The following is a 57,671-nucleotide window of genomic DNA, read 5'->3' on the forward strand; positions in this document are numbered from 1 at the left end:
TCGAGTTCGTCTCGGGGCTGCCCGTACCCTGGGTGCCATGAGTGCAGCGAGTCCCGGAATCGAGCCCGCGGGTACCCCGACGATCACCGGAACCGCTTCCGGCAAGCGAGTGCTGCTCGCGAAGCCCCGTGGTTACTGCGCGGGCGTCGACCGCGCGGTGATCGCCGTCGAGAAGGCCCTCGAGGTCTACGGCGCCCCGGTGTACGTCCGCAAGGAGATCGTGCACAACCGGCACGTGGTGGAGACGCTGCGCGAGCGCGGCGCGATCTTCGTCGACGAGACGTCCGAGGTGCCCGAGGGCGCGCTGGTGGTGTTCTCCGCCCACGGCGTCTCGCCGATGGTGCACGCGGAGGCGGCCGAACGGAACCTGCGCACGATCGACGCGACCTGCCCCCTGGTGACGAAGGTGCACAAGGAGGTCAACCGCTTCGCGAAGGACGACTACGACATCCTCCTGATCGGCCACGAGGGCCACGAAGAGGTCGAGGGCACGGCCGGCGAGGCCCCGGACAAGGTCCAGCTGGTCGACACGGCCGAGGACGTCGACAAGGTCGAGGTGCGCGACCCGTCGAAGGTGATTTGGCTGTCGCAGACGACGCTGTCGGTCGACGAGACGATGGAGCGCGTCGACCAGCTCCGCGAGCGTTTCCCGGGCTTGGCGGACCCGCCGAGCGACGACATCTGCTACGCGACGACGAACCGCCAGGTGGCGGTCAAGGCGATGGCGGCGGAGTGCGACCTGGTGCTGGTGGTCGGTTCGAAGAACTCGTCGAACTCGAAGCGCCTGGTGGAGGTGGCGCTGAAGGCGGGGGCTCGCGCGTCGTACCTGGTGGACTTCGCGCGCGAGGTGGACGAGGAGTGGCTCACCGGCGTGACGACGGTGGGCGTGACGTCGGGCGCGTCGGTGCCGGACGTGCTGGTGATGGAGCTGCTGGACTGGCTGGCCGAGCGCGGCTACGCCGACGTCGACGAGGTCACCACGGCCAACGAGAAGATCTCGTTCGCCCCGCCGAAGGAACTGCGCAAGGTCTGACCCGCGTCACGGCGGTCACCTCCCATCGGAGATGACCGCCGTTTCTGCTGGTCAGCGCTCTTCTTCGTCCCAAGGACGGGGCCGGCGCGGCGGCGTACTCCGCCCACCGGACGGCCGCCGGGGCGGCGGCGTGTCACGGCCGTCTTCGGCGGGCGGCCGCGGACGTCGCCGGGGAGCGTCACCGCTGCGGCGCGGGTCGCCGTCCTGCGGACGCGGCGTGCGACGGCCGGTCGGCGGTGGCTGCTTGCGCGCTCCGCGGTCGCGTTCGGTGGGCGCGCCCGCGCGAGGTGTGCGGCGCTCGCCGTCGGCCGGGGGACGGGGTCGCCGCGGCGGTTCGCCGTCCCGCCGGCGCTGGGCGCCCTGCGGCAGCGGCGTCTGGCCGGTGCGGCTGGACCCGGGCGGCCGCGGACGACCGCCGGCCGACGTCGACGCTGCGCGCGTCGCGGGCCGTTCGTCGTCCTCGTCGGCGGTGCGGCGGTCGGCCTTGACCTTTTTCGGGGCGTTCGGGTCGCGCTCGCGGAAGATGCGGAGGAAGCCGATCAGCAGCGTGATGCCGGTGGTGATCGCCATCGTCGGGAAGCCGTTGATCAGCGGGGTGCCGATGCTGAGGGCCTTGGACAGCGTGTCGTCGCCCTGGGAGCCGGAGGTCAGCAGGATGACACCGGGCACGGTGACGGCCAGCACGAGCGGCGGCATCACCATCGGCCCGAACAACCCGCGGCGGCGCACCGCGCAGACCGCGATCACGGACCCGGCGATGTAACAGACGGTGAAGATCGCCGGCAGGCTGCCCTGGCTCGGCTTGCCGATGAGGGCGCCCACGACCGCCAGCCCAAGGCCGACGAGGACGGCGGCCCACCAAGGCAGCCCGCGCCGGGAACCGACGACAGGACGCTCATCCCACGGCACGGGGACGTCGTCGGCATCTGGATCGCTCTGGCGATCGCGAATCGCGGTCACGAGACAACACCGTATCTCGTGGTTGTGAAGATCTTGCTAGCACCGCTGCCGACGTGGGCGTACGCCGATCCGCCGACGGGACGGGAGCGGCCCTGCCGGGGGTGGGGCGGATGCGGTCCGGCGGTCTCCTTTCTGCCGCTGGAGTGGTGGGTTGCCGCAGGTCGGAGGGTCGCCGCCGGTCTCGGCTCGGCGGTCCGGTGACCGCTTGTGGGCTGGTCGGCCGCCGACGGGAAGCCGCCGGTGAAGTCGCACAGGGCCACAGGGGCGCCCGTCCGTGGCAGCCGCTTGCCAAGGCCGCCGCTCTCGCGGTCACCAACCTCCGGTACCGCCTTCAGCCGCTACCTCGGCGGCGGCCATCGAGTGGCGGGAGCCGGCGCTGCCGGACCGCGACCTCGCGGTCCGGGTGCCGAGGCCGCTGCCCCGGGCCGGCGGTCACCAACCCCGCCGCTGCCCACAACCGCGGCCCAACCTTCCCGCTGACCGCACCCCCCGCCGTCGCGGAGCGGAGTTCAGCTTGCTGCCAGCTCGTCTCCCTTCCGCACGGGCTGAACCGGGGCCGGGCTGCCGGCCGCCTCCGTCAGTGGTGCCACGGTCGCCCGGAACGTCTCCAACGCCTCCAGCTCCCGCCGGCGAGCGGACAAGAACCGCTGCAGATGGGTGCTCGACAGGTTCAACGCCTCCACCGCGCCGCCCGCTGCTCGGTGAGCCGCCGCCGCGCCCGCTCGTACCTGCTCCACGTCCGCCTCCAGCGTGCGGTCGCTCGCTGCGAACAGGGCCGCCGATGCCAGGACGCCGAAGCCCGTCGGCCCGCACAGGAACACCCGGCGGTCTATCAGCCAGCGCAGCAGCTCCGGGTCGGTGTCCAGCGCCGCCACCACCGCAGCGTCGCTGGGGACGAACATGATCGTGCCGTAGATCGCGTCCGCCCAGCGCTGGTAGTTCTTGCCCGCCAGCTCCGCCGCTCGGGAGCGGATCTGGCGGACGTGCGCGCGCAACGCGTCGATCCGCTCCTCCGGGTCGTTCGTCTCCACCGCTTCGGCCCAGATCGCCATGCTCGCCTTCGCGTCGACCGGCACCGTGCGGTCGCCGCCCACCCGCAGCACCATGTCCGGTTTCGCCGAGCCGCCGCCCGCCACGTCCGTCTGCAGCGTGAAGTGCAGGTTCTCGCGCAGCCCGAGCGCCCGCGCCGTCTCCACCAGCACCTGCTCGCCCAGCTCGCCGCGCCCGCTGATCGAGGCGAACGCGACCTCGTACCGGCGCAACGCCAGCTGCTGCTGGTCCGCCTTGGCGCGCTCGGCCGCCACCAGCCGGGCCGCCGCGTCCGCCCGGCGCATCCCGTCGTTGTACAGCCGCCACAGCACCGCGACGGCGAACAGCAGCAGGACCGCCAGCACGATCGCCGCGGTGGTCAGCACCGTCGCCACTTCCGTCTCCTCCCTCCGGGCCGCCCGGTTCGGACCGCGGGGACATCATGGCGGACACCACCGACAAAAACCGCGACCGAACCGTCGCGCTCGGTAGCTGACCTGGGAACAAATCGAATTTTCGCGGGCGTGTTGGCCACCCGCCGCCCTCTCGGGCGTCCTGAAGGAAAGGGGGTGGGCGATGCGGCGGATCGACGTGACGGACCTGCCCGGGGACGTCGTGGCGCAGATCGACGCACTCGGGCCCGGCGAGCACCTGGTGATCACCCGGGACGGCGAGCCGGTCGCGGTCATCCGCGGCGTGGCCACCGCACCCAAGCCGTCCTACGGCCACGACGTGACCGTCGTGGCCACCGCGATGAAGCTGTCCGCTTCGGCGCGGTCCTCACTGGCCGCCGAACTCGGCGGGGACTACGTCGTGCTGGACCTCCACGCCGCACCCGCGACCGCCGACGTGCTGCTCGTCCCGCCGTCGAGCCCGCAGCTGGTCGGCCACCTCCGGGCGATGTTCCCGAAGGCCCGCGTCGTCGTCACCGAGATCGAGGACGACGAACTCGGGGTCAGCTACCGCGGCCCGGTGCACCGCATGCTCGACGCGGGCGCCGAGACCTACCTGGCCTCGACGACCATCCCGCGGCTGGCGGAGCAGCTCGACGCGGTCGCCCAGCGCCGTCAGATCGGCGCCGCCCGGCTGGAGATCGAGGCCGGCCCCTCCTGACCAGGCACCTGCTCGTGCTCGCACACACGTTCGAGTGAGTTCGCGGCGAGTCTCCGCGATTTCGTCGGGGCCGGGTCGTACCTTGGCCCCCGTGAGATTCCTGCACACCTCCGACTGGCACGTCGGCCGCACGTTCCACGGCGCCGACCTGCTCGCGGAGCAAGAGACGGTGCTCGGGCACCTCGCCGACCTCGTGGCCGGCGAGGCGGTCGACGCCGTCCTGGTGGCAGGCGACATCTACGACCGCGCGGTGCCGTCGGCCGAGGCCGTCCGGGTGGCCACCGCGGCGGTCGCGCGGATCCGCGCCGCCGGCGCGCACCTCGTGGTCACCCCGGGCAACCACGACTCCGCGCCGCGGCTGGGTGCCTTCGCCGAGTTCGCCGCGGCGGGCGGGCTGCACCTGCGCACCAACGTCGGCGGGCTGGCCGAGCCGGTGCTGTTCGACGACGACCACGGGCCGGTCGCCGTCTACGGAATCCCGTACCTGGAGCCGGAACCGGCGCGGCACGCGCTGGGCGTGCCGGACGCGCGCGGCCACACCGGCGTGCTCACCGAGGCGATGCGCCGGATCCGCGCGGACCTCGAAACCCGGCCCGGCACCCGGTCGGTCGTGCTCGCGCACGCGTTCGTCACCGGCGGCGAGCCCACGGACTCCGAGCGGACGATCGCCGTCGGCGGCGTCGAGCAGGTACCCGGCTCGGTCTTCGACGGCGTCGACTACGTCGCGCTCGGCCACCTCCACGGGCCGCAGACGCTCGCCGGGCACCTGCGCTACTCCGGCAGCCCGCTGGCGTACTCGTTTTCCGAGGCCCGCCAACGCAAATCGGTCTGGCTGGTCGACCTCGACGAGACCGGGCTCGCCGAAGTCCGGCGCCACGAGCTGCCGGTCCCGAGGGCGCTCGCCACTCTCCGGGGCGACATCGAGGACCTGCTCGCGGACCCGGAACACGACAAGTACCTCGAGCACTTCCTGTCGGTCACGGTCACCGACCGGGTGCGCCCGGTCGACGCCATGCGGCGGCTGCGGGAGCGGTTCCCGTACGCGGTCCACCTGGACTGGGCGCCCGAGGGCGGATCCGCCGGTACCCCGCTGCGGTACTCGGACGCCGTGCGCGGCCGGTCGGACATCGAGATCTCGCGCAGCTTCCTCGACGACTGCCGGGGCGCCCCACCGACCGAAAGCGAAGAGCAGCTCCTCTTCAAAGCCCTCGAAGCGGCCGACCGGGGGGCGCTCGCGAAATGAGGCTGCACAGGCTGGAGGTCGAAGCCTTCGGACCGTACTGCGCGCGCGAAATGGTCGACTTCGACGTGCTCGGCGCCGACGGCCTCTTCCTCCTGCACGGCGAAACCGGGGCGGGCAAGACGACGCTGCTCGACGCGATCGCGTTCGCGTTGTTCGGCGTGGTTCCCGGGGCGCGCAACGAAGCCAAGCGGCTGCGCTGCGACCTGGCCGAGCCCGACCAGATCACCGAGGTCTCCCTCGAACTCACCGTGCAGGGCCACCGGCTGAAGATCGTGCGCAACCCGGAGTACCAGCGGCCGAAGCGGCGCGGCGAGGGCACGACCACCCAGCAGGCACGGGTGTCGCTGAGCTGGATCGGCGCCGCGCCCGCCGGGCTTCCGCCGGAAGGGCTGATCCGGATCGAGGAAGTCGCCCGTACCGTCGAGCGGCTGCTCGGCATGACAGCGGCGCAGTTCTTCCAGGTCGTGCTGCTGCCGCAGGGCGAGTTCGCCCGGTTCCTGCGCTCGGACACCGCCGAGCGCGAGAAGCTCCTCGAACGGCTCTTCGGCACCGAGCGCTTCGCCGACGTCGAACGGTGGTTCGCCGACCTGCGGGCCGAACGCGGCCGCGAACTGGAGCAGCAGCAAGGCAGGGTGCGCGAGCTGCTGGCCCGGTACGCGCAGGAGGCCCAGCAGGACCCGCCCGAGTCCGGTGTCGCCGAATGGGTCGACAACGTCCTGGCCGCGTCCGAAGCACGCGTCGAGCAGGTCACGGCCGAGGAGGAACGGGCGCGGGCGGCGGCGCAGCGGGCGGACGTCTACCTGCAGGAGGAACGGGCCGGCGCCGAGAAGATCCGGCGGGTCCGCACGGCACACCTGCGGCTCCTGGAGATCACCGAGCAGGCGCCGCAGCGCGCCGAGTGGGCGCGGGAGGTCGCGGCGGCGCGGCGGGCCGCCGGCGTCGCCGTTGAGGCCGACCTGCTGGACCGGCGGGTCGCCGAACTGGCCGAGGCCGAACAAGCGGAGAAGAACCGTGGCGCACGGCTGCGGGAGTTCGGCACCCGCGCGACCGGCGACCTCAAGGCGCGGGCGGCCGCCGCGCGCGAAGAAGCCGGTGCGGTGGCCGAGCTGGTCGCCGAGGCCGAGCAGCAGCAGCTCGACATCATGCGGCGAGACGACCGGAAGCTGGCCGCCGTCACGGCCCGGGAGCAGGCCGAAACGCTGACCGCCGAGCTGGCCGCGATCCCCGGCCAGCTGGCGAAACTGCGCGAGGACGCGGTCGCGGCGGCCGAGGCCGAGGCGAAGCTCGACGGGGCACGCGCCAGGGTCGAGGAGCTGACGGCCGTCGCGCGTGACGCGGCCGAGCTGCCCGGAGCGCAGGCGAAAGTCCAGCGCGGCGAGGCGAAGCTGCGCGAAGTGGTCGACACGCATCAGGCAGCCCGGCAGCACCGGCTCGACCTGCGGGAACGGCGGCTCGACGGGATGGCGGCGGAGCTCGCCGCCGCGTTGCCGGAGGGCGCGCCGTGCCCGGTGTGCGGGTCGGCGGAGCATCCGGCGAAGGCCGACCGGGACGCCGAACTGGTCGACCCGGCCGAGGAGCGGGCCGCCGAAGAGGCCGAGCAGGCCGCCGACGCGATGCGGCAGCGGGTCGTGGCCGCGCTGGAAGAGGCGAAGGCGCGGCTGGCGGGACTGCTCGAACGCCTGGCCGGGCGCACAGCGGAGTCCGTCGCGGCCGAGCTGGCGGAGGCCAAGGAGACCGTCGCGACGCTCACGCGGCAGGCGTCCGGGAAGGCGAAGCTCGGCCAGCAGGTCATCCTCCTGGAACGCGACCTGGAAACGCGGACCGAACGCCTGCGCCAGGTCGAGCAGGCCGCGGTCGAAGCGACGACCGACGTCCGGGCCCTGGACGAGCGGCTCGCCGAGCGCGAACGCCGTCTGGTCGCCGGACGCGGCGAGTTCGCGGACGTCTCCGCCCGGCGCGAGCACCTGATCGGCCTCGCCGAAGCCCTCGAAGCGGTCGCCGAGGCCCGGACGGCGGTCGCTGGCGCCCGGGAGCGCGTGGCCCAGCAGCGCGCGCTGGTCGACGCCGCGGTCAAGGCGAAGGGGTTCACGTCGCTGAAGAAGGCACGCGCCGCGATGCTGCCGGACGAGCAGATCGAAAAACTGGAACAGGGCATCGCGGAGGCCGAGGCCGCCGCGGCGGGGGCGCGGGCGCTGCTGTCCGAGCCCGACCTGTTCGGGATCTCACCGGACGACGTCGCGGACGTCGACCGCGCGGCCGACGCGGCCGAAGTCGCACGGGCCCGTGCCGACTCCGCGTACGCGGCGCTGCGCGTGGCGACGGCCCAGCACGAGGAATTGACGCGGCTGGCCGGGTTGCTGCGCAACGCGCTCGCCGGGCTGGCTCCCGCCGAAGCGGCGTACGCCGAACTGCGCGCGCTCGCGGACGTCGTCAACGGGCGCGGGCAGAACAGCCGGAAGATGTCGCTGCGCTCGTACGTGCTGGCCGCGCGGCTGGAGGAGGTGGCGGTCGCCGCCACGCACCGGCTGCGGACGATGAGCCAGGGGCGCTATTCGTTCGTGCACTCGGACGCCGCGGGGGCGCGCGGTACCCGCGGCGGCCTGGGCATCGACGTGCTCGACGACTACTCGGGCACGATCCGCCCGGCGAAGACGCTCTCCGGCGGTGAGTCGTTCCTCGCGTCGCTGGCCCTGGCGCTCGGGCTGGCCGACGTCGTCGCCGGCGAGACCGGCGGCGCGCTGCTGGACACGCTGTTCGTCGACGAGGGATTCGGCACGCTGGACGCCGAAACCCTCGACGTCGTGATGAACATCCTCGACGAGCTCCGCGCGGGCGGCCGGGTGGTCGGCCTGGTCTCGCACGTCGAGGAGCTGCGGCAGCGCATCCCGACGCGGCTGCGGGTCCGCAAGTCCCGCACGGGCTCGACCTTGGAGGTGCGCGCCGGCTGACGGCTCGGACAAGATGAAGGCATGACGGACCAGCCGCCGAACGGCCTGCCCCGCTACCGCCTGCTCACCGGCCCGGACGACGCGAAGTTCTGCCACCGGGTCAGCGAGGCGCTCGAACTCGGTTACCGCCTGCACGGCTCGCCGGCCGCGACGTTCGACGGCGGCCAGGTGATCGTCGCGCAGGCGCTGCTGTGGCGGGGCGAGCAGGGCTGACGGCGCGTCAGGCCGCCGCGTGCCGGAGGTACATCGCGGCGTAGGAACACCAGGGCGTCCAGCTCCGCGCGCGCTCCGGCAGTGAGTCCGGCGCGATGCCCAGGGCCGTGGCGCCCCGCCGGACCGTGGCGTCCTCGGCCAGCAGGACGTCCGGGGCGCCGAGGACGCGCATGAGCACGTAGTCCGCCGTCGACGCGTCGAGGCCCGGGCACGCCAGCAGCTCGGCCCGGAGTTCGGCCGCCTCCCGGCCGACGTGCACGTCCAGGCGGCCTTCGGCCAGTGCGGACGCGACGCTGGTCACCGTCTCCGAGACCTGCGCGGCCGCGATCCGGGCCGCGTCCGGGAAGAGCCGCGTGACGCCCCACTCGGCCGGGACCTCGTCGCCGAGCGACGCCACCTCGGCGCTTCGCGGGCCGAGCAGGGCGCGCAGCAGCAGCTCCTCGCCGTCGACGGCGCCCGGCACCCGGATGCCGGGCACGGCCGTGACGACCGGGGCCAGCGCCGGGTCCGCGCCGAGGACCCGCGTGACCGCGGACGGGTCGGCGTCGAGGTCGAGCAGCCGGCGCACCCGGCTGACCGCGCTGCCGAGGTCACGCAGGTCGGCCAGCGACAGCTCGCAGCGCACGTGGTCGGGCTGCGGCGTCAGCCGTACGACGCCGGTGCCGTGGGGCAGCCGCAACGTCCGGGCGTAGGACTCCGAAGTGAGGTCTTCGACGCCCGCAACCGCGTGAGCTGCGAAGTAGCGAAGCAACCCAGCCGCGTCGAACGGCGGCCTGAACGGCAACCGCAGGCTGAGCCGCGTCCCGCTGACGTCGCCCTCGCGTCTGCGACGCGACGCAGCGAAGGCGCGAAGCTGCGAAGGAGTCGTCGCGAAGACTTCGCGGATGGTCTCGTTGAACTGCCGGACGCTGGAGAAGCCCGCCGCGAACGCGACGTCCGTCAGCGGCAGCTCGGACATTTCGATGAGCAGGCGGGCCGAGTGCGCCCGGTGGGCGCGGGCCAGCGCGAGCGGCCCCGCGCCCAGCTCGGCGGTGAGCACCCGGCCGAGCTGGCGTTCCGAGTAGCCGAGCCGGCGCGCGAGGCCGGGGACGCCTTCGCGTTCGACGGTCCCGTCGGAGATCAGGCGCATCGCCCGCGCCGCGAGGTCGGCGCGCACGTTCCAGTCCGGCGACCCGGGCACGGCGTCGGGCAGGCAGCGGCGGCAGGCGCGGAAGCCGTTGGCCTGGGCGGCCGCCGACGTCGGGAAGAAGCGGACGTTCTGCGCCTTCGGCGTCGACGCCGGGCAGGACGGGCGGCAGTAGATGCCGGTCGTGCGGACCGCCATGATGAACTGGCCGTCGAAGCGCGAGTCGCGGGCGGTGACCACGCGGTAGCAGCGTTCGGTGTCCCGCCAGAGCGCGGGCGGCTCGGTTGTCGTGACCATGCCTTCGAGCATGCCAGCAGGTCAGCGCGGTCGCTGGCGGAAATCCGACGCGGCGTTGGGTGCGTGGGGCCCGGGCGGGGCGGGCACGTAGACTGCGAGGTCGTGAGCCTCACCCTCGGTATCGTCGGCCTGCCCAACGTCGGCAAGTCCACTCTGTTCAACGCGCTGACCCGCAACGACGTGCTCGCCGCGAACTACCCGTTCGCGACGATCGAGCCGAACGTCGGCGTGGTGCCGCTGCCGGACCCCCGGCTGGACAAGCTGGCCGAGCTGTTCCACTCGGAGAAGACCGTCCCGGCGGTGGTGTCCTTTGTGGACATCGCGGGCATCGTCAAGGGCGCGTCCGAGGGTGCCGGGCTGGGCAACAAGTTCCTCGCGAACATCCGTGAGGCCAATGCCATCTGCCAGGTCATCCGCGTGTTCGACGACCCGGACGTGGTGCACGTCGACGGCCGGATCGACCCGTCGAGCGACATCGAGACGATCAACACCGAGCTGATCCTCGCCGACCTGCAGACCCTCGACAAGGCGCTGCCGCGGCTGGAGAAGGAAGCGCGGACGAAGAAGGAGAACAAGCCCGCGCTGGACAACGCGCAGAAGGCGAAGGAGATCCTCGACGCCGGCCGCACGCTCTTCCAGGCACAGAAGGAGGTCGACTTCGCGGCGCTGCGCGAGCTGAGCCTGCTGACCACGAAGCCGTTCCTGTACGTGTTCAACGCCGACGAGTCGGTGCTCACCGACGAGGCCCGCCGCGAAGAGCTGACCAAGCTGGTCGCCCCGGCGGACGCGGTGTTCCTCGACGCGAAGGTCGAGGCGGAGCTGCTGGAGCTGGACGACGAGGAGTCGGTCCGCGAGCTGCTGGAGTCGGTCGGCCAGCCGGAGCCGGGCCTGTACTCGCTGGCCCGCGCGGGCTTCCACACGCTCGGCCTGCAGACGTACCTGACGGCGGGCCCGAAGGAATCCCGCGCGTGGACGATCCCGCAGGGCGCGACGGCCCCCCAGGCGGCGGGGGTGATCCACACGGACTTCGAGCGCGGCTTCATCAAGGCGGAGATCGTGTCGTTCGACGACCTGATGGAGGCCGGCTCGATGGCGGCGGCGCGGGCGGCGGGCAAGGTCCGCATGGAGGGCAAGGACTACGTCATGGCCGACGGCGACGTGGTCGAGTTCCGTTTCAACGTGTGAGCCGTTGCGGCTCCGGATGCCCGACGATCGACCTGGACGACGGCGGAGGCCAGCCGGGTAGCGACGGCACCACGCTCCGGCCGTCCGGCTCTGCCACGCTCGGCGGCGTGACCGCTTACGTGATCTCCGAAGTCGAAGTCCTCGACGAAGCCCAAGCCCGGCGTTACCGCGAGCTGGCCCAGGCCTCGATCGAGGCGCACGGTGGGCGTTACCTCGCTAGAGGGGCGGTCCCGGCCGCGCTCGAAGGACCGGCCGGCGACGGCCGTCTCGTCATCGTCGAGTTTCCCGATCGGGGGACCGCAGAACGCTGGTACGGCTCCGATGAGTACGCCGCCGCCCTCGGGATCAGGGCGACGGCGCTTCGGCGACGGCTGCTGCTCGTCGACGGGGTCGGCTAGCCGAGGAGGCCCAGCAGCGCGATCGCGATCAGGACCACCGCCGGGGCGAGGGCGTTGATCCAGGCGCGCTGGGCGGGGGTGGGGGCGGCGGGGCTGTTCATGGCGTTCCCAAGGTCGGACCGATGCTTCCGCAGGAACAGCGCGCCGATCACGTCCCGCGTTAGCAGGTGTGATCGAACTCTCAGCCGTCCAGGTGATGGCGGTTGCGGGCGGTGAACCAGAGCACGCCGCCGGCCGCCGCCACCATCGACGCGAACGCCGCTGCTCCCACCACGATTGCCTGGGTCATGCTCGTCTCCCTCCTGGAATGGTCCGGTAACCGAGAGACGTCGAAACCCGCGAAAAGTGCACTCAGAGTTACCGGGATCACAGTCCCGAGATGACCGAGTCGATCTGCGCGGCCAGGTCGAAGTCCTTCGCCGTGAGGCCGCCCGCCGAATGCGTGCTGAGCCGGAACGTCAGCGTGCGCCAGCGGATGTCGATGTCGGGGTGGTGGTCGGCCGCTTCGGCCAGCTCCGCGACGCGGTCCACCACCTCGATCGCCTGCGGGAAGCTCGCCAGTTCCACCTCGCGGGAGATCACCGATCCGGATCGGGTCCAGTGCTCACCCAGCCGGGCGTCGGCCTCGGAGTCGCTCAACAGTTCCGTCATGTCTCCATGGTCGTCCGTCCTGGACTACGCTGCACGGTTGCCACGGGAGTCCGGTGAGCCGGGCTGAGAGGCGGGTCACCCCGCGACCGTTCGCACCTGACCGGATCATGCCGGCGAAGGGAGGGCTTTCCCCTCCTCGTCCGGCGAAGTGCAGGAGGGGTAGATGAAACGCAGGGCTGTTCGCGCCGCGACGGCCATCGCCGCCGTCAGCGCCGTCGCCGCGGGGTGCTCGCTGTCGGACGGTGACGGTGGCACGCAGCAGACGCCCACCGTCACCCTCGTGACGCACGATTCGTTCCTGGCGCCGCAGGAGGTGCTCGACGCCTTCCAGCGGCAGTCCGGCATCAAGATCTCCGTGCTCAAGCAGGGTGACGCCGGTTCGCTGACCAACAAGCTCGTGCTCACCAAGGCCAACCCGGTCGGCGACGTCGCGTACGGCGTCGACTCGACCTTCGCCTCGCGCGCCCTGCAGGAAGGCGTCTTCGAGCCCTACACGAGCCCGGAGGCCGACCGCGGCCCGCAGCGCTACGCCGTCGACCCCGAGCACCGCCTGTCCGCGGTCGACGTCGGCGACGTCTGCGTCAACGTCGACACGAACTACTTCGCCGCCAAGGGCATCCCGGCGCCGGCCGGCTACGACGACCTCGCCGACCCCAAGTACAAGGACCTGCTGGTCGCCGAGGACCCGGCCACGGCGTCGCCCGGGCTGGCGTTCCTCCTCGGCACCATCGCGAAATACGGCGATGGTGGCTGGAAGGACTACTGGACCAGGCTGAAGGCCAACGGCGTCAAGGTCGTCAGCGGCTGGGAAGAGGCCTACACGAAGGACTTCTCCGGCTCGTCCGGCAAGGGGCCGCGGCCGATCGTCGTCTCCTACGCGTCGTCGCCCGCCGCCGAAATCGGTGATGACGGCAAGCCGCGCACCAAGGCGCTGCTCGACACCTGCTACCGGCAGGTCGAGTACGCCGGCGTGCTGGCGAACGGCAAGCAGGTCGAGAACGCGCGCAAGGTCGTCGACTTCCTGCTCTCGCAGCAGTTCCAGGCGACCGTCGCGGCCAACATGTACGTCTACCCGGCGCGCCAGGGCGTCGACCTGCCCGCCGGCTGGGCGCAGGTCGCGCCGCTGCCGCAGAAGCCGCAGACGCTGCCCGCCGACCAGGTGCAGGCCGGCCGCGAGAAGTGGATCGGCGAATGGCGCACGCTCATGCAGTGACACCCGTGGCTCCGCCCCCGGCCGGGGGCTCCGCCACCCGGAAACCAACGGCCCCGCCGCGAACCGCCCGCGGCCTCGGCCTGGCGTTGCTCGGGCTGGCGCCGATCGGGTTCCTGGTCGTCTTCTTCGCCTGGCCGGTGCTGGCGATCGTCGGCCGCGGGTTCGCCGCCGGCGGCCTCGGCGTCGTCCTCGGCGACCCGCGGACGTGGCAGCTGGCCGGGTTCACCGTGGCGACGGCGGCCGCGTCGACGCTGGTCGCCGTGGTCGCCGGCCTGCCCGTGGCGTTCCTGCTCGCGCGGGTGCGGCTGCCCGGCGTCGGCTTGGCGCGGACGCTCGTGCTGGTGCCGTTCGTGCTGCCGACGGTCGTCGTCGGGCTCGCCTTCCGCGCGCTCTGGCCGGACGGTGGCGTGCTGCCGATCGTGCTGGCCAACGCCTTCTTCAACGTCGCGGTCGTCGCACGGACCGTCGCCGGGCTGTGGGCGCGGCTGGACGGACGGACGACCGACGCCGCCCGCGCGCTCGGTGCGTCCCCGTGGCGGGCCTTCCGCTCGGTGACGCTGCCCGCGCTCGCGCCGGCGATCGCGTCCGCCGCGGCCGTCGTCTTCCTGTTCTGCGCCACCAGTTTCGGCGTCGTGCTCATCCTCGGCGGCGCCCGGTACCGGACCCTGGAAACCGAGATCTACCTCCGGACGGTCGACCTCCTGGACCTCTCCGGCGCCGCCGCGCTGTCGCTGATCCAGTTCACCGCCGTGGTCGCGGCGCTGGTCGTCGGCGGGCTGGCGCGGCGGCGCAAGGACGGCGCCCGGATCGGATCCGGCCGCGCGGGGTGGCCGAGCGGCGGCGAATGGTGGGTCGTCGGCGCGGCGGGCGTCGTGCTCGCGCTGCTGCTGACGCCGATCGTCGCGCTCCTCGTCGAGTCGGTGTCCACAGCGGACGGCTGGAGCCTCGCCGGCTTCCGGGCCCTCACGAGTACCGGCGAGAAGGGCGCGCTGCAGGTGTCCGGCTGGGACGCCGCGCTCAACTCGCTGAAGGTCGCGATCGACGCGACACTGCTCGCGATGGTCGTCGGCGTGCTGGCGTCCGTCGTCCTCGTGGCACTGCGGCGATCGCCCGCGAAAGCCGCGCGCGGGCTGGGCGAGACGATGGACGCCGTCCTGATGCTGCCGCTCGGGGTGTCCGCGGTGACGGTCGGGTTCGGCTACCTCGTGACGCTCGACGCGCTGCCCGGCGACCTCCGCACGTCGCCCTACCTCGTCCCGCTGGCCCAGGCGCTGGTGATCATCCCGCTGATCGTGCGGATGGTGCTGCCGGTGCTGCGCTCGGTCGACGTCCGGCTGCGGCAGGCCGCCTCGACGCTCGGCGCGAGCCCGCTGCGGGTGTGGCGGGAGATCGACCTGCCGCTGACGCTGCGGCCGCTGGTCGCCGCGGCGGGGTTCGGGTTCGTCGTCGCGCTCGGCGAGTTCGGCGCGACCAGCTTCCTGGCCCGGCCGACGGCGCCGACGCTGCCGGTCGCGGTCGCGACGCTGATGGCGCGCCCGGGCGAGCTGAACAACCAGATGGCCTACGCGGCGTGCGCGCTGCTGATGCTCGTGACGGTGCTGGCGGTCGCGCTGATCGACCGGCTCGGGGCCGCGCGCGGCCGGGTGGGAGAGTTCTGATGGCGCTGTCGGTGCGGGACCTGACCGTCCACTACGGACAGTTCGCGGCGGTCCGCGACGTCCGGCTGGACATCGCCGACGGCGAGGTGCTGGCCCTGCTCGGCCCCTCCGGCTCCGGGAAGTCGACGCTGCTGCGCGCCATCACCGGCCTGGAGCCGTCGGCGCGCGGCACGGTCAGCTGGGACGGCGAGGACCTCGGCGCGGTGCCGGTGCACCGGCGCGGGTTCGGTCTGGTGTTCCAGGACGGCCAGCTGTTCGGCCACCGCGACGTCGCCGCGAACATCGCGTTCGGCCTGCGCATGCACGGCGTGCCGCGGGCGCGGTGGGCGCCGCGCGTCGCGGAGCTGCTGGCGCTCGTCGGCCTCTCCGGCTTCGAAAAGCGGCGGGTGACCGAGCTGTCCGGTGGTCAGGCGCAGCGGGTCGCGCTGGCCAGGGCGCTGGCGCCGAAACCGCGGCTGCTGCTGCTCGACGAACCGCTGTCCGGTTTGGACGCCGGACTGCGCGAGCAGCTGGCCATCGATCTGGCGGACCTGCTGCGCCGCAGCAAGATCACCGCCCTGCTGGTGACGCACGACCAGGAGGAAGCCTTCACGCTGGCCGACCGGGTCGCCGTGCTCGACGCCGGCGAGATCCGGCAGGAAGGCGCGGTCCGGCGGGTCTGGCGCAATCCGGCCGGCGACGACGTGGCTCGGTTCCTCGGCGTGACGACGTTCGCCGACGGTGTCGCGGCGGGCGGGGTGGTGCGCACGCCGTTCGGTGAGATCGCGCTGCCGGACGCCGGCGACGGCACGGTCCGGCTCGGTTTGCGGCCGCACGCGCTGCGGGTGGCACAGTCCGGAGTGGACGGTGAAGTCACGGCGGCGGTGCACCGGCGTGAGCACGTGCGGCTGGTCGTCCGGATCGGTGAGTCCACTGTGGACGCGGTAGCTCCGGCCGCGGCCGACCTGCGGGCCGGCGACCCGGTGCGGCTGGAACTCGACCCGGACGGCGTCGCACTCGTCGGCTGACTCAGGCGGCCCAGTGGGCCAGCAGGTCCAGCGCCGGTTCCGACGGGCTGCCGGGCTCGGCGGTGAACATGATCAGCCGCTGTCCCGAGAGGTCGGGCAGCTCGAAGTTCTCGAACCGCAGCGTCAGCTCGCCCGCGACGGGGTGGCGGAACCGCTTGCGGCCGTGCGTGCGCTGCTGCACGACCTGGCCCGACCACAGCGTCCGGAACGTCTCGCTGCGCAGCGTCAGTTCGCCGATGAGCGTCGCGAGGGCCTGGTCCGTCGCGTACCGCGCCGCGATGAGCCGCAGCTGGCCGACGGTGGCGCGGGCGACGTCGTGCCAGTCCGGGAACAGCTCGCGGCTCGCCGGGTCCAGCAGGCAGAAGCGGGCGAGATTGCGGTCCGGCGCGGTCTCGAAGTCGAAGAACAGCTGGGCCGAGAGCGCGTTCCAGGCGACGACGTCGAGCCGGTGGTCGACGACCAGCGCGGGGACGCGGTCCATCTTCGCCAGCAACTGCCGCAGCTCGGGGCGCACCCGGCGGGCCGACGGCGGCCGCGCCGGCCGGGCAGCCGCGAGATCGTGCAGGTGACCGCGTTCGACGTCGTCCAGCCGCAGCGTCCGGGCCAGCGCGTCGAGCACCTCGGGCGACGGGCCGCGCGCCCGCCCCTGTTCCAGCCGGATGTAGTACTCGACGCTGATCCCGGCCAGCTGCGCGACCTCTTCGCGGCGCAGGCCGCGCACCCGCCGCCGCGGGCCGGTGAGGACGCCGCACTCCGCCGGCGTCGCCGCTTCGCGGCGGGATTTCAAGAAGCGGCCCGGTTCCCGGTCCATGCCGTCGAGTCTGCCGGTTCCCCGGCCACCGGACCTGGCCCTGCCAGTACCAGGAACCGCGGACCGTCCCCCCGACAGGGATCTGGGCCGGCGGCGCGGGGCGCGGCAGGCTCGGCTCGCCGAAAGGAGAAAACCATGTGCCACAGCACCGAAAGCCGCCCGCCCGCGCCGCCCGTCGTCGGGGAGGTGGCCGCGCACGGGCCGCTCACGCTCACCGGGGCCGACGGGACGGAGTTCCTCGCCCACCACGCGGTGCCCGCCGAGCCGAACGGCCGCAAGATCGTCCTGCTGCCGGACGTGCGCGGCGTGCACCCGTACTACCGCGACCTGACCCGCCGGTTCGCCGAGGCCGGCTTCGAGACGGTCGTGATCGACTACTACGGCCGGAGCGCCGGTCTCGGCGACCGCGGCGACGACTTCGACTGGGAGAGCCGCCTGCCGCACGTTTCGCCCGCGGACGTCGCGGCCGACGTCGCCGCGGCACGGGACTTCCTCGGCGAAGGACCGGTGTACACGGTCGGCTTCTGCTTCGGCGCGGGCCAGTCGTGGCGGCTCTCGGCGGCGGGGCTCGGGCTGGCCGGCGTGATCGGCTTCTACGGCCTGCCGAAGCTGGTCGAGGACGTCGTCGGCGACCTCGAAGCGCCGATGCTGCTGCTGTTGGCCGGCGCGGACGTCGCGACGAGCCAGGCCGAGTTCGACGCCTTCACCGGCAAGCTGGACGCCGCCGGCGTCCGGTACGAGCGGCACGTGTACGAGGGCGCACCGCACTCGTTCTTCGACCGCTCGTACGCGGAGTGGGGCGAGGCCTGCGACGACGCCTGGCGCCGCATCCTCGCCTTCACTCAGCCGTCGCGCGTGGACAACCTCGCGTAGGCCAGCGACAGCCCGATCACGATGTAGCACGCCGCCCGCAGGGCGCCCTCACCCAGTGTCTGGGCGCCCATCGGGTCCTGCAGCACCTCCGCCGGCGCGATCGACCAGTTCTGCGTCAGCAGGAACGGGTGCAGCCACTTCAGCGAGCTGAGGAACCCGAGGATCGTGAACACGATGTCCCCGGCCAGCACCGAGGCGACCACCAGCATCGGGTGCTCGGTCCAGCTGGAGATCGCCAGCGCCACCGCGCCGACCGCCCACAGCTGCAGCACCACCCAGCCGGCCACCAGCAGGATCCGGGCCAGCGCCCCGCCCAGCGACAACGTCGTGCCCGAGAGCGTGAACAGCGAGTCCGTGCCGTTGATGACCAGCCCGGTCACCACGCCGGTGAAGCACATCGCCAGCACCGCGACCACCGACACCGTCGCGACGCCGAACGCCTTCACCGCCAGCAGCCTGCCCCGGCCGACCGGCGCGATCAGCCAGCCGCGCAGGGTGCCGTGCGCGGTCTCGCCCGCGATGGCGTCCGCGCCCGCCATGGCCGCGGCGAGCGGCAGGAGCAGCGCGAGCGCCATCACGATCGCCGCGATCGGCAGGACGAACGCGTTGTTGACCGCGGACGCCAGCAGCGCGCCATCGGGGTTCGGTCCGCCGGCGTCGGGCGTCCCGTTGCCGCTCACCAGCGTCAGGCCGATGCCGATCACGATCGGGATCAGCGCCAGCAGGGCCAGCACCGCGAGGGTGCGCGGCCGGCGGAAGATCCAGCGCAGCTCGGCGGCCAGCAGCCGGGTCAGCGGCACCGTGTCGTGACCCGTGCGGGTCACCGGTGCGTCCAGGACGGCCGTCATTCCGCTCCCTCCCCAGTGGACTCGGTCAGCCGGGCGAAGAGGTCCTCCAGCCCGGTGCGGGCCCGCGTCGCCTCGTGGACCGCGACCCCCGCGCCCACCAGGACCTGCAGCACCCGCGGCGCCGGCGTCGCCGTGAGGTCGGCGCGGACGCCGTCCGGCGTGAGCCGGGCGCCGATCCGGTTCTCCCGCAGCACCTCCACCGCGTGTTCCGCGTCCGGCGTGCGGACCAGCAGGGCCGCGTTCCCGGACTCCAGCAGCTCGGCCAGCTCGCCCTGCGCGACGACGTTGCCCGCCTGCAGCACGGCCACGTGCGTGCACGTCGCCTCCACCTCGGCCAGCAGGTGCGACGACACCAGCACGGTGACGCCCTCGGCGTGCAGATCGGCGATGATCCTGCGGATCTCCCTGGTACCCGCGGGATCGAGGCCGTTGGTCGGCTCGTCGAGCACGACCATCTTCCGCGGCACGAGCAACGCCGAAGCGAGCCCGAGCCGTTGCTTCATGCCGAGCGAATAGCCCTTGTAGCGCCGGCGCGCCGCCCCGGTCAGCCCGACGCGCTCAAGTGCGGCGTCCACTGCCGCCGGGATCCCCGCCGACGACATCCGCGGTTCCGCCGCGGCGAAGCGCAGCAGGTTGTCGCGCCCGGACAGGAACGGGTGGAAGCCCGGCCCCTCGACCAGCGCGCCGACGTCCGGCAGCGCATGCGCGGCGGCGTCCGGCATCGGACGGCCGAGCAGCTCGACCTCGCCCTCGGTCGGGCGGACCAGCCCGAGCAGCATCCGGATGGTGGTCGTCTTGCCCGAGCCGTTGGGCCCGAGCATCCCCACGACCGCGCCTTCCGGGATGTCGAGGTCGACGTGGTCCACCGCGACCGTGCCGCGGTAGACCTTGCGCAGGCCCCGGGTGCGCGCGGCCAGCGGGACCGCCGGGGCGGACGCCTCCGAAGAGACGTCCGCCCCGGACTCGACAGCCGTGCTGGTCACTTCTGACCCAGCGCTTCGTACAGGACCTGCTCCGGCACCGCGCCGGCGGCGAACCGGCCGTCGTCGGTCAGGACGGCGCTGCCGACCTTCGTGGTGACGAGGTAGCCGCTGCCCCAGGCACCGCTGACCTTCTTGGCGAACCGATCGAGCAGCGCCTTCGGGTCGGCGTTGCGGCCCTCGCGGCCGGACTGCTGCTTCGGCGCCGCGTTCAGCGCGTCCGCCGGCACCTTGCCCGTGACGACGGTGTCCCAGCCGTCCCCGACGACCTTGGTGTCCTGCTTCGCCTGCTCGGCCAGGTCCTTGTCCTTCTGGTCGATCGCCGGCGTCTTCTCCTCCACCTTCGCGCCCTTCGGCGGGGTGAAGGTGAACAGGTCGGCGGGCTGCTGGGTGAACTCGATGTCGGTGAAGGCGACCTCGAGCGCCGGCGTGGACGTGCCGTTGCTCAGCACCGACACCCGCAGCGGCAGCCGCGTCTGCGAGTCGACCGCGACGCGGATCTCGCGCAGCAGCGTCCGCTCGGTCGGCTTCGGCGTCAGCACCAGCTCGTAGGCCGGGCGGTCGGCGACGGTCGCGGTGCCGTCGACCGACACCGTGCTGCTCTCGCGGACCTTCGCGAGCAGTTCGGTGGACGCCGCGACCGGGTCGGCCAGCTTCTCGCTGCCCGCGCCCTTCTGCTTGGCCACGTCGGCGGGGATGGTCACCTTCGTCGCGGTGTTCGTCTTGGAGCTGTAGTCCCAGACGGTCGTGCCGTCGTGGACCACGGTCTCCTGGGTGGCCCCCTGCGTGACGGCCAGGCGGCTCTTGCCCGCGCCGTCGCTGAAGATGTGTGCCGAGTCGATGTTCAGCGCCGACGCCCCCGGCAGCGCGTTCCCCACCGACGGCAGTCCCAGGTCGTTGCTGACCTTGACCGTGCCGTCGAACGCGCCCGGCTTGGCCTTCAGCACCGACTGGACCAGGTCCTCGGCGCTCACCTGCGGCAGCGCCGGCTTGTCGTCGGCGCTGGCCGGCATCGCGACGAACGCGAGCCCGCCCGCACCGAGCGCGGTGCCGACGACCGCGGCGGTGATGCCCTTCGTCTTCGGTTTCATGCGTCTCTCCCTGTGGTGTTCCCGGGCTCGAGTGTGCCCGGCTTCCCGCCACCGACGCTTCCCTCTCGAGACTGAGATACCACTGAAGGTTCTCGCTCTCCGGCTGAGATCGTGCTGAGAGCTGACGCGGGACCTGCACGAACCGGCCATGATGAACGGCGTGAAACCTCGGGTGCTGGTGGTCGACGACGAACCGGGCGTGCGGAAGGCGCTGCAGCGCGGGCTGCGCGCGGAGGACATGGACGTGGTCACCGCCGCCGACGGCCCCACCGGGCTGCAGCTGGCGAGCACCGGCTCGTTCGACGTGATCCTGCTCGACATCATGCTGCCCGGCCTGTCCGGCTACCGCGTGCTGGAGCGGCTGCGCAAGGACGGCGTGACGACGCCGGTGCTGCTCGTCTCGGCCAAGGACGGCGAGATCGACCAGGCCGACGGGCTCGACCTCGGCGCCGACGGCTACCTCGTCAAGCCGTTCTCCTTCGTGGTGCTGGTCGCACAGGTCCGCGCGGTGCTGCGCCGCGCCGGGCCGGAAGCGGGCCGCGGCACGCTGCGGCTCGGGGCGCTGGAAGTCGACCGCGGGCTGCGCCAGGTGCACTGGAACGGCCAGGAGGTCGGGCTGAGCCCGCGCGAGTTCGCGCTCCTGGAAGTCCTCGTCGGCCGGGCGGGCACGGTCGTCACGAAGGACGAGCTGCTGCGCGCGGTCTGGGGCGAGGAGCAGGCCGTGACGCGCAACCTCGTCGAGGTGTACGTCGGGTACGTGCGGCGCAAGCTCGACGCGGTCGGCGCCGGCGCGCTGCTGCGGACCGTGCGCGGCCACGGCTACCTGGCCTCCGACGCGCAGCTCGACGAGGTCATCACCCCGTGATCTCCTGGTGGCGCGGCCGGACGCTGCAGGCCCGGATCACCGTGCTGGCCGCGACGATCACCCTGGCCTGCCTGCTCGGCCTGGCCGCGCTCGCGGCGGCCAAGCTTTCGCCGCTGCTCATCGGCTCGGTCGACCGCGAGCTGTCCGGCGCGCTCGGCCCGGCGGGCGCCGAGGTGAGCGCCGGGCGGCCGCTGTCCGGTGCGGCCCCGGTGACGCTGCGGGTGCTGGACATCGCGGGCACGCCGGTGGACGGCGGCACCCCGGTCGGCCTCGGCCCGGCGGACGTCTCGGCGCTGAAGGCGGGACAGCCGGTGCAGCGCGACGGCGCGCGGTACCTCGGCACGGTCGTCAGCGCGCCCGACGGGTCGCAACGGCTGGTCGTCGCGGGGGCCGGTCTGGTCGGCTTCTCCGCCGCGGTGCACTACGGCGGCGTGTGGCTCGTGGTCGTGGCGTCTGCGGGCGCGCTGGTCGCGGGGTTCGCGACGTGGCTGGTGGTGCGGTTGGCGCTGCGGCCGGTGGCGCGGATGCGCGGCTCGGTGCGTTCGCTGCCACGGGGGGCGCGGCTGGCGCTGCCGGACTCGCACGACGAGCTGCGCGCGCTGGCGGAGGAGTTCAACGCGCTGCTGGAACGGCAGGAGCAGGCCAGCGAACGGCTGCGGCGCTTCACCGGCGACTCCGCGCACGAGCTGCGTTCGCCGGTCGCGTCGATCCGGGTGCAGGCGGAGGTGGCTGTGGCCAACCCGGATCCGGAGCTGGCGCAGGAGACGCTGTCGGACATCCTCACCGAGGCCGAGCGGCTGTCGTCGTTGCTGGACGGGCTGTTGTCGCTGGCCCGCTCGGACGCGGGCGAGGTGCCGCCCGCTTCGCCGGTCGAGCTGGTCAGCGAGGTCCGCTCGGCCGTGGCCCGGCTGCCGGCGGGGGCGCCGGAGACGCGGGTGAGCACGGCGGTCCCGCAGGCGTGGGCGTCGGCTACGCACGCGGAGGTGGAGCTGGTGCTGGACAACCTGCTGCGCAACGCGTGCCGCTACGCGCGCGGCGAGATCGTGGTGTCGGTGCTGGCGTCGCGGTCGTCGGTGCGGCTGGTGGTCGACGACGACGGCCCGGGCATCGCGCCGGAGCACCGCGAGAAGGTGTTCGACCGGTTCTACCGCATCGCGGACGACCGCGCCCGATCCTCGGGCGGCACAGGCCTGGGGCTGGCGATGGTGGCGGAGGCGGTCCGCAGGCGCGGCGGCCGGGTCCAGGTGGGCGAGTCCCCGGACGGCGGCGCCCGGTTCGTGGTCGTCTGGCGCGCGGCACCGGGGAAGTCGCCAGCCTGACCGCACCCAGCCCCCAAGCGCCCCAAGGCGGCCTTGGGTGCACAAGACGCACCGAGGGCCGCCTTGGGTGCGCAAGACGCACCGAAGGCCACATTGGGGCGCTTGACCTGGTCACTGCCGGACCGGCCGGGGAGGAGGCTGCCGCGGGCGAGGGATCCGGGCTTCCGGGTAGATTCCGGGGCTGTGAACGGTGTGATCGTGGGTGCCGCCCTGGTGCGTGACGGCAAGCTGCTCGCCCAGCAGCGTGCTTGGCCGCCCGGGCACGCGGGGCAGTGGGAGCTGCCCGGCGGGCGGGTCGAGGACGGCGAGTCCGAGGCCTTCGCCCTGGCCCGCGAGTGCAGCGAGGAACTCGACGTCGTCATCGAGGTCGGCGCGCGGGTCGGGGAAGACGTCCCGCTGCCCGGCGGCAAGGTCCTGCGGATCTACGCCGCGAAGCTCGTTTCCCCCGGCGAGGAGCCGCGGGCCGTCGAGCACCGAGCCGTGCGCTGGCTCGGGCCCGACGACCTCGACGACGTCGACTGGCTGCCCGCCGACCGTCTCCTGCTGCCCGCCTTCCGCGAACTGCTCAATTAGCCCCGATCATCCGCAACGCCGCGTCGACCCGGTGCGAGCCGCGCTCCCGGGCCCGCTCCGCGCCCGCCTTGCGCACCCGGTCCAGCTCCGCGACGTCGTCCAGCAGGGACAACGCCCGTTCCCGCAACGGCCGCAGCTCCTCGATCACGGCATCGGCGACGGCGTCTTTCACCGCACCGTAGGAAGAGAACTCCGAAGCCAGCTCCGCCGGCGAGCCGCCCCGGCAGGCGGCCAGGATCTCCAGGAGGTTCGCCATCCCGGGCCGGGTGTCCGGGGCGTGCACCGGCACCGAGCCGCCGTCGGTGACCGCGCGGCGGATCTTGCGCCGGATCTGGTCGGGCTCGTCGAGCGCGTACACCACGCCCGCGCCGTCGCGCGACGACTTCGACATCTTGCGCGTCGGGTCGGCGAGGTCCTTGACGCGGGCGCCCGCGGGCGGCAGCACCGCGCGCGGGATCGTGAAGACCTCGCCGTAGGTGCCGTTGAACCGCTTGGCCAGCGTCCGCGTCAGCTCGACGTGCTGGCGCTGGTCCTCACCGACGGGTACCTCGTCCGCGCCCTGCAGCAGGATGTCCGCGGCCATCAGCGCCGGGTAGGTCAGCAGCGACAGCCGCACCCCGGCCTGGCCTTTCGATTTCTCCTTGAACTGGATCATCCTGGCCGCTTCGCCGTAGTTGCAGGTGCACTCCAGGACCCAGGTCAGCGCGCCGAGCTCGCGGGCCAGGTCGGACTGGACGAACACCCGCTCGGGATCGATGCCGGCGGCGATCAGCACCGCCAGCTGCTCGTGCGCCAGCGACCGGAGTTTCGCCGGGTTGTGCGGGGTCGTCATGCCGTGCAGGTCGGCGACGAAGTACAGGTCGTCGGCGCCGCCCTCGAGCGCCCAGCGCCGCACGGCCCCGAGGTAGTTGCCGAGGTGGACGTGACCCGACGGCGTGATGCCGGACAGCTTGCTCATGTGTCTTCCCTTCCGAGGAGGGCCCACCCCGGAGAAGGCACGAAAAAGGCCGCCCGTCCGGGGCGGCCGCTGGTGATCAGCGCAGGACTAAACGGCCGCCGAGGGCGGCCACCAGTTGGCGGTCTGCGCGTGCATGGCCCGACTATAGCCGGGTCCGTCAACAGTTGGCATCGTCCGGACGCGCGAGCGCGCGAACGGAGTTACCGTCAAGACATGTATGTCGTCCTGCTGAACTACACGGCCCCCACCGAGGAAATCGACTACGCGCTCCCGGACCACGTCGAATGGCTGAACAAGCAGTACGAGCACGGCCATTTTCTGGCGTCCGGGCGGCGCAACCCGCGCACCGGCGGCGTGATCATCACGCGCCCGATGCCCCGCGGGAAGCTCGACGCCATCCTGGCGACCGACCCGTTTTCCGTGAAGCACCTGGCGCAGTACGAGGTGATCGAGTTCTCGCCGACGAAGACGGCGCCGGAGCTGCGGCAGATCAACGAGGCCGTCCCGCACTAGGCGGCGAGTTCGAGCTTCGCCTTCTTCAGCGCCAGCACCGGGCACTTCTTGCAGCGCGGCTTGGACCGGCAGCACTTCTTCTTGACCTTGCCGGCCTTCATCAGCTTGCGCACGACCTTCCGCGGGTCCTTCGGCTTCTTGCCCACGCGCACGCTCCTGTCGGATCGGCAACCGTCACCGGTTTCCCACGTTAGGCCAGCCTAACCGCAGAGGGGGCGTGGGGCCGCTCACAAGAGGGCGGCAGGTAGACTAGGTGAGGTCCGCGTGTGACCAGAGCCGGTCACGGGATGCCTGACGGGCTTACGCGGCCACCCACCCCTTGAAGTTCAGGAGTTCCCGCGTGCCCGCAGCCAGCGCTACCGTCGAAACCGGCCGGCCGACCGGTAAGACCCGGCCCGACCTGCGCAATGTCGCGATCGTAGCCCACGTCGACCACGGCAAGACCACGCTGGTGGACGCGATGCTCCGCCAGTCCGGCGCCTTCGCCGAGCGCGCCGAGCTCGTCGACCGCGTGATGGACTCCGGTGAGCTGGAGCGGGAAAAGGGCATCACGATCCTGGCGAAGAACACCTCGATCCGCCGCCAGACCGAAGACGGCCCGATCACCATCAACGTCATCGACACCCCCGGCCACGCCGACTTCGGCGGCGAGGTCGAGCGCGGCCTGTCGATGGTCGACGGCGTCGTCCTGCTGGTCGACGCGTCCGAGGGCCCGCTCCCGCAGACCCGGTTCGTGCTGCGCAAGACCCTGGAGGCCGGCCTGCCGGTGATCCTGGTGGTCAACAAGGTCGACCGGCCGGACGCGCGCATCGCCGAGGTCGTCGAGGAGACCCACGACCTGCTGCTGGACCTGGCCGGCGACATCGAGGACGCCGATCTCGACGCGATCCTCGACCTCCCGGTCGTCTACGCCTCGGCGCGCGCCGGCAAGGCGAGCCTGGAGCAGCCCGCGGACGGCGGCCTGCCCGACAGCGAGAACCTCGACCCGCTGTTCGAGACGCTGCTGCGGCACGTCCCGCCGCCCGTCGCCGACCTCGACGCCCCGCTGCAGGCCCTGGTCACGAACCTCGACGCGTCGAACTTCCTCGGCCGCATCGCGCTGATCCGCATCCACGCCGGCAAGCTCCGCAAGGGCCAGACCGTGGCCTGGATGCGCGAAGACGGCTCGGTGCAGAACGTCCGCATCTCGGAGCTGCTGGTCACCGAGGCGCTGACCCGCGTCCCGGCCACCGAGGCCACCGCGGGCGAGCTGGTCGCGATCGCGGGCATCCCGGAGATCACCATCGGCGACACGCTGGCCGACGCGGAGAACCCGGTGGCGCTGCCCCGGATCACCGTCGACGAGCCCGCCATCTCGATGACCATCGGCGTCAACACCTCGCCGCTGGCCGGGCGCAACGGCGGCGACAAGGTCACCGCGCGGCTGGTCAAGGCCCGGCTCGACCAGGAGCTGGTCGGCAACGTCTCGATCCGCGTCCTGCCGACCGAGCGCCCGGACACCTGGGAGGTCCAGGGCCGCGGCGAGCTCGCGCTGGCCATCCTCGTCGAGCAGATGCGCCGCGAAGGCTTCGAGCTGACCGTCGGCAAGCCGCAGGTGGTGCTCCGCACGATCGACGGCAAGCTGCACGAGCCGTTCGAGCGCCTCTACATCGACTCGCCGGAGGAGCACCTCGGCGCGATCACGCAGCTGCTCGCGTCCCGCAAGGGCCGCATGGAGGACATGAGCGGCAACGGCACCGGCCGGATCAAGCTGATCTACGTGCTGCCCTCCCGCGGCCTGATCGGCTTCCGCACCGACTTCCTGACCGAGACCCGCGGCACCGGCATCGCGAACCACGTGTTCGAGGGCTACTTCCCGTGGGCGGGCGAGATCCGCACCCGGCACAGCGGCTCGCTGGTCGCCGACCGGTCCGGCCCGATCACCGCGTACGCGATGATCCAGCTGGCCGACCGCGGCACGTTCTTCGTCGAGCCGGGTGCCGAGGTGTACGAGGGCATGGTCGTGGGCGAGAACCCGCGCATGGAGGACCTCGACATCAACATCACCAAGGAGAAGAAGCTCACCAACATGCGCTCGTCCACCGGTGACGAGCTCGAGCGCCTCGCCCGGCCCCGCAAGCTGGGCCTGGAGGAGGCGCTGGAGTTCTGCGCCGCCGACGAGTGCGTCGAGGTGGCCCCGGACGTCGTGCGCGTCCGGAAGGTGACGCTGGACATCGCGACCCGCGCCAAGGAGCGTTCGCGGGCCAAGAGCCGCGAAAACAACTGAGCCCGCGCAGCGCGTGAAAACCTCCCGGCGGCCTCCGCCGGGAGGTTTTTTCGTGGCCCGGCGGTCACCGTCGGTGGACGATCGGCCGACGCGAAGTCACGAATTCCGCCGTTCTTCTCCTTATATCTTTATAGGGGTTCCGCGGGACTCGGCGCCTGGTGTTCACCACCCGGTGAATCCCGTCCCGTGTCCGGCGCGTGTTCGTTCCGCCGTTCCGGAACGGTCCGGGAACCCGGACGGCCGTCCCCGCGTCCTTCTCGATACCGGCCACCTTGGGGCGCCGGGCCCGGCCGATCCGGGTGTGGGAATCTCGGTTCCGGCCGCGGACGCGGCCGTGGGAGCATGGCTGACCCGATCGGCGGAACCTGGGAGGAACGGGCGTGCGGGTGAATCGCAAGGCGGTGCCGGTACTGGCACTCGCGGCCGTGCTGGTCACCGCCTGCTCGAACACCCCGCCGCCCCCGGTCGTCTCCTCGTCGGTGCCGCCCGCGTCGACCACCGGCAAGACGCCGTCGCAGATCGTCGTCGGAGTCGACGACGTGCTGGGCGGGTACAACCCGCACAACCTCGCCGACTCCTCGCAGGCCACCTCCGCGTTGTCGCAGCTGCTGCTGCCCTCGGTGTTCCGCCAGAAGGACGACGGCAGCACCCAGCTGGACAAGAACCTCATGAAGTCCGCCGAGGTGGTCTCGCAGCAGCCGTTCGTGGTCGCCTACGACATCCGGCCGGACGCGTCCTGGTCCGACGGCGCGCCGATCGCCGCCGAGGACTTCGACTACCTGCGCACCCAGATGCGCGACCAGCCCGGCGTGATCGGGCCCGCCGGCTACCGGCAGATCACCGACCTGCAGTCCCGCGAAGGCGGCAAGCGCGTCGAGGTCACCTTCGCCAAGCCGTACCCCGGCTGGCAGACGCTGTTCTCCGACCTGCTGCCCGCCCACCTGCTCAAGGACGCGCCCGACGGCTGGCGGGGCGCGCTCGCGTCGAACTTCCCGGCCGTCGCCGGGCCGTTCTCGATCAAGAGCCTCGACACCGCCCGCGGCGAGGTCATCCTCGAGCGCAACGAGCGCTACTGGGAGAAGCCGGCCGCGATCGACCGGATCGTGCTGCGCCGCTCCGACCAGAACACGCTGCTCGCCGCGCTGCGCAGCGGCAACGACCAGTTCGCGCTGGCCAGGACCACCGGCGACGAGCTCAAGCTGCTCGGCGAGCTCGGCCCCGCCGTGCAGCTGCACACCGTGGCCCGGCCGCTGGTCGCCGACATCCTGCTGCGCCCGGTCAGCGCCACGCTGCACGATCCCCAGGTGCGTGCCGGCGTCGCGGCGCTGATCGACCGGGCCAAGCTGATCACCGAAGGCGTCAACGGCGGCCCGTCGTCGCAGCTGCACGCCGACGCGCAGGTGAAGGCGCCGTCGGTGCCGGGCTACGCGGCGACCATCCCGCCCGGCCCGCCGACCGCACCCGACGTCGCGAAGGCCGAGGAGTCGCTGAAGGCGGCGGGCTACACCAAGACCGCGGGCACCTGGCGCAAGAACGGCAAGGCCCTCTCGCTGGTGATCGCCTCGCCGGGCACGCAGGAGCCGTACGCGACGATCGCCAAGGAGCTCAGCGGCCAGCTCGCCGCGCAGGGCATCGAGGTCAACGCGATCACGCCGCAGCCGCGTGACCTGTTCGGCGGCCTGCTCGCGATGCCGGTCGTCTCGGGGGTCCAGCAGCCGGCCGGCGACTCGGCGGGCAACGTCGGCGTCGACATCGCCGTGGTGCCGCAGGCGGTGGGCGGCGACACGGCGTCGGTGCTCGCGTCGACCTTCGGCTGCCGCCTGGAGCAGACCGCCACCGGAGCCGATCCGGCGAAACCCGTCGTACCGGGCAATTCGGCGGGGTTCTGCGATCCGGCGCTGCAGCCGTCGATCGACGCCGCGCTGTCCGGTTCGACGCCGATCACCGAGGCGCTCACCACCCTGGAGCCTGAACTTTGGCGTCAGAACGTGGTGGTCCCGCTGTTCCAGCTGGCTGACACCCTGGCGATCGGATCGGGCATCTCGGGCGTCACGCCGGGTCCCCCCATGGTGGGCCCGTTCGGGTCGGCCGTGAACTGGACTCGCGGCCCGAAGTAATCGCTCGGCTACGCATTCAGTACTACCGGGTGATCTTGACGCACGCCTTCGGGTGGGACGCCATGAATCCGTGAGGTAACCGTCGTATTTCTGGATGTCGGCTGGAAGTCACCCTTTGGTCACGATCGACCCTGAACTGGTGACTGTCGGTGCTTTTCCTTTCTAGCGTGCTCCCGCAGTGCGCCAGTTGAGTGTCGCTTGGCGTGTCGTAGGCTCCGGCACCAAACCGGAGCGGTGTGGGTCCTTGTCACAATTCAGGGACTCAGTGCTAGGAGGGCACACTTCATGAGGAGAACCAAAGCAGTCTCCGCCTTGTCGCTCGTCGCAGGCGCTTCGCTGCTGCTGAGCGCCTGCAGCGGGGGCGACTCGGGCTCGGGGAGCACCGACCAGAACGGCTCGTCGACCGACGTCAAGGCGATGGCGGTCGGCAAGGCCGAGCAGGGTGACTCGTTCAAGCTCGCGGACGTCAAGGGCTGGGACGGCACGGTCACGGTCGGGATCGACGACGGGTACTCCGGGTACAACAACAACACCCCGGACACCAACAGCTCGTACAACACCTACATCTTGACCACCGTCCTCGAAGACGCGTTCGTCCTCGACGGCAACAACAAGGTGCTGCTCAACAAGGACATCCTCGACTCGGTCGACGTGACGTCCAAGGACCCGCAGGTCGTCACGTACAAGATCAAGCCGAACCTCAAGTGGTCCGACGACGCGCCGTTCGACTGCAAGGACTTCTACCTGGCGTGGCTGTCGGGAAGCGGCCAGGCGAAGGGCTCGGACGGCAAGAACCCGTTCAACGCGGCCTCGACCACCGGCTACGACAAGATCAAGACCGCCACCTGCAAGGACAACCTGACCTTCGAGACGGACTACAGCGAGCCGTACCTCGACTACAAGGGCCTGTTCAGCGGCGTCCAGATCCTGCCGGCGCACATCCTCGAGAAGCAGACCGGCATCGCGGACATCACCAAGCTCGCGCCGAACGGTGACCCGGCCCAGCTGTCCAAGGCCGGCGACTTCTGGACGAACAAGTGGAAGGGCTTCGACAAGTCGATCATGCCGGCCTCCGGCCCGTACATGATCGACGCGTTCGACGCCAACCAGAAGGCCGTCACGCTGGTCAAGAACCCGAAGTGGGCGGGCGGCAAGGGCGGCCCGGCGAAGATCGTCGTGAAGGCCATGGAAGACACCAAGGCCATGGCGACCGCGCTGCAGAACGGCGAGATCGACGTCGCGGCGTCGACCCAGCCGGACGCCACCGCGGCCCAGACGATGAAGAGCCTCGCGCCGCAGGGTGTGGTCTACGGTTCCGCGCCGCAGCTCACCTACGAGCACCTTGACCTGCAGTTCAACCGCATGTTCAAGGACGACGCGCTGCGCAAGGCGTTCTTCGAGGCGGTCGACCGCAAGCCGATCGTCGACAAGCTGCTCAAGGAAGTCCAGGCCGACGCGGCTCCGCTGAACTCGATCGTGTTCTTCCAGGGTGAGCCGGGTTACACCGACCTGTACAGCAGCAAGGCGGGCCTGGGTGCCGAGGCGGCGGCGAAGACGCTGACCGACGCGGGCTGGACGAAGGGTGCCGACGGCATCTTCGCCAAGAACGGCCAGCGCGCCTCGTTCAAGATCACGCACAACCAGAACTCGCGCCGCAGCCAGACCGTCGAGATCATCATCTCGCAGGCCAAGGCGGCCGGCATCGAGGTCAAGGACGAGACCGACGCCAACTTCCTCAAGGGTGGCCGCGTCTCGACCGGTGACTACGACGTCGCGCTGTTCGGCTGGTCCTCCGCGCCGTTCAAGTCGCAGTCGCGCTCGATCTACGTCTGCCCGAACAACGGCGGTGACCAGAACTACCAGAACCTCTGCGACCCGAAGATCGACGACGCGTTCAACGCGGCCGTGAAGGCGACCGACGAGACCGTCAAGACGCAGAGCTACCAGGCCGCGGACAAGGCGATCGCGGACAAGTACGCGACCATCCCGCTGTGGCAGACCCCGTCCATGTGGGCGTTCAAGGGCATCGACCGCGTGTACATGCAGTCGTACAACGGTGCGCTCTGGAACGCCGGCGAGTGGGAGCAGAAGAAGTAGGGCTCGTCCCGCCTCTTCTTTCCCCTCGCTCCAGATGACCTGGGAGGTACCGGGGTCCGGCCACAAGCCGGGCCCCGGTACCCACCGGAAGTAGCTGTTGACCGTAGGGTTACCGCCACTACGGTAGACAACCGGGTAGCGGTCCAGCGCACTTCTGACGACCAGGCCCGGATGAGGAGCAGTTCGTTGAACCTGGTGATCTACATCCTTCGCCGTCTGGCGATATCGATTCCCGTCCTGCTGGTCGGGACCTTTTTGTCGTTCGTGATGGTCGCCGCCACCGGTGACCCGCTGGGCGAGCTCCGCCACAACCCGCAGATGAGCAAGGACGCCATCGAGGCCCTCTCCCACAAGATGGGGCTGGACCAGGGCATCGTGCCGCGCTACTTCTCGTGGCTCGGGCACTTCCTCACGGGTGACTGGGGCACGTCCATCGCACAGGGCAACGCACTCGCGCCGGTCGCCCCCAAGGTGATGGCCGCCTTCGCGGTCACCTTCAAGCTGGTCGTCGGTGCCGAGATCCTCGCGTTGATCATCGGCATCATCGTCGGCGTGCTCGCCGCGGTGAAGCAGTACTCGATCATCGACTACATCGCCACCACGCTGGCCTTCCTGCTGTTCTCCATGCCGATCTTCTGCGTGGCGATCGTGCTCAAGAACTACGCGATCGAAATCAACGGCTGGGTCCGCGACCTCGGCCTCTCCGACGTCCTCGGCAACCCGTGGCTGCGCACGACCAGCCCGGAGCAGCTGAAGACCGACGGTGTCGGCGACTTCATAGCCAGCACGATCGGCGCGTACCTGCTGCCGGTGCTCTCGATCATGGCGATCAGCTTCGCCGCGTACAGCCGGTTCCAGCGTGCCTCGATGCTCGAGGTCATGGGCTCGGACTACGTGCGCACCGCGCGCGCCAAGGGCCTGGCGAGCGGCCGGGTCATCTTCCGGCACGCGTTCCGCAACGCCCTGATCCCGGTGACCACGTTGTTCTCGGTGAACTTCGGCTCGGTGCTCGCCGGCGCGATCATCACCGAAACCGTGTTCAACTGGCACGGTATGGGCACATTGCTGGTGGAAGCGGTCTCGAAGAACGACACTCAGGTGATGATGGGCTGGCTCGTGGTGATCGCCACCAGCGTGATCGTCGCCAACCTGATCGCCGACATGATGTACGGCATCCTGGACCCGAGGATTCGCGTTGGCTGACTTGAACTCTCTTCTCGCGAGCGAGACCGCGGCCGCGGACGGCACCCTGCCCGCGGAGAGCCTGCCCGAACCCCGGAGTCAGGGCAAGCTGGTCCTCCGGAAGTTCCTGCACCACAAGCTGGCCATGGTGTCGACCGCCGTGCTGGTGCTGATCGTGCTGCTCAGCATCATCATGCCGATCTTCTGGAAGCACAGCTACGAGGACAGCTCGTTCCCGTCGTTCGCCAAGCCGAGCGGCGAGTTCCCGCTGGGCACCACCCAGGTCGGCAAGGACATGGTGTCGCAGATCCTGCGCGGCACCCAGTTCTCGCTGCTGATCGCCCTCACGGTGTCGATCCTGTCGACGGTCGTCGGTGTCGTTCTCGGCGCCATGGCGGGCTACCTGCGCCGGTTCACCGACTCGGCGGTCTCGCGGGTGACGGACCTGTTCCTGATCATCCCGCAGATCGCCGCGGCGGCCATCCTGGCGAAGGTGTTCGGGAGCGGCTCCTGGTACATCGTCGCGCTGGTGCTGGCGGCGTTCGGCTGGATGCAGATCGCCCGCATCACCCGCGCCGAAGCGATGTCGCTGTCCCAGCGCGAGTTCGTCGACGCGGCTCGCGCTTCGGGTGCCGGCACGTTCCGGATCATCTTCAAGCACCTGGTGCCGAACATGGTCGGCAGCATCACGGTCAACGCGACCCTCGCGGTCGCGCAGGCCGTGCTGGCGGAAGCCGCGCTGTCGTTCATCGGCCTCGGTGTCCAGCTGCCGGACACCTCGCTCGGCCGCGTCATCCTGGAGAACTACGCCCAGCTGCAGACGCGGCCGGCGCTGTTCTTCGGCCCGTTCGTCGTGCTCGTGCTGATTTCACTGACGATCAACTTCATCGGTGACGGTCTTCGCGACGCCTTCGACCCGCGTCAGCGGAGAATGAAGGCCTGAACGCGTGACGCGGGGGTGACCGGGATCCGGTCGCCCCCGCGTTCGTTTCAGGCGCGGAGATTGCCGGAACTGGGGGTTTCGGATGAATCTCGTGCTCTACGTGCTCCGCCGGCTGGCCATTTCGGTGCCGGTCCTGCTGGTCGGCACGTTCCTCTGCTTCGTCATGGTGGCCAACACGGGCGACCCGCTCGGGGAGCTGCGGAGCAAACCCGGCATCAGCGCGGCGGCGATCGCCGACACCGAGCACCGGCTCGGCCTCGACCAGAGCGTCATCGCGCGGTACTTCACCTGGCTCGGCCACTTCCTGACCGGCGACTGGGGGATCTCCATCGCGCAGGGCAACGCGCTGCAGCCGGTGGCGCCGAAGGTGATGGCGGCGTTCCGGGTCACGCTCGAACTGGTGCTGGCGGCGTCCGTGCTGGCGCTGTTCTTCGGGGTGCTGGTCGGGGTCCTCGCCGCGGTCAAGCAGTACTCGATCTGGGACTACATCGCGACGACGCTGGCGTTCCTGATGTTCTCGATGCCGATCTTCTGCATCGCGATCGTCCTCAAGGGCTACGCGATCCGCGCGAACATCTGGGTGCGCGAACTGGGCCTGGCCGACGTCCTCGGCGACCCGTGGCTGCGCACGACGAGCCCGGAGAGCCTCTCGGCGACCGGCGTCGGCGACGCGCTGGCGAAGTACGTCGGCGCGTTCCTGCTGCCGACGCTGTCGATCATGGCGATCACGTTCGCGGCGTACAGCCGCTTCCAGCGGGCGTCGATGCTGGAGGTCCTGGGCGCCGACTACGTACGCACCGCGCGCGCGAAGGGCGTCTCGAACAGCCGCGTGATCTGGCGCCACGCGTTCCGCAACGCCCTGATCCCGGTGATGACGTTGTTTTCGGTGAACTTCGGCGCCACGGTGACGGGCGCGATCATCACCGAGACGGTGTTCAACTGGCACGGCATGGGCACGCTGCTGGTGGAGGCGGTCAACAAGAACGACCCGCAGGTCCTGATGGGCTGGCTGGTGGTGATCGCGACGAGCGTGGTGCTGGCGAACCTGCTCGCGGACCTGCTGTACGGCATCCTGGACCCGAGAATCCGCGTGGGCTAGAAGCGCCCCAATGTGGCCTTCGGTGCGTCTCACGCACCCAAGGGGCCCTTCGGTGCGCCACACGCAACCAAGGGGCCCTTCGGTGCTCCTCCCGTGCCCCCGCGGGTGACGCTGGGCGGCGCGGCTGTGGCTACCTCCGCGATCTCACCGAGGGCGAGGATCCGCCGTGGGGCGGGTGGAAGTTCCCGGAGTGCTCGGTGTTCGCCGGCGCGCTCAACCACGCTGATCTGGGCGCGGTCCGCGCGTGGGTGGCGAAGGCGCCGTGGCGCTGCCCCAACGCCGTCCAGTTGCTCCTGCAGGACCAGCACGAGGTGTTCTTCCGGCTGTGGATGCTCCGCGACGGTCAGTTGCGGCAGTACGCCCCGGAGAAGCCCCACGAGGACGACCCGGACTTCGAAGACGGCTGAAGGCCGCCACCCGAGCCGGGTGGCGGCCTTCAGCCGTCTTCAGAGCCTCAGTCGGCCACCGGGGCCAGCCGGCCGGCCTCCCAGGCCGCGCGGCGCTCCGCCTGCAGCACCGGGTCCGCCACCGGGGCCGCCGACAACAGGCGCTTCGTGTACTCCTGCTGCGGCGAGTGCAGCACCTGGTCGCGGGTGCCGACCTCCACCAGCTTGCCGTGCTGCATCACCGCCACGCGGTCGGCCAGCAGGTCGACCACCGCGAGGTCGTGGCTGATGAACAGGCACGCGAACTGCAGCGACTGCTGCAGGTCCAGGAACAGGTCCAGCACGCGGGCCTGCACCGACACGTCCAGCGCCGACGTCGGCTCGTCCGCGATCAGCAGCGCCGGGTCGAGCGACAGGGCCCGCGCGATCGCCACGCGCTGGCGCTGGCCGCCCGAGAGCTCGTGCGGGTAGCGATTCATGTAGTGCCCGCCCAGCTCGACCTTGTCGAGCAGCGACCGGACGCGCGCCGACAGCGCCTTGCCGGAGAGCACCTTGTGCAGCACCATCGGCTCGGCGATCGACTCGCCGATCGTCATCTTCGGGTCCAGAGTGGACGCCGGGTCCTGGAACACGATCGAGAAGTACCGGCGAAGCGGGCGAAGCTCCTTCGCCGACATCTTCGTGATGTCCTTGCCCGCGATCGCCACCGTGCCCGACGTCGGGTCGAGCAGGCGGATGGCGCAACGGCCGACCGTCGTCTTGCCCGAGCCGGACTCGCCGACCAGGCCGACGATCTCGCCCTTGGCGATGGTCAGCGAGACGTCGTCCACCGCGCGGTTCTTGCTCTGGCCGCGGCGGCCGGGGTACTCGAGCACCAGGTTCTTGATCTCCAGGGCCGGCGCGGCCTCCTCGATCACGGCCTCGAGCTCTTCGTCGGCCAGCCGGATCTCCTCGGCGATCTTGGCCGCCTCGGTGCTGTCGGTGGCGATGCCGGCGTCGTCGAGCAGGCGACGCCCCTCGGGACGCTGGCCGAGCACCGGCACCGCGGCGAGCAGCCGCCGGGTGTAGTCCTCCTTCGGCGACGCGAACAGCTCGCGCACCGGCGCCTCTTCGACGATCTCGCCCTGGTACATCACGATGACGCGGTCGGCCATGTCGGCGACGACGCCCATGTCGTGGGTGATCAGCACGATCGCCGTGTCGAGGGTGTCCCGCAGCTTGCGCAGCAGGCCCAGGATCTCGGCCTGGACCGTGACGTCGAGCGCGGTGGTCGGCTCGTCGGCGATGATGACCTTCGGGTCGCACGCGATCGCCATGGCGATGACGACGCGCTGGCGCAGGCCGCCCGAGAGCTGGTGCGGGTACTGCTTGAACCGCAGCGGCGGGTTCGGGATGCCGACCATGTCGAGCAGCTCGATCGCGCGCTTGTCCGCGGCGGCCTTCGAGATGTCCAGGTGCGCGCGCAGCGCCTCGCGCAGCTGCCAGCCGACCGTGTAGACCGGGTTCAGCGCGGTCATCGGCTCCTGGAAGATCATCGCGACCTCGTTGCCGCGGATCTTCCGCTTCTCCTTCTCGGAGAGGCTGGCCAGGTTGCGTTCGCCGAGACGCAGTTCGCCGGCGATCTTGCTGGTCTTGGGCAGCAGGCCCAGCACCGACATCGACGTCACGGACTTGCCGGACCCGGACTCCCCGACCACCGCGACGATCTCGCCGGGCTGCACGTCGAACCCGATGCCCTTGACCGCGTCGACGACGCCGTCTTCGGTCCGGAACGACACGCTGAGGTCGGAAATGGACAGGACCGATCCTGACACGCCGGCGACGTCCGCCGAAGTTGCTTCAGTGCTCACCAGATGCCCTTCGTGGGGGTACAACGAGGCGCGACGCGGCGGTCGCGACTCGCGCGAGGATAACCGAGGGTGTCCCCGACTAAGGTCGGAGCACGGGAATTACGCTCAAGCCGTGATCTCCCCGGTACCGCGCAGGCTGCTGCTCGTCCACGCCCATCCCGACGACGAGAGCATCACCACCGGCGCCACGATCGCACGATACGCCGCCGAAGGCGCCGAGGTGACCGTGGTGACCTGCACGCTGGGCGAAGAGGGCGAGATCATGCCGGACCTGGCGGAGCTGGCCGGGCTGGGTGCCTGGGCCGCCGACCAGCTGGGCGGCTACCGCGTCGCCGAGCTGAAGGCCGCCTGTGCCGCGCTGGGGGTGTCACGGCATCGCTACCTGGGCGGGATCGGCCGGTGGCGGGACTCGGGCATGGCGGGCACGCCGGCGGCGGCGCACCCGCGGGCGTTCACCGGCGGCTCCGCCGGCGAGCAGGCCGCGCAGCTGGCGGAGATCCTCGACGAGGTGCGGCCCCAGGTCGTCGTCACCTACGACGCCTTCGGCGGCTACGGCCACCCGGACCACATCCGCGCGCACGAGATCACCATGGCGGCCGCGCCGCGGGCGGCGTCGGTGGCGCGCGTGTTCCACACCGTGACGTCGAGGGACGCGGTGCGTGCCGGGCTGGCCGCGCTGCGTGCCCGCGACGGCGTGACGTTCACCGTGCCGGACGACGACGAGCTGCCCGCGACACCGGACGAGGAGATCACGACGGTGCTCGACGTCACCGCGTACCTCCCGGCGAAGCTGGCGGCACTGCGCGCGCACGCGACGCAGCTGGCCGTGGTCGACGGGGACGTGCCGTACTTCGCGCTGACGAACCGGCTCGCCCAGCCCATCCCGGCGCGCGACACCTTCGTCCTGGCCCACGGGCCGGCCGAGGGTGCCGCGGACGACCTGTTCGGCGGGCTGTGACCGTGCCCGGGCCGCTGACGTGGGAGCAGAGGCTGTTCCTGCTGCTGCTCGTCGCCGACACCGTGCTGCTGGCCGTGCTGGAGCTGTTCTTCCTGCCGCTGCGGATCGGGGTCGTGCCGGTGCCGGTGACGGTGCTCGTCGGCGCGCTCACCACGCCGTGGCTCGTGTCGACGACGGCCAAGCTGGTGCGGCCGGGCCTTTCCTGGGTACCCCTGGCGGTGTGGGTGGTCGTCGTGTTCGGGGTCGGGATGCTGGGCCCGGGCGGCGACCTGGTGCTGATCCAGGACTGGCGCGCGCTGGTGCTGCTCGGCGCGAGCGCGCTGCCGGGCGCGATGGTGCTCGGCGGCGGGCTCGGCCGCGCGGCGGGAAGGAAACCGGGACGTGGCTGAGGCGATTTCCGACAAGCAGGTCGTGGCCGTGCTGCGGCCGTTCGTGCGGGCGTGCGGGCCGGTGCTCGACGCGCTGCGCGAGTCCGACCCGTTCGGCCTGCAGGCGCGGGCCCGCGACGACCTCGCCGGGGTCGAGTCCGGGCTGAAGGCCAAGCTGATCCACGGGCTGACGTCGGTGAAGGTGCCCGGCACGGCCGCGTGGGCGCGGATGACGGGCTACGACCGGTCGAGCTGGTGGATGAACCGCGTCGGCCGCTTCACGGCGCTGCTGACGGCGATCCCGGGCCTGGGCGGCGCGCTGGCCGACCGGCTGCCGGTGCAGGACGCGCTGGGCGCGGCGTCACAGGGACTGCTGTTGTGCGCGATCGCCGGCGAGTACGGCGTGACGGACGTCGGCACGCGGGTGCGGCTCATCGCGTGGGCGCTCTTCGACCGCGAGATCGACGCGGACCTCGCGGCCGGCAAGCACGCGGACCATGACGAAGCCGCGGAGGCGGACGAAGCGGCGAAGCTGACCGAAGAGCTGACGGCGTCGGAGAAGAAGCACGGCAAGGCGACGATCAAGGCGGCGGCCGGCACACTGTGGCGCCTCGGGCGCGCGTTGTACGGCATCACCGAGGAGCTGGAGAAGCGCCCGCACGGCAACTTCCTCCACCGCGCGGTCGGCATGCTGCCGATCGTCGGCGCGGCGGGCGACTACTTCGGCGAGCGGTCGGGCTTGAAGAAGGTCTGGAAACGCGCACACGTCTGGCTGACCGAGCGCCGCACCTGACTTCCCGCGCGGCGCCCGGCCCCAACCTCAGTTCCAGAACCGGAAGACGCTGAACCCGATCTGGGCACCGTCCACATAGCCCCCGAAGGCGCCGAAGAGCGCGTACGCGCCGTCCCAGAGCGCATTGTTCGCCGGGCGGAACAGCCACAGGACCGCGAACAGGATGATCGGTGCCCACGGGCGCACCTGCGCGCCGAACGCCCGCGCCTGCGGCGGCAGGTACGGCTCGATCGCGCCCCAGCCGTCGAGGCCCGGGATCGGCAGGATGTTGAGGATGAACGTCACGATCTGCAGCAGTGCCAGGTAGGACATCGCGATCACCAGGCCGCCGGACATCGGGACCAGCGACACGACCAGCGCCAGCGCCGCGCCGACGGCGAGGTTGCTCAGCGGCCCGGCCAGCGACACCCACGACGACGTCCCGCGGCTGCGCAGCGCGCCCCGGTTGATCCAGACCGCGCCGCCCGGCAGCGGGATGCCGCCGATGACGAGGAAGATCAGCGGAAGCACGATCGACAGAACGGGATCGGTGTACTTCCGGACGTCGAGACTGAGGTAACCCTTGTGGGCGACGCTGTAGTCGCCGCCGCGGTAGGCGACCATCGCGTGCCCGAACTCGTGCAGCGACAGCGACGCCACCCAGCCGGCGGCGACGAAGATCACGACGCCTGCCACGAGCAGCGGATCGCGGTCGCGGACGAAAACGGTGTTGATGTCGCCGAAGGCGGCCATCACGCCGCCGACGGTGGTGAGCGCGAGGATGCCGAGGAAGACCGGGCTGGGGCGCACTGCTGACTTCTGCACGGGTCCCAGTCTTCCGTATGCCCGGTGTGAAGTTACCGGCGTGTCCCCTTGCGCGATCGGGCCGGAACGTCCCCCGAACTCGCTACTCCGCTTGACCTGACCGCACTACACGGGTGTAATCACAGTGATGTCATTCGCCGCCGAGAGGGGACGGCGAGTGTCGTTTCACCACCGCCAGCCTGGGGAGTGCTAGGGAGCGAGGAGGCGGACGTGCGGTTGGAAGCCGATGGGAAGGAATGGGGGCACGTCATGAGTTGGGGCGAGATCCCGGAGCAGGCTCTGGGAGATCTCACCGAGCTCATCGATGCCACCGAAGAAGAGCAGGATTGGCAGGAACGCGCCCTGTGCGCGCAGACGGACCCGGAAGCGTTCTTCCCCGAGAAGGGCGGCTCCACCCGCGAAGCCAAGCGCATCTGCCTGGGCTGCGAGGTCAAGGACGAGTGCCTTGAATACGCGCTGGCCCACGACGAGCGCTTCGGCATCTGGGGCGGTCTGTCCGAGCGGGAGCGCCGGAAGCTGAAGAAACGAGCCGTCTGAAGGCGGAATCACCGGTGGTGCCTGCCGTCACCGGTGATTCCGCGTGGTGGACACGGCGTGGGTTCACCATCGGGTGACGGACCGAAGCCGTAGGGTGGCCGCACCGACCGCCGCCTGATCCGGAGTCCTCGTTGCCCCGCACCGCCGCGCCGCCCGCACCGCGCACCGCGCCCGTTCTGGCCATTGTGGTCTGTCACAACGGCGAAAACTGGCTACCGCTGGCGCTTTCTTCGTTGCGCCGCAGCACCGTCCGGCCCCGGCACGTCCTCGCGGTGGACACCGGCTCCACCGACGCGACCCCGCGGCTGCTCGCCGAAGCCGTCGCCGATCCCGGGCCCGACACGGCCCCCGTGCTTTCCGGCATCGTCACACTGCCGGGTGACACCGGCTTCGCCGCCGCGGTCGCCGCCGCCGTCGAGCACGCCACCGAACGCTGGGGCGACCCCGGCTCGTGGCTGTGGCTGCTGCACGACGACTGCGCCCCCGAACCCGACTGCCTGGACGAGCTCCTGCGCGTCGCCACCGCCACCCCGTCGGCGACCGTCCTCGGCCCGCTCGGGCTCGACTGGACCGACCCGCGGCTGATCGTCGAAGCCGGCCTCTCCACCGACGCGTCCGGCCACCGCCAGCAGATCGCCGCGCTCGGCGAAGAGCCCGCCGAGGTGCTCGCCGTGCCGAGCGCCGGCTCGCTCGTCCGCCGCGACGCCTGGGACGACCTCGGCGGCTTCGACCCGGATTTCCCGTTGCTGCGCGAGGATCTCGACTTCGGCTGGCGCGCCAACGCCGCCGGCGGGATCGTCCTGTCCGTGCCGACCGCGCGGGTGCGGCACGCCCGCGCCGTCACCACCGGGCAGCGCACGGCCGACGCGCTCGCCGGGCCGCTCGCCGCCGCGAACCGCGCACACGGGCTGCGCGTGTTCCTCGTGAACTGCTCGCCGTTTTCCTTCTGGCTGGGCATGATCCGGCTCCCGCTGCTGTCGGTGCTGCGCGCGCTCGCGTTCTTCCTGCTGCGCCGCACCGGCGAGGCGCGGGCGGAGTTCGCCGCCGCGACGTACCTCCTCGGCGGACGCGGCGGATTGCGCGCCGCACGGGCCCGGCGGCGGCGGAATCCGCGGCCGGGAACGGTTCGCGGGCTCTTCACCGGACGGTGGACGCGGCTGCGCAACGCCGCCCGCGCCGGCGTCGTCGGGCTGGTCCGGCGGGGTGTCGAGAACGACGTCGCGCTCGGCCGAGTGCCCGAAACCGTCGAAACCGAGTCCGCGTGGGTGACCCCGGAAGCGCTCGACGCGCGCGAGACCCGTCCGGTCGGGCCGGACGCGCTGCCCGCGGGCGCGCTGCGCGGGCTCAGCTCGCGCGGCTCCGGGCTACGCCGCCCGGGCACGCTCGTCGCCGTCGCACTGCCGGAGACACCCGCGCCGGAGCCGGCCGCCGAGACCGAGGAACCCGCCGAAGAGCCGGAACTCGTCTTCGTCGAAGTGAACCGGCGCCGGGTGCTCGCCGCGACGATCTTCGCGCCGCCGGTCGTGCTGCTCGTCGTGATGACCGCGCTGGGCCTGGTCGTCAACCGCGCCCGGCTCGGCCTCGACCTCTTCGGCGGCAAGCTGCTGCCCGTCGGCGGGCTGGGGGAGCTGTGGTCGTCGTACCTGGCGCCGTGGCACGCGGTCGCGGGCGGCACCGGCGCGCCCGCGTCGGCGACGCTGCCGGTGCTCGGCACGCTCGGCGCGGTGTTCGCGCCGCTCGGCGGCCCGGCCGCGCTGGTCGCGATCCTGCTCCTCGGCGACATCCCGCTGGCCGCGCTGAGCGCGTACGCGGCGACACGGCGGCTTCGCGTGCGCCGGTGGGTCCGCGCGGTCGTCGCCGCGGCGTACGCGCTGCTGCCGGCCGCGACCGCCGGGGTGGCGCAGGGCCGGCTCGACGTCGTCGTCGTGCACCTCGTGCTGCCGCCCGTCGCCGCGGGCATCGCCGGGCTGCTGACGCGCGCGGACACGCGGTGGCTGCACGTGTCGGCGCTGTCGGCGATCGGGGTGGCGCTGCTGGGCGCGTTCTCGCCACTGGCGCACGGGCTCGCGCTCGCCGGTCTGCTCGTCGGGTTCGTCGTGCTGCCCGCGCCGACCGGGCTGGCGCGGCGGATCGCGTCGGTCGGGATCGTGGTGCTGCTGCCGCTGGCGCTGCTGCTGCCGTGGCCGACCGTGCTGCTGCGGCATCCGGAACTGCTGGTGCAGGGCCTCGGCGGGGCGGCACCCGGCGTCTCCGGCACCGACCTGGCCGGGCTGGATCCCGGCGGGCCGGGCGCGTGGCCGATCGGGGTCGCGGTGATCGCGGCGGCGCTGATCGCGATCGTCGTCCGGCCGACGAAGCTCGCCGCCGGCGGGCTGGCGCTCGCCGCGCTGGGCGCGGGCGGATTGGTCCTGGTCCGGCTGGTCACCGCCACGCCGATGCAGGGCGGCCCGGCGGCCCACGGCTACGCGGGCGTGCCGTTGCTGCTCGTCGGCGCGGGACTGCTGTGGGTGGTGCTCGGCTCGTGGCAGCGCGGCGGGGCGGACGGTGTCCCGGCGGCCTGGCTGCCGAAGGTGTTCGCCGTCGCCGGGGTCGCGGTGTTCCTCGCGTTGGCGGCCGGCGCGGTGGTGGTCGGCGCCGACGGGCCGCTTCGCGCCGGTGCCCGGCCCGCGCTCGCGCCGGAGGTTTCCGCCGAGCTCGCGGCTTCCGGCCGTTCGGTGCTGGACCTGGCCCCGGACGCGACCCGCCAGATCGGCGGCCGCCTGCCCCACTACGGCGACGACGAACTGGCCCCGGCCCCTGGCACGCCCACGCGACTGGCCGCCTGGCGCCGGGACCTCGGCCAGGGCGACGCGGCGGCGGTCCAGCGTTCGATCGCCGCCGCGGCCGCCGCGGGGGTGCAGTTCGTGGTGCTGCCCCCGGGCGTCGACCCGCAGGCGTACGTGCCGCCGGCCAAGGACCTGGTGTCGGTGGCGGCGCCGACGTCGGACGGCCGCGGGGTGCTCCGCCTGCTGCCCCCGGCGGGCCAGGTGATCTTGATCTCGCCGGAACAGGCGAAGGCGGCGGTGACGGGCGGCGGCGCACCGGGCAACGCGCCGGGGGTCGCGCCGGTGCAGGCGGGGCTGCCGGACGTGCGGGTGCGCGTCTCGGACGGCCCGACCGGGCGGCTCCTGGTGCTGGCGGCCGAGCAGGAGGCGGGCTGGAGGGCGACGGTGGCCGGCAAGGCGGTGCCGATCGTGCCGGCGTGGGGTCACCAGGTGGCGGTGTCGGTGCCCCCGGCGTCGTCGGAGGTGACGGTCTCGTTCCCGGGCACCGAGCGCAACCTGTTGCTGCTGCTCCAGCTGGCGGCGGTGCTGTTCACGCTCCTGACGGCGGTCCCGGCCCGCCGCCGCTGACCCGGACCTTCAAGCGCCCCAAGGCGGCCTTCGGTGCGTGTGACGCACCCAAGGTGGCCTTCGGTGCGTGTGACGCACCCAAGGTGGCCTTCGGTGCGTGTGACGCACCCAAGGCGGCCTTCGGTGCGTGCTCCCATGCCCCCACCGCCACCCTCAGCGGAGGCGCGGCGCGCCGCTGCGTCGGTTCAACGCAACCAAGGCCGCCTTGGGCGCTCGGTCACTCGCCTTCGATGACGTCCGGTTCCACGCCGAGGTAGCCCGCCACCTGCTCCACCAGCACGTCGTGCACCAGGTCGGCCAGCTCCGACGGGTCCTTCGCCCGCGCCTCCAGCGGCCGCCGGTACAGCACGATCCGGGCGCGCGTCGGCATTCCCGTGCGGTCGACCCCGGCCGGGACCAGCCGCGACAACGGCACCTGGCCGTCGTGCAGCACGCCGTCCGACGGCGCCCGGCCGTTCTCGCGGACCTCCGGCACGTCGTCGACCGCCACGTCGAGCTTCGTCAGCTCCTGACGCCAGCGCGCCTCGATCGGCTCCAGCGCGTCGAGCACCAGCGCGTCGAACCGTTCCGCGCGGCTCGCGGCGGCGGGCAGGGTCGCCGGGTACAGCGTCCCGCGCAGGCCCCGGCCGTGCCGGTCCCGTCGCAGGCGCCGCCGCTGTCGGTAGTCACGAGCCGTCGCCACGTCCGGAAGTCTATGCGGTCGGCGGGTCGCAGCGCGTGTCGCCGGTACGAGCTTGCGGCGACGCGCTATCGTTTCGTTTCGTGCGGAGCGTACGGAAGTGTTCGCGTACTGGCTGTCTCGAGCCAGCTGTGGCCACGCTGACGTATGCCTACAGCGACTCCACCGCCGTCGTCGGCCCGCTGGCCACCGCCTCCGAGCCGCATTCGTACGACCTCTGCGAAGCCCACGCGCTGCGGCTGACCGTGCCCAAGGGCTGGGAAGTCGTCCGGCACGAAGGCGCCTTCGCCGCGCCGGACCCGTCGGCCGACGAGCTGACCGCGCTGGCCGAGGCCGTGCGCGAGGCCGGCCGCTCCGACAAACCCGCTCCCGCGCCCGAGCCGGACGGCCCTTCCGGGCGCCGCGGCCACCTGCGGGTCCTGCCGGGCCGCGCCTGAACGCGTAACCCACTCACCTCGCCGGTAGGCTTTCCGCGCGGCGCAGCGGGCGCCAGGACGACTATTCGCGGGGAGACGGCGTGCCAGACCTTTCGGGCATCGTGAAGGCCTACGACATTCGCGGCGTGGTCGGCGAGCAGCTCGACGCGGCGCTCGTCCGTGACTTCGGCGCCGCGTTCGCCCTGCTCATCAAGCCGGAGGCGCCTTCGGTGGTGATCGGCCACGACATGCGCGACTCGTCGCCGGGGCTCGCGGCCGCGTTCGCCGAGGGCGTGACCTCGCAGGGCCTCGACGTGGTGAGCATCGGGCTGGCCAGCACCGACCAGCTGTACTTCGCCTCGGGGTCGCTGAACCTGCCGGGCGCGATGTTCACCGCCAGCCACAACCCGGCCAAGTACAACGGCATCAAGATGTGCCGCGCGGGCGCGTCGCCGGTCGGCCAGGACACCGGGCTCGCCGAGATCCGCGACACCGTCGAGCAGGGCGTGCCCGAGTTCGAGGGCCAGCGCGGCACCATCACCGAGCGGGACGTCCTCGCCGACTACGCCGCCTACCTGCGCAACCTGGTCGACCTGTCCGGCAGCCGGCCGCTGAAGATCGTCGTCGACGCCGGCAACGGCATGGGCGGCCACACCGTCCCGACGGTCTTCGAGGGCCTGCCCATCGAGGTCGTGCCGATGTACTTCGAGCTCGACGGCAGCTTCCCGAACCACGAGGCCAACCCGCTCGACCCGAAGAACATCGTCGACCTGCAGGCGAAGGTGCGCGAGGTCGGCGCGGACGCCGGCATCGCCTTCGACGGCGACGCCGACCGCTGCTTCATCGTCGACGAGCGCGGCGAGCCGGTTTCGCCGAGCGCGATCACCGCGCTGGTCGCCGTCCGCGAGCTGGCGAAGGACCCGGGCGGCACGATCATCCACAACCTGATCACGTCGAAGGGTGTGCCGGAGATCGTCGCCGAGCACGGCGGCAAGCCGGTCCGCACCCGCGTCGGGCACTCGTTCATCAAGGCCGAGATGGCCCGCACCGGCGCCATTTTCGGCGGCGAGCACTCGGCGCACTACTACTTCCGCGACTTCTGGCGCGCCGACACCGGCATGCTGGCGGCGCTGCACGTGCTCGCCGCGCTCGGCGAGCAGAACGGCCCGCTGTCCGAGCTGACGAGCGCGTACTCGCGCTACGCGGCTTCGGGCGAGATCAACTCGACCGTGGACGACCAGGTCGCGAAGATGATGGCCGTCAAGGACGCCTTCGGCACCCGCTCGGGCGTCGAGATCGACGAGCTGGACGGCCTGACCGTGCAGCTGCCGGGCGGCGCGTGGTTCAACCTGCGCCCGTCGAACACTGAACCGCTGCTGCGGCTGAACGTCGAAGCCGCGAACGCCGAGGCGGTTCAGGGGCTGGTGGACGAAGTACTCGCGATCATCCGCAGCTGACCCGTCCACCGGTGGAGGGCGGGCTCCCGGGCCGAACTGTGTCCGGAAGGTGCCCTTCACCACACCTCACCGCGTGGTATGGAGGAACCATGGCCATCACGCTCGACGCCCAGCTCCTCGAGATCCTGGCGTGCCCGTCGCCCGATCACGCCCCGTTGCGGCCCGGGGCGCCGGACGACCCCGAGGCCGACGCACTGACGTGCACGGAGTGCGGCCGGGTGTACCCGGTCCGTGACGGGATCCCGGTGCTGCTCCTCGACGAGGCCACCTTGCCGGGGGACCACGGAAACTCCGATGCCGACAGTGCTTGACGACACGCTGCTCGACGACCCCGCGCGGCTGGCCGAGGCCGACAGCGCGGGGCTGCTGCGGGCCGCCGCGATGGCGGGCGCCCAGGTGCGGGCGACCGCCGAGATCGCCGCGGAGCTGGAGCTGTCCGAGCGGCTCGACATGGGCCGTCCGCGTGCGCTGGTGCTGATCGACCGGCCGGGCGTGAGCCGGACGGTCACGCGGCTGCTGGCCGCCCTGCTGACGCCGTCGTGCCCGGTGCCGGTGGTCGTCGCCGAGGTGGTGCCGAGCTGGATCGGCGCGCTCGACGTCGTGTTCGCCCACACCGACGACCCGGGCGACCGCGAGCTCGCCGCGTCGCTGGAGCGCGCCGCACGCTACGGCGCTTCGGTGGTGCTCTCGGCGCCGTCGGAAGGCCCGGTGGCGGCCGCCGTGGCGGGCAAGGGCCTGCTGCTGGCGCCGCGCGTCCCGGTGCCGCCGGAGCTGGCGTTCCCGCGCGGACTGGCCGCCGGGCTGCTCACCGCGAACGCGCTGGGCCTGCTGATCTCCGACGTCCAGGTGCTGGCCGACCAGCTCGACCTGGAAGCCGAGAAGGACTACCTGGCCCGCGAGTCGTTCGCGAACCCGGCCAAGGCGCTCGCGCTGCGGGTCGCCGACCGCGTGCCGCTGCTGTGGGGGCTCGACCCGGTCGCGGTGGCCGTCGGCGAGCACGCGGCGCACGCGTTCGCCGCCCACGCGGCCACGGTGTGCGACGTCGAGGACTATCGTCAGGCGCTCGCGCGCCCCGCCCTGCGGCGGGCGGCGCAGGCGAGTGGCGGAGAGCGTGACATCTTCGCCGATCCGGACGATCCATCAGGTGACATCCCCACCCGGGTGCTGCTCCTCTCGGTGCGGACCGGTCCGGCCACGGACGCGGCGCGCTACCAGGCGGAGGACCTGCTGCCCGGTGCGGACGTCATCGCCCCGGCCGAGGAGATCGAGGCCGACGAAATCGTGCGGGCCGCGGTGCTGGCGCTGCGGTTCGAACTGGCGGCGGTCTATCTCGGGCTGGCGGCGGGCAGCATCGGCGGCGCGGGCCGCTTCGCGCCCGCGACGGCGTGAGACCCGCCGAGCACCGGCCCCGGCCGGCGCCGAAGGAGTGGAGTTGAGGTGACAGTGGAGCTGCTGCGCAACGCGGTGCGGCCCTACGCCTGGGGATCGCGGACGGCGATCCCCGAGCTGCTGGGCCGTCCGGTACCCGCGCCGCACCCCGAGGCCGAGCTGTGGATGGGCGCCCACCCGGGCGACCCGTCGCACGTCATCGGCCCCGACGGGACCGAGCGGAGCCTGCTCGAGCTGGTCGACGCCGACCCGGTGACGCAGCTCGGCGAGCGGTGCGCGAAGCGGTGGGGTGGGCGGTTGCCGTTCCTGCTGAAGATCCTCGCGGCGGAGGAGCCGCTGTCGATGCAGGCGCACCCGTCGGCGGCGCAGGCCGCGGAGGGGCACGCCCGCGAGGAGCGGCTGGGCATCCCGCGGGACGCGCCGAACCGCAACTACCCGGACCCGACGGCGAAGCCGGAGCTGGTCTGCGCGCTGACGGAGTTCCACGCGCTGGCCGGGTTCCGCGCGCCGGACCGCACGGTGAAGCTGCTGAAGGCGATCGAGACGCCGGGGCTGGCGAAGTACACCGGGCTGCTGGAGGCGCAACCGGACCCGTCCGGGCTGCGAGCGCTGTTCACGACGTGGATCACGCTGCCGCAGTCGTCGCTGGACGCACTCCTGCCGGAGGTGCTGGACGCGTGTGTCCGGCACGTCCAGGAGCACGGCGAGTTCGCGGTCGAGTGCCGCACGATCCTGGAGCTCGGCGAGGCGCACCCGCGCGACGCGGGCGTGCTGGCGGCGTTGCTGCTGAACCGCCTGACGCTGCGTGCCGGCGAGGCGATCTACCTGCCGGCTGGCAACCTGCACCTGTATCTCCACGGCACGGCGGTGGAGATCCTGGCGAACTCGGACAACATCCTGCGGTGCGGCCTGACGCCGAAGCACGTGGACGTCCCGGAGCTGCTGCGCGTGGTGGACTTCGCGTGCGGTGAGATGCCGGTCCAGTGCGGCGACACCGGCGGCCGGATGGCGGTGTACCACACGGACGCGCCGGAGTTCGAGCTGTCGCGCGTGGAGTGGGCGTCCGGCCAGGACGACGAGATCGCGGTCGACAGCACGGGCCCCCAGATCCTGCTGTGCACGGCGGGCGACCTGCTGGTGACGGCCGACGACGGCGAGAAGGTGGAGCTGAGGCGCGGCCAGTCGGTCTGGCTGCCGGCGGCGGACCCACCGGTCCGAGTGCGCCCGTTGGCGGGCGCGCGAGCCCAGTTGTTCCGCGCGACGGCGGGAACCTGCGAGGACTGAAGCCGCGGCTTCTGTGTGCGTTCCGTGTGGCGGCATCCGAGACGATAAGGCTCATCGGGGGGACCCTGGTGCGCTGGTGCGCGCAGCCGGCCCGCTGGGGGTGGCGCCGGTCGGCACCCGCCCGGCGCCCGTGGGCTGAGGGTGGTGCCGTGAGGGGGCGGCACCACCCTGCTTCGCTCCCGGCTGTGCACCTGGTCGGGGAGGCCGGGCGTCGCCGGGGGCGGGGTTCGGTGAGGGGGAGTAGCCCCCGCTGCGGGCGCGGGTCGGGGGACGTGCAGGGCGGGAAGTGCCCGCTGGGCCGCTCGCTCCGACGCCTGGATCGGGTGGTCAGGACGGCGAGCAGCCGCCGCAGCGGTTAGAACGGTTCGGTCAGCGGCGACAGGGCTGGTCGGGGCGGCGGGCCGGTCGCGGGGATCGGCGAGGTTGCCCGTCCCGCACGGGCGGCGAGCATCGGCGCGGGGCTCAGACCGGTTCGGTCAGCGCCAGTAACGCCCGCCGCACCGCGGCCGCGCTCGCGTCGCGTGCATCGGCCAGGTTCGCCGCCTCCGCAGCCGCTTCCGAAGCCAATCCCTCCTCACCCACCCCTTCATACGCCCGCCGCAGCACCAGCCACGTCAAGCCCGTCGCCGATCTGCTGCCCATCTCGCGGAACTCGTCCAGGCACGCGCGCAACACCGGGATCGCCCGCGCCGCTTGGCCCTCGCCGATCCAGCTCGCCGCTATCGCTCGGGTGCACGACAGCTCCCGTGGGCGCTCGTCCAACTCCCGGGCCAGGTCACGGGCCTCCTCGAACGCCGCCGTCGCGTCGCCGCGGGCGCCCCTTGCCGCCGAGATCGCGCCCAATGTGCGCAGTGACTTCGCCAGTTCCGAACGCGCCATCGTGCCACGCAGCAACGCCACCGATTCCGCGATCGCCGTCGCCGCCTGTTCTTCCTCGCCCGTCAGCAGCGCTGACCACGCGTACCCGTGCAACGCCGTGCCGATCTGCCGCGCGTCGCCGGTCTCGCGGGCCGCCGCCAGGGCAAGCCGGTCGACTGTCCTGGCCTCGGTCACGCGGCCGAGTCGCAGCAGCGCCGCCGACTCCGCCGCCCGGACCAGCAGCGCCTCCCGTTCACCGTCCACAGTGAACAGCTCGCGAGCGCCGGCGGCCGTGTGCAGTGCCTCTTCCGCGCGGCCGAGCCCGATCAGGCAGTGCGCCAGGTTCGCCGAAACCCACGCGTGCGTGCGCCGATCTCCCTGGACTTCCAGCTCCTTCGCGCACTCCCGGTACGCGGCGGCCGCCTCCTCGTACTGCCCGCGCGCGTGCCGCAGCAGCGCCAGGTTGGCCTCCGCCACGACGGCCACCCGGCGATCCTCCGCCCGCGCCAGCACCGTCTCGTACGCCGCCCGCAGGTCCGCGTACTGCCCGTGCAAGTACAGGTACACGCTCAGCTTGTCCAGCAGCAGCAACGCTTCCCGCGCGTCCAGCGACCCGATCAGCGACATCAGGTTCGCGCGCTCGGCCGCGAACCAGTCGTCCGGACGCTCGAGCAGCCGAGCCACCAGCGCCTCCGGCAGCGGCTGCGCGAACGGCTCGTGGGCCACGGCCGGCATCGGCACCGTCCGGGGCAGGCGCGCCGCCGCCGCGTCCGCGAGCGCCAGCGTCGCCGCCAGCACCGTCGGCGCGCCGCCCTCCTCCGCCGCGCCTTCCGCCGCGTACAGCCGGACGAGGTTGTGCATCCGGTAGCGGCCTTCGCCGGTCGCGTCCGGGCCGTGCGCCTCCAGCAGGCTCGCTTCGACGAGCTCTTCGACCGCCTCGTCCGCGTCCGCGCCGATCAGCGTCGTGACCGCCCAGGCGGGCAGATCGGCGACGCGGCACCGGCCGACCAGCCGGAACGCCCGCCGCGCCGCCGGCCGCAGGCCGTCGTAGCTCAGCGCGATGCTGCCGCGGACGGCCAAGTCGCTGACGGTCAGCTCGTCGAGACGGCGGACCTCGTCTTCGAGACGGCCGGCCAGTTCCGCGACCCGCAGGTGCGGCCGGATGGCCAGGCGGCTGCCCGCGATCCGCAGGGCGAGCGGCAGGCCCGCGCACGCGTCGATGATGCGCTGCGCGTCGGCGCGCTCCCGGGCCACCCGCGGCCCGGCGAGCCGGTCCAGCAGTTCGGCGGCCTCCGCGCCGGACAACGGCCCGACGGGCAGCCGGTGCGCGCCCGCGAGCCCGCTGAGCCGCTGCCGGCTCGTCACGAGCACCGCGCAGCCCGGCGTGCCCGGCAGCAGCGTGCGGACGTGCTCGGGGTCGGCGGCGTCGTCGAGCACCACCAGCACCCGCCGGTCGGCCAGCCGGCCGCGGAACACCGCCGCGCGGGCGCGGACGTCGTCCGGTACCGCGGGGCCGGGGACGCCGAGCGCGCGCAGCAGGTCGGCCAGCACCGCGCCGATCTCGCGCCCGCCGAGCGGGACGTACAGCTGCCCGTCCGGGTACTGCGCGCGCAGCCGGTGCGCGGCGCGCACGGCGAGGGTGCTCTTGCCCGCGCCCGGCTCGCCGCTGAGCACGGCGACCGGGACGCCGTCACCGCCGCTCAGCACCGCGGCCAGCTCGGCCAGTTCGGCGGCGCGGCCGGTGAAGTCGCCGATGTCGGGCGGCAGCTGGCACACCGGCCACGACGGCGGCGGCAGCCGCGGCACGGGATCCTCCCCGCGCAACACGGCGGCGTGCACCCGGCGGACCTCGGCGCCCGGTTCGACGCCGAGCTCCTCGACGAGCGTGGCCCGCAGCCGCCGGTAGACCTCCAGTGAGTCGCCCTGCCGCCCGGCCCGGTGCAGCGCGGTCATCAGCTGCGCGGCCGGCCGCTCCCGCAGCGGGTGCTCGGTGAGCACGGCCTGCAGCTCGCCGGTCAGCTCCCCGTGCCGCCCGGCGGTGAGCTCGGCGTCGACGCAGTCCTCGAACACGGCGAGCCGCTCGGACTCCAGCCGCGCGATGTCGGCGTCGAGCCGCGGCACGTGCAGCCCGGCCAGCACGGGCCCCCGCCACTGCGCGAGCGCCCGCCGGTAGTGCCGCGACGCGGTGCCGGGATCCCCGGCCCGCTGCCCTTCGGCGACGGCGGACCGGAAGACGAGCAGGTCGAGCTCGTCCGGCTCGACGTGCAGCCGGTAGCCGAGCGGCCCGTGCCCGACGCGCAGGCCGTCGATCCGGTCACGCAGCCGCGAGAGGTAGGTGTGCAGGTTGGAGGCGTACGACTTCGGTGGCCGTTCCGGCCACAGCGCCTCGACCAGCACGTCGGCATGGACGTACTGGCCGGCGTTGAGCAGCAGCACGGCCAGCAGGGTGCGCTGCCGCTCACCGCGCAGGGTGAGCCAGCGCCCGGGCGCGCTCTCGACGGCGAGCGGCCCGAGCACGCCGAAGCGAGCCATGTCCACCTCCCCCGGGTCCCGGAACGGCCACCGTAGCGAAGGCCACCGACAAAACCCGGCGGTGCGGCGCGAGGCCCCGCGTCAGGTCCTCTAGGCTCCAAACCGGCAATTCGGGAACTTCGGCAGGGGAGCGATCGTGTCAGCTGGAGGCGGAACCAAGGCGATCATCGCCGCGCTCGGGGCCAACGCCGGGATCGCGGCGGCGAAGTTCGCCGGCTTCCTCGTCACCGGGTCGTCGTCGATGCTGGCCGAGTCCGTGCACTCGCTCGCCGACACCTCCAACCAGGGCCTGCTGCTGCTCGGGCAGAAGACGTCGAAGCGCGCCGCCGACCGCGAACACCCCTTCGGCTACGGCCGGGACCGGTACTTCTACTCCTTCATCGTCGCCCTGATGCTCTTCACCCTGGGCTCCGCCTTCGCGATCTACGAAGGCATCCACAAGGTCGGGCACCCGGAACCGCTCGAATCGCCGATCGTCGCCGTCGTCATCCTGCTCGTCGCCGTCTGCCTGGAGGGCTACAGCTTCTACACCGCCATCGGCGAGTCGCGGAAGATCAAGGGCGACGCGAGCTGGTGGGGCTTCATCCGCCAAGCCAAGGAGCCCGAGCTCCCGGTCGTGCTCCTCGAGGACGCCGGCGCGCTGCTCGGCCTCGTCTTCGCGCTGCTCGGCGTCGGGCTGTCGGTCATCACCGGCGACCCGGTCTGGGACGGCATCGGCACCCTCGCGATCGGCGTGCTGCTCGGCGTCATCGCCGTCATCCTGATCGTCGAGATGAAGAGCCTGCTCATCGGCGAAGGCGTCACCGAGCCGGTGCTGGCCACGATCGTCGACGAGCTGGCCGCGGGCAAGGTCGAGCGCGTCATCCACATCCGCACCCAGTACCTGGGGCCGGACGAACTGCTCGTCGCGGCGAAACTCGCGCTGGTGCCGGGCCTCGACACGGCCGAGGTGGCCGCCGCCATCGACGACGCCGAAGCCCGCGTCCGCGCCAAGGTGCCGGTCGCGAAGCTGATCTACCTGGAGCCGGACCTCGACCGCAGCCTTGCCGGGTAGCCCTTCGGCAAGCCGTCACGGTCCTGACCCGTTAGGGTGACTTACTGCGATACATGCAGGCAGGCCGCGGGAGGTCAACGGTGCCCGGAACGGGATTGTGGCGCACTAAATCGATCGAACAGTCCATTGCGGACACCGACGAGCCGGAGACCAGGCTCCGGCGCAACCTGAGCGCCTGGGACCTCACGGTCTTCGGCGTCGCGGTCGTGATCGGTGCCGGCATCTTCACGCTGACCGCGCGCACCGCCGGTGACTACGCCGGCCCGTCGGTCTCGCTGGCCTTCGTCTTCGCCGCGATCGCGTGCGCGCTGGCCGCGTTGTGCTACGCCGAGTTCGCCTCCACCGTGCCGGTCGCCGGCAGCGCCTACACGTTCTCCTACGCCACGTTCGGCGAGTTCATGGCGTGGATCATCGGCTGGGACCTGATCCTCGAGCTCGCGGTCGGCGCGGCCGCGGTGTCGAAGGGCTGGTCGGTCTACCTCGAGACGGTGCTCGGCTACCTCTTCGGGAAGGGCACCAAGACGACGTTCGACATCGGCGGGCTCACCGTCGACTGGGGCGCGCTCGTCGTCGTGGCGGTCCTGACGACGCTGCTGGCCCTCGGCACGAAGCTGTCTTCGCGGGTCTCGATGGTGATCACCGGCATCAAGGTCGCCGTCGTGCTGTTCGTGATCATCCTCGGCATCTTCTACATCAAGGGCGCCAACTACTCGCCCTACATCCCGCCCGCCGTCACCGGCTCCGCGGCCGAGACGGGGGTCGACCAGTCGCTGTTCTCGCTCATCGCGGGCGGCGCGAGCAGCTCGTTCGGCGTCTTCGGCCTGCTGGCGGGCGCGTCGCTGGTGTTCTTCGCCTTTATCGGCTTTGACATCGTCGCGACCACCGCGGAGGAGACGCGCAACCCGCAGAAGGCCGTGCCGCGCGGCATCATGGGCTCGCTCGCCATCGTCACGGTGCTGTACGTCGCGGTGTCGCTGGTGGTCGTCGGCATGACGTCCTACAAGGACCTGGCCACGTCGGCGGGCGACGGCAGCCACAAGACCCTGGCCACGGCGTTCGCCGCGAACGGCGTCGACTGGGCGGCCAACATCATCTCCTTCGGCGCGCTGGCCGGCCTGACGACCGTCGTGATGGTCCTGATGCTCGGCCAGGTCCGGATCATCTTCGCGATGTCGCGCGACGGCCTGATGCCGCGCGGGCTCGCGAAGACGGGCGAGCACGGCACGCCGAAGCGCGCGACGCTGATCGTCGGTGGCCTGGTCGCCGTCGCGGCGACGTTCTTCCCGGCGGACAAGCTCGAGGAAATGGTCAACGTGGGGACGCTGTTCGCGTTCGTGCTCGTGTCGGCGGGCGTGCTGATCCTGCGCCGGACGCGGCCCGAGCTGCCACGCGCGTTCAAGGTGCCGCTGGTGCCGCTCATCCCGATCCTGGCGATCCTCGCCTGCCTGTGGCTGATGCTGAACCTGACGGTGCTGACCTGGCTCCGGTTCGTGGCCTGGATGGTGCTGGGCGTGCTGATCTACTTCGGCTACAGCCGGCGCCACTCGCTGCTGGGCAAGCGGCAGGCCGAGGGCGTCGGGGAGCCCGTGAGGGACTAGCCCGCCACTCGTTCGTGGAGCCCCGCCGACCTGCATCCCGCAGGTCGGCGGGGCTTTTTGCGGCGGGTTCACCTCGGCCGATCTTGCTGTTCGCGCGGATAAGGGGACCCCATGTAGCAGGCAGAGTGACGTGCGATACCTTTCGATCCTTCGCGTCGCACTGACGGGCTAATTACAGCAGCGTGATTTGCACGCTCAGTGGTGCCGCGATCACAACTTTCGCAAGTGCTCTCCCCGCCGGTACAGGAGTTCCGAATGCGCAGACGTACCTTCCGCGGCGCCGTCGCGATCATGGCGCTGACCACCGCCGCCCTCATCGGCACCGCCGGCTCCGCGCTGGCGTGCGTCCCCGGTGACGACCGTGCCGAAGGCACCGTCGGCAACGCCACCACGTGCGAGGACATCGGCCTCGGCCAGGCCCTCGACGTGACCGACCAGCTCCAGGTCACCGGCGGCACCACGAAGGACCAGTACCTGACGGTCACCGGGGTCGCCAAGGGCGTCACGGTCGCCGCGATCGTGGTCAAGGGCGGCGACGAGTACAACACCTACGTGCCGGGCAAGAAGGGCCTGCCGGGCACCCCGCCGTGGGAGAAGCTGCACGCTCCGATGGTCGGCAAGGACTCCAAGAACGTCCCGACGATCAGCCACTGGTTCGCGTGCGGCGCGAAGAAGGGCACCCCGCCGACCAAGACCTCCACGCCGCCGACCAAGACGTCCGCGCCGGCCACCAGCACCAAGCCGAGCGCTCCGGCGACGTCGGACACCTCGGTCGCGCCGACCAGCACCACCGCTCCGGCCGCCGTCCCGGCGGGCAACGAGTCCGGTACCGGTGGCGGCCTGGCCAACACCGGGTTCGACAACAGCTGGCTGATCTGGGTCGCGGGCCTGCTGCTGGTCGCCGGTGGCGGTCTGCTCGCGCTGCTGAAGTTCCGCCGCAAGGCTTCCGAGTGACGTTCTGACTCGGTCGAAGGCCCCTCGCCCCGGCGAGGGGCCTTCACTTTTTCGGGGGAAAGTCCCCGAACAGTGAGCCCTGCTCGCCCCAGGACGGCTTGCCGAGGCCGGCGGCCATCGCGACGGCGTGGTCCCATTCCGCGTCGACGACGTAGTCCTGGTGCTTGAGCACCCCCGGCGCCCAGCGGTGCCGCCCGGTCGGGCCGCGCAGCGGGTCCGGCAGCCAGTGGTCGCCGCCGAGGATGAGGACGCCGTTCTCGTCGGCCTTCGCCGACACCGGCCCGCAGCCGCCTTCGGGCAGGTAGCCGACGCCGTGCAGGCGCTGCTCGGCGACCGAGTGCCGCCACGTCGTCACGCCGCCGCCGAAGATGTCGGTGCCGCGGCAGAGGGCGCGCCACCGGCCGTCGAGGTCGGCGAAGAGCTTCTCGAGCGCTTCCTGCGGCAGCAACGCCGGGAACGCGCGCTGGTAGCCCCACTGCAGGGGTGAGCCCGCGGTCAGCACGCCGACGCGTTCGTGGTCCGCTTTCGGCAGCTCGGCCGTCAGGCGGGCGGCGGCCATGATCGTGAGCAGGCTGCCGAGGTTGTAGCCGGAGAGCACCACCCGCGTCCCGGGTTCGGCGAGGTGCTCGCGCGCCCGCGCGGCGAGCTCCGGGACGACCTTCAGCGCGTAGCACGGCGGCACGGTCGGGTGCGCGGCCCGCGGCCAGAAGCAGACCAGGTCGGCCAGCGCGCCGAGGTGGCGGCTGCGCTGCGGGGTGCGCGCGGCGGTGTAGACGACGCGCAGCAGGCCCGCGGCGAGCGCGCCGAGGGCGAACACGCCGATCGCCGACAGCGGCCCGAACCAGCCGGGCACCAGCCCCAACCCGAACCGCAGGACCAGCAGCGCCGCGCCGCCCGCCGACATCGCCGACGCCACGGTGAGCGCCAGGTGGTGCAGGTGCCGCCGTTCCCATGCCGACCGCGCCCACGCGGCGGCGGCCTGGGCCTCCTGCCGCTCGTCGTGTTCCATCAGCTCGACGATCGCCGGGATGCCGCGGCGCAGCCGGCGCAGCGGCACGGCGACCGCGAAGCCCAGCACGCCCAGCACCGCGGCCAGCGCCAGCCCGGCGCCCCACAGCACCGTGACCAGCTGGTACGTGTCGGGCACCCGCAGCAGCCCGGCACCGGACAGCCGCCGGACGGCTTCGGCGAGGCCGGCGCCGAACCCGCCGCCGAGCAGGCCGGCGAGCGCGAGCACCGGCGCGGCCGCCCAGCCGCCCGCCCACGGCCGCAGCCGGCGCGGCTTGTGCTTCCAGCCGGGCCGGGCCAGCAGCGCGGCCGGGGCGAGGAACAGCGCGAACAGCACCGTGACGGCGACCAGTCCCGCGCCGAGCCCTTCGACGACGCCGTCGGTGCCCGGCAGCGGACCCGGGCCCGGCCGCAGCCGGGCCGCGGCCACGACGACCAGCAGCGCGGCGAACGCGATGACCGCGGGCCGGGCGAACCGGCCGGTGTCGACGCCGATCGCGGCGGCGGCGACGGTCGCGAGGACCAGCGCGAGCGTCACGATCCAGACGACGAGGTCGAAGACGTTGCCTGGCACCCGGAAGGGGCCGCCCAGCAGCAGCAAGGCCACCGAGACCAGCGCCGCGACGGTGTGCAGGCAGCGCAACGCCGGCGTCTCCGGGTCGGCGCGCATCCGCAGCGGGCCGTCGGTGAGGTCGCCGTCGGCGTGCACCGCCCACGTCGCCGACGAGATCCGGTGCAGCACGAA

Annotated in this window: 50 protein-coding genes and 1 riboswitch (1 of these 51 cut by a window edge); of the genes, 35 read left to right on the top strand and 15 right to left on the bottom strand. The window is 72.2% G+C overall.

The window, feature by feature from the left end:
• The first annotated feature begins 37 nt into the window (after positions 1-37).
• Positions 38-1,033 (top strand): 4-hydroxy-3-methylbut-2-enyl diphosphate reductase, encoded by a 996-nt coding sequence (locus tag BT341_RS12365; protein WP_072476428.1) that lies wholly within the window; start codon positions 38-40, stop codon positions 1,031-1,033.
• A gap of 51 nt (positions 1,034-1,084) precedes the next feature.
• On the opposite strand, the gene BT341_RS12370 is transcribed toward BT341_RS12365, so the two are convergent.
• The gene (locus tag BT341_RS12370) at positions 1,085-1,855 is read right to left on the bottom strand and encodes a DUF6542 domain-containing protein (RefSeq protein ID WP_342750206.1); all 771 of its coding nucleotides are present in this window, start codon (positions 1,853-1,855) and stop codon (positions 1,085-1,087) included.
• A 647-nt stretch (positions 1,856-2,502) separates the two neighbouring features.
• On the bottom strand, positions 2,503-3,417 hold the full coding sequence (locus BT341_RS12375; RefSeq protein ID WP_072476430.1) for a DNA recombination protein RmuC: 915 nt from the start codon (positions 3,415-3,417) through the stop codon (positions 2,503-2,505).
• Between the two features lie 181 nt (positions 3,418-3,598).
• Here BT341_RS12375 and BT341_RS12380 point away from each other — a divergent pair, with 181 nt between their 5' ends.
• From BT341_RS12380 to BT341_RS12395, 4 genes are all read left to right on the top strand, one after another.
• Positions 3,599-4,135, top strand: coding sequence for a hypothetical protein (locus BT341_RS12380; protein ID WP_072476431.1), 537 nt, complete (start codon positions 3,599-3,601; stop codon positions 4,133-4,135).
• A gap of 91 nt (positions 4,136-4,226) precedes the next feature.
• Entirely contained in the window at positions 4,227-5,378 is a 1,152-nt protein-coding gene (locus BT341_RS12385) for an exonuclease SbcCD subunit D (RefSeq protein ID WP_072476432.1), read from the top strand.
• A complete protein-coding gene (locus BT341_RS12390) occupies positions 5,375-8,326 on the top strand; it encodes an AAA family ATPase (RefSeq protein ID WP_072476433.1) in 2,952 nt (983 codons plus the stop codon). Before BT341_RS12385 ends, BT341_RS12390 begins: the two co-directional genes overlap by 4 nt.
• 21 nt (positions 8,327-8,347) lie before the next feature.
• Entirely contained in the window at positions 8,348-8,539 is a 192-nt protein-coding gene (locus tag BT341_RS12395) for a DUF1737 domain-containing protein (RefSeq protein WP_072476434.1), read from the top strand.
• A 7-nt stretch (positions 8,540-8,546) separates the two neighbouring features.
• Here BT341_RS12395 and BT341_RS12400 read toward each other — a convergent pair whose 3' ends face one another.
• The gene (locus tag BT341_RS12400; protein WP_143168537.1) at positions 8,547-9,962 is read right to left on the bottom strand and encodes an AlkA N-terminal domain-containing protein; all 1,416 of its coding nucleotides are present in this window, start codon (positions 9,960-9,962) and stop codon (positions 8,547-8,549) included.
• A gap of 102 nt (positions 9,963-10,064) precedes the next feature.
• On the opposite strand from BT341_RS12400, the gene ychF reads away from it, so the two are divergent.
• Positions 10,065-11,147, top strand: a complete 1,083-nt coding sequence (gene ychF / locus BT341_RS12405) for a redox-regulated ATPase YchF (RefSeq protein ID WP_072476436.1) — start codon at positions 10,065-10,067, stop codon at positions 11,145-11,147.
• Between the two features lie 107 nt (positions 11,148-11,254).
• Positions 11,255-11,545 carry a DUF1330 domain-containing protein gene (locus tag BT341_RS12410; RefSeq protein ID WP_072481916.1) on the top strand — a complete coding sequence of 97 codons (291 nt, stop codon included), beginning with the start codon at positions 11,255-11,257 and terminating at the stop codon, positions 11,543-11,545.
• Positions 11,546-11,911: 366 nt separating this feature from the next.
• On the opposite strand, the gene BT341_RS12415 is transcribed toward BT341_RS12410, so the two are convergent.
• Complete coding sequence (locus BT341_RS12415; protein WP_072476437.1) at positions 11,912-12,196, bottom strand: 4a-hydroxytetrahydrobiopterin dehydratase; 285 nt, start codon at positions 12,194-12,196, stop codon at positions 11,912-11,914.
• 32 nt (positions 12,197-12,228) lie between these two features.
• Positions 12,229-12,336, top strand: a riboswitch (TPP riboswitch).
• 23 nt (positions 12,337-12,359) lie between these two features.
• Between BT341_RS12415 and BT341_RS12420 the strand changes: the two genes are divergently transcribed.
• The 3 genes from BT341_RS12420 to BT341_RS12430 all read left to right on the top strand — a co-directional run bounded on the left by BT341_RS12420 (position 12,360) and on the right by BT341_RS12430 (position 16,074).
• A complete protein-coding gene (locus BT341_RS12420) occupies positions 12,360-13,409 on the top strand; it encodes a thiamine ABC transporter substrate-binding protein (protein WP_072476438.1) in 1,050 nt (349 codons plus the stop codon).
• A 95-nt stretch (positions 13,410-13,504) separates the two neighbouring features.
• Positions 13,505-15,067: an ABC transporter permease gene (locus tag BT341_RS12425; RefSeq protein WP_072481917.1), complete on the top strand. Its 1,563-nt coding sequence runs from the start codon at positions 13,505-13,507 to the stop codon at positions 15,065-15,067.
• Positions 15,067-16,074, top strand: a complete 1,008-nt coding sequence (locus tag BT341_RS12430; RefSeq protein ID WP_072476439.1) for an ABC transporter ATP-binding protein — start codon at positions 15,067-15,069, stop codon at positions 16,072-16,074. Before BT341_RS12425 ends, BT341_RS12430 begins: the two co-directional genes overlap by 1 nt.
• Position 16,075: 1 nt before the next feature.
• Here the strand turns inward: BT341_RS12430 and BT341_RS12435 are convergent, their stop codons facing one another.
• Complete coding sequence (locus BT341_RS12435; RefSeq protein WP_072476440.1) at positions 16,076-16,885, bottom strand: MmyB family transcriptional regulator; 810 nt, start codon at positions 16,883-16,885, stop codon at positions 16,076-16,078.
• A 135-nt stretch (positions 16,886-17,020) separates the two neighbouring features.
• Here BT341_RS12435 and BT341_RS12440 point away from each other — a divergent pair, with 135 nt between their 5' ends.
• Positions 17,021-17,758: a dienelactone hydrolase family protein gene (locus BT341_RS12440; RefSeq protein WP_072476441.1), complete on the top strand. Its 738-nt coding sequence runs from the start codon at positions 17,021-17,023 to the stop codon at positions 17,756-17,758.
• Here the strand turns inward: BT341_RS12440 and BT341_RS12445 are convergent.
• The 3 genes from BT341_RS12445 to BT341_RS12455 are packed head-to-tail and all read right to left on the bottom strand — an operon-like array spanning position 17,728 to position 20,677.
• Positions 17,728-18,606, bottom strand: coding sequence for an ABC transporter permease subunit (locus BT341_RS12445; protein ID WP_072476442.1), 879 nt, complete (start codon positions 18,604-18,606; stop codon positions 17,728-17,730). The genes BT341_RS12440 and BT341_RS12445 overlap by 31 nt on opposite strands.
• On the bottom strand, positions 18,603-19,589 hold the full coding sequence (locus BT341_RS12450; protein WP_072476443.1) for an ABC transporter ATP-binding protein: 987 nt from the start codon (positions 19,587-19,589) through the stop codon (positions 18,603-18,605). The genes BT341_RS12445 and BT341_RS12450 overlap by 4 nt, the downstream gene beginning before the upstream one ends.
• Positions 19,586-20,677 carry a LolA family protein gene (locus BT341_RS12455; RefSeq protein ID WP_072476444.1) on the bottom strand — a complete coding sequence of 364 codons (1,092 nt, stop codon included), beginning with the start codon at positions 20,675-20,677 and terminating at the stop codon, positions 19,586-19,588. Before BT341_RS12455 ends, BT341_RS12450 begins: the two co-directional genes overlap by 4 nt.
• A 148-nt stretch (positions 20,678-20,825) precedes the next feature.
• On the opposite strand from BT341_RS12455, the gene BT341_RS12460 reads away from it, so the two are divergent.
• From BT341_RS12460 to BT341_RS12470, 3 genes are all read left to right on the top strand, one after another.
• Positions 20,826-21,542, top strand: coding sequence for a response regulator transcription factor (locus BT341_RS12460; RefSeq protein ID WP_072476445.1), 717 nt, complete (start codon positions 20,826-20,828; stop codon positions 21,540-21,542).
• Positions 21,539-22,861, top strand: coding sequence for a sensor histidine kinase (locus tag BT341_RS12465; protein WP_072476446.1), 1,323 nt, complete (start codon positions 21,539-21,541; stop codon positions 22,859-22,861). Before BT341_RS12460 ends, BT341_RS12465 begins: the two co-directional genes overlap by 4 nt.
• Before the next feature lie 183 nt (positions 22,862-23,044).
• Complete coding sequence (locus BT341_RS12470) at positions 23,045-23,434, top strand: (deoxy)nucleoside triphosphate pyrophosphohydrolase (protein WP_072476447.1); 390 nt, start codon at positions 23,045-23,047, stop codon at positions 23,432-23,434.
• Here BT341_RS12470 and trpS read toward each other — a convergent pair.
• Positions 23,427-24,392: a tryptophan--tRNA ligase gene (gene trpS / locus BT341_RS12475; RefSeq protein WP_072476448.1), complete on the bottom strand. Its 966-nt coding sequence runs from the start codon at positions 24,390-24,392 to the stop codon at positions 23,427-23,429. The genes BT341_RS12470 and trpS overlap by 8 nt on opposite strands.
• 213 nt (positions 24,393-24,605) lie before the next feature.
• Between trpS and BT341_RS12480 the strand changes: the two genes are divergently transcribed.
• A complete protein-coding gene (locus BT341_RS12480) occupies positions 24,606-24,905 on the top strand; it encodes a YciI family protein (RefSeq protein ID WP_072476449.1) in 300 nt (99 codons plus the stop codon).
• Here BT341_RS12480 and BT341_RS45245 read toward each other — a convergent pair.
• Positions 24,902-25,051, bottom strand: a complete 150-nt coding sequence (locus BT341_RS45245; RefSeq protein WP_177328791.1) for a hypothetical protein — start codon at positions 25,049-25,051, stop codon at positions 24,902-24,904. The two genes, BT341_RS12480 and BT341_RS45245, sit on opposite strands and share 4 nt — an antisense overlap.
• A 194-nt stretch (positions 25,052-25,245) precedes the next feature.
• Here BT341_RS45245 and typA point away from each other — a divergent pair, with 194 nt between their 5' ends.
• The 7 genes from typA to BT341_RS12515 all read left to right on the top strand — a co-directional run bounded on the left by typA (position 25,246) and on the right by BT341_RS12515 (position 35,016).
• On the top strand, positions 25,246-27,171 hold the full coding sequence (typA, locus tag BT341_RS12485; protein WP_072476450.1) for a translational GTPase TypA: 1,926 nt from the start codon (positions 25,246-25,248) through the stop codon (positions 27,169-27,171).
• A gap of 380 nt (positions 27,172-27,551) precedes the next feature.
• Entirely contained in the window at positions 27,552-29,288 is a 1,737-nt protein-coding gene (locus BT341_RS12490; RefSeq protein ID WP_072476451.1) for an ABC transporter family substrate-binding protein, read from the top strand.
• A gap of 285 nt (positions 29,289-29,573) precedes the next feature.
• On the top strand, positions 29,574-31,385 hold the full coding sequence (locus BT341_RS12495; protein WP_072476452.1) for an ABC transporter family substrate-binding protein: 1,812 nt from the start codon (positions 29,574-29,576) through the stop codon (positions 31,383-31,385).
• 186 nt (positions 31,386-31,571) lie between these two features.
• The gene (locus BT341_RS12500; protein ID WP_072476453.1) at positions 31,572-32,588 is read left to right on the top strand and encodes an ABC transporter permease; all 1,017 of its coding nucleotides are present in this window, start codon (positions 31,572-31,574) and stop codon (positions 32,586-32,588) included.
• Positions 32,581-33,510, top strand: a complete 930-nt coding sequence (locus BT341_RS12505; protein WP_143168539.1) for an ABC transporter permease — start codon at positions 32,581-32,583, stop codon at positions 33,508-33,510. Before BT341_RS12500 ends, BT341_RS12505 begins: the two co-directional genes overlap by 8 nt.
• A gap of 82 nt (positions 33,511-33,592) precedes the next feature.
• The gene (locus tag BT341_RS12510) at positions 33,593-34,609 is read left to right on the top strand and encodes an ABC transporter permease (RefSeq protein WP_072476455.1); all 1,017 of its coding nucleotides are present in this window, start codon (positions 33,593-33,595) and stop codon (positions 34,607-34,609) included.
• A 197-nt stretch (positions 34,610-34,806) separates the two neighbouring features.
• Complete coding sequence (locus BT341_RS12515) at positions 34,807-35,016, top strand: hypothetical protein (protein ID WP_072476456.1); 210 nt, start codon at positions 34,807-34,809, stop codon at positions 35,014-35,016.
• Positions 35,017-35,063: 47 nt separating this feature from the next.
• Here the strand turns inward: BT341_RS12515 and BT341_RS12520 are convergent, their stop codons facing one another.
• A complete protein-coding gene (locus tag BT341_RS12520) occupies positions 35,064-36,845 on the bottom strand; it encodes an ABC transporter ATP-binding protein (RefSeq protein WP_072476457.1) in 1,782 nt (593 codons plus the stop codon).
• 112 nt (positions 36,846-36,957) lie between these two features.
• Between BT341_RS12520 and mshB the strand changes: the two genes are divergently transcribed.
• Genes mshB through BT341_RS12535 form a run of 3 tightly spaced genes read left to right on the top strand, consistent with a single transcriptional unit; the run spans position 36,958 to position 38,964 of the window.
• Entirely contained in the window at positions 36,958-37,803 is an 846-nt protein-coding gene (gene mshB / locus BT341_RS12525) for an N-acetyl-1-D-myo-inositol-2-amino-2-deoxy-alpha-D-glucopyranoside deacetylase (protein WP_072476458.1), read from the top strand.
• Entirely contained in the window at positions 37,800-38,192 is a 393-nt protein-coding gene (locus BT341_RS12530) for a hypothetical protein (RefSeq protein WP_072476459.1), read from the top strand. The genes mshB and BT341_RS12530 overlap by 4 nt, the downstream gene beginning before the upstream one ends.
• A complete protein-coding gene (locus BT341_RS12535; RefSeq protein ID WP_072476460.1) occupies positions 38,185-38,964 on the top strand; it encodes a hypothetical protein in 780 nt (259 codons plus the stop codon). The genes BT341_RS12530 and BT341_RS12535 overlap by 8 nt, the downstream gene beginning before the upstream one ends.
• Before the next feature lie 27 nt (positions 38,965-38,991).
• Here BT341_RS12535 and BT341_RS12540 read toward each other — a convergent pair whose 3' ends face one another.
• Positions 38,992-39,753: a site-2 protease family protein gene (locus tag BT341_RS12540; RefSeq protein ID WP_072476461.1), complete on the bottom strand. Its 762-nt coding sequence runs from the start codon at positions 39,751-39,753 to the stop codon at positions 38,992-38,994.
• Positions 39,754-40,017: 264 nt separating this feature from the next.
• Between BT341_RS12540 and BT341_RS12545 the strand changes: the two genes are divergently transcribed.
• On the top strand, positions 40,018-40,305 hold the full coding sequence (locus BT341_RS12545) for a WhiB family transcriptional regulator (protein WP_161790928.1): 288 nt from the start codon (positions 40,018-40,020) through the stop codon (positions 40,303-40,305).
• 131 nt (positions 40,306-40,436) lie between these two features.
• Entirely contained in the window at positions 40,437-43,697 is a 3,261-nt protein-coding gene (locus tag BT341_RS12550; RefSeq protein WP_072476462.1) for a glycosyltransferase family 2 protein, read from the top strand.
• 217 nt (positions 43,698-43,914) lie between these two features.
• Here the strand turns inward: BT341_RS12550 and BT341_RS12555 are convergent, their stop codons facing one another.
• The gene (locus BT341_RS12555; protein WP_072476463.1) at positions 43,915-44,379 is read right to left on the bottom strand and encodes a metallopeptidase family protein; all 465 of its coding nucleotides are present in this window, start codon (positions 44,377-44,379) and stop codon (positions 43,915-43,917) included.
• A gap of 80 nt (positions 44,380-44,459) precedes the next feature.
• On the opposite strand from BT341_RS12555, the gene BT341_RS12560 reads away from it, so the two are divergent.
• The 5 genes from BT341_RS12560 (at position 44,460) to manA (ending at position 48,922) form a co-directional block, all read left to right on the top strand.
• Positions 44,460-44,813, top strand: a complete 354-nt coding sequence (locus BT341_RS12560) for a DUF3499 domain-containing protein (protein ID WP_072476464.1) — start codon at positions 44,460-44,462, stop codon at positions 44,811-44,813.
• Between the two features lie 80 nt (positions 44,814-44,893).
• Positions 44,894-46,249 carry a phosphomannomutase/phosphoglucomutase gene (locus BT341_RS12565; protein WP_072476465.1) on the top strand — a complete coding sequence of 452 codons (1,356 nt, stop codon included), beginning with the start codon at positions 44,894-44,896 and terminating at the stop codon, positions 46,247-46,249.
• Between the two features lie 89 nt (positions 46,250-46,338).
• Positions 46,339-46,560, top strand: a complete 222-nt coding sequence (locus tag BT341_RS12570; protein WP_072476466.1) for a Trm112 family protein — start codon at positions 46,339-46,341, stop codon at positions 46,558-46,560.
• On the top strand, positions 46,544-47,638 hold the full coding sequence (locus BT341_RS12575; RefSeq protein ID WP_072476467.1) for a hypothetical protein: 1,095 nt from the start codon (positions 46,544-46,546) through the stop codon (positions 47,636-47,638). The genes BT341_RS12570 and BT341_RS12575 overlap by 17 nt, the downstream gene beginning before the upstream one ends.
• A 54-nt stretch (positions 47,639-47,692) precedes the next feature.
• The gene (manA, locus tag BT341_RS12580; RefSeq protein WP_072476468.1) at positions 47,693-48,922 is read left to right on the top strand and encodes a mannose-6-phosphate isomerase, class I; all 1,230 of its coding nucleotides are present in this window, start codon (positions 47,693-47,695) and stop codon (positions 48,920-48,922) included.
• A gap of 462 nt (positions 48,923-49,384) precedes the next feature.
• On the opposite strand, the gene BT341_RS12585 is transcribed toward manA, so the two are convergent.
• Positions 49,385-52,312 carry an AfsR/SARP family transcriptional regulator gene (locus tag BT341_RS12585; RefSeq protein WP_072476469.1) on the bottom strand — a complete coding sequence of 976 codons (2,928 nt, stop codon included), beginning with the start codon at positions 52,310-52,312 and terminating at the stop codon, positions 49,385-49,387.
• Positions 52,313-52,448: 136 nt separating this feature from the next.
• On the opposite strand from BT341_RS12585, the gene BT341_RS12590 reads away from it, so the two are divergent.
• From BT341_RS12590 to BT341_RS12600, 3 genes are all read left to right on the top strand, one after another.
• Entirely contained in the window at positions 52,449-53,366 is a 918-nt protein-coding gene (locus tag BT341_RS12590) for a cation diffusion facilitator family transporter (protein WP_072476470.1), read from the top strand.
• A gap of 80 nt (positions 53,367-53,446) precedes the next feature.
• Positions 53,447-54,964: an amino acid permease gene (locus BT341_RS12595; protein WP_072476471.1), complete on the top strand. Its 1,518-nt coding sequence runs from the start codon at positions 53,447-53,449 to the stop codon at positions 54,962-54,964.
• A 255-nt stretch (positions 54,965-55,219) separates the two neighbouring features.
• The gene (locus BT341_RS12600; protein WP_072476472.1) at positions 55,220-55,918 is read left to right on the top strand and encodes an LPXTG cell wall anchor domain-containing protein; all 699 of its coding nucleotides are present in this window, start codon (positions 55,220-55,222) and stop codon (positions 55,916-55,918) included.
• A 43-nt stretch (positions 55,919-55,961) separates the two neighbouring features.
• Here the strand turns inward: BT341_RS12600 and BT341_RS12605 are convergent, their stop codons facing one another.
• Positions 55,962-57,671 carry the 3' portion of a hypothetical protein gene (locus BT341_RS12605; RefSeq protein ID WP_072476473.1) on the bottom strand. 549 nt of this gene lie beyond the right edge of the window, so the window shows 1,710 of its 2,259 coding nt (coding positions 550-2,259); its start codon lies beyond the right edge, outside the window; it ends in the stop codon at positions 55,962-55,964.

The sequence above is a fragment of the Amycolatopsis australiensis genome (genome assembly GCF_900119165.1).
In the GTDB taxonomy this organism is placed as follows: domain Bacteria; phylum Actinomycetota; class Actinomycetes; order Mycobacteriales; family Pseudonocardiaceae; genus Amycolatopsis; species Amycolatopsis australiensis.

Bases quoted from the DNA above. Each gene is read 5' to 3' on its own strand.
- BT341_RS12390 (WP_072476433.1), top strand. From the start codon at position 5,375: ATGAGGCTGCACAGGCTGGAGGTCGAAGCCTTCGGACCGTACTGCGCG.
- BT341_RS12480 (WP_072476449.1), top strand. From the start codon at position 24,606: ATGTATGTCGTCCTGCTGAACTACACGGCCCCCACCGAGGAAATCGAC.
- BT341_RS12400 (WP_143168537.1), bottom strand. From the start codon at position 9,962: ATGGTCACGACAACCGAGCCGCCCGCGCTCTGGCGGGACACCGAACGC.
- BT341_RS12600 (WP_072476472.1), top strand. From the start codon at position 55,220: ATGCGCAGACGTACCTTCCGCGGCGCCGTCGCGATCATGGCGCTGACC.
- BT341_RS12575 (WP_072476467.1), top strand. From the start codon at position 46,544: ATGCCGACAGTGCTTGACGACACGCTGCTCGACGACCCCGCGCGGCTG.
- BT341_RS12460 (WP_072476445.1), top strand. From the start codon at position 20,826: ATGATGAACGGCGTGAAACCTCGGGTGCTGGTGGTCGACGACGAACCG.
- BT341_RS12455 (WP_072476444.1), bottom strand. From the start codon at position 20,677: ATGAAACCGAAGACGAAGGGCATCACCGCCGCGGTCGTCGGCACCGCG.
- BT341_RS12415 (WP_072476437.1), bottom strand. From the start codon at position 12,196: ATGACGGAACTGTTGAGCGACTCCGAGGCCGACGCCCGGCTGGGTGAG.
- BT341_RS12585 (WP_072476469.1), bottom strand. From the start codon at position 52,312: ATGGCTCGCTTCGGCGTGCTCGGGCCGCTCGCCGTCGAGAGCGCGCCC.
- BT341_RS12570 (WP_072476466.1), top strand. From the start codon at position 46,339: ATGGCCATCACGCTCGACGCCCAGCTCCTCGAGATCCTGGCGTGCCCG.
- BT341_RS12545 (WP_161790928.1), top strand. From the start codon at position 40,018: ATGAGTTGGGGCGAGATCCCGGAGCAGGCTCTGGGAGATCTCACCGAG.
- BT341_RS12440 (WP_072476441.1), top strand. From the start codon at position 17,021: ATGTGCCACAGCACCGAAAGCCGCCCGCCCGCGCCGCCCGTCGTCGGG.
- BT341_RS12435 (WP_072476440.1), bottom strand. From the start codon at position 16,885: ATGGACCGGGAACCGGGCCGCTTCTTGAAATCCCGCCGCGAAGCGGCG.
- BT341_RS12495 (WP_072476452.1), top strand. From the start codon at position 29,574: ATGAGGAGAACCAAAGCAGTCTCCGCCTTGTCGCTCGTCGCAGGCGCT.
- BT341_RS12380 (WP_072476431.1), top strand. From the start codon at position 3,599: ATGCGGCGGATCGACGTGACGGACCTGCCCGGGGACGTCGTGGCGCAG.
- BT341_RS12395 (WP_072476434.1), top strand. From the start codon at position 8,348: ATGACGGACCAGCCGCCGAACGGCCTGCCCCGCTACCGCCTGCTCACC.
- BT341_RS12510 (WP_072476455.1), top strand. From the start codon at position 33,593: ATGAATCTCGTGCTCTACGTGCTCCGCCGGCTGGCCATTTCGGTGCCG.
- BT341_RS12420 (WP_072476438.1), top strand. From the start codon at position 12,360: ATGAAACGCAGGGCTGTTCGCGCCGCGACGGCCATCGCCGCCGTCAGC.
- BT341_RS12365 (WP_072476428.1), top strand. From the start codon at position 38: ATGAGTGCAGCGAGTCCCGGAATCGAGCCCGCGGGTACCCCGACGATC.
- BT341_RS12445 (WP_072476442.1), bottom strand. From the start codon at position 18,606: ATGACGGCCGTCCTGGACGCACCGGTGACCCGCACGGGTCACGACACG.
- BT341_RS12430 (WP_072476439.1), top strand. From the start codon at position 15,067: ATGGCGCTGTCGGTGCGGGACCTGACCGTCCACTACGGACAGTTCGCG.
- trpS (WP_072476448.1), bottom strand. From the start codon at position 24,392: ATGAGCAAGCTGTCCGGCATCACGCCGTCGGGTCACGTCCACCTCGGC.